Consider the following 57671-nt stretch of genomic DNA (forward strand, 5'->3'; position numbering starts at 1 on the left):
TTCCACCTCGACCAGACCAAGGTGATGGACGGCTCGCTCGTCCGCATCCTCTCCTGGTACGACAACGAGTGGGGCTTCTCCAACCGCATGGCCGACACCGCCGTCGCCATCGGCAAGACCCTCTGAGACGGACGGACCGTCCGAACATCCACCGGCCCCGCCCGTCAAGGCGGGGTCTTTTTTTTCCGGTGGGGGACGTTCGCACGGCTGTATTGCGAAGGCGCGATGGAAGCGCCCCTTTCCCTCCCCGCGACCTTGTGTGTATACGAAGGCAACGCTGGCGAGGAGTTTTCCTTAAGGGCCAAACCCGAAGGAATTTCCCGGCCGGACGATTCTCGGTCACAGACGTCAAGGAGCAGACATGAGCGCGCCGGCATCCTCGCGAACGGGCAGCAATCCCAAGATCCGCCGGCGCCAGACCAAGGTGGTCGCCACTCTCGGCCCCGCTTCCGGCACCATCGAGGTGATCCGCGAGCTGGTCGCGGCCGGCGCCGACGTGTTCCGCCTCAACTTCAGCCACGGCACGCACGAGGAGCACCGCGCCCGCTTCGACATGCTGCGGCAGGTCGAGGACGAGACCGGCCGGCCGATCGCCGTGATGGCCGACCTGCAAGGCCCGAAGCTGCGCATTTCCACCTTTGCCGACGGTCCGATCGACCTCGTCGAGGGGCAAACCTTCCGGCTCGATCTGTCCACCGAGCCCGGCGACACGACGCGCGTCGGCCTGCCGCATCCGGAAATCTTCGCGGCGCTCAAGCCCAATACCGACGTGCTGCTGGACGACGGCCGCGTCCGCCTGCACGTGGAAAGCTGCGCCAGCGACCATGCCGTCACCACGGTGGTCAGCGGCCGCGTGCTGTCCAACCGCAAGGGCGTCAACGTGCCCGACGTGGTGCTGCCGCTGTCCGCCCTGACGCCCAAGGATCGCGCCGACCTCGCCTTCGCCCTCGACCTCGGCGTGGACTGGGTGGCGCTGTCCTTCGTCCAGCGGCCGGAGGATCTCGTGGAGGCGCGCGGCCTGATCGGCGATCGGGCGGCGCTGCTGGCCAAGATCGAGAAACCGCAGGCGATCGACAGCCTGAGCGCCATTATCGACCTCGCCGACGGCGTGATGGTGGCGCGCGGCGATCTCGGCGTCGAGATGCGTCCGGAGGACGTGCCGACGCTGCAGAAGCGCATCGTCCGCGAGGCGCGCCAGGCCGGCAAGCCGGTGATCGTCGCCACCCAGATGCTGGAATCGATGGTCACCAACCCGGCGCCGACCCGCGCCGAGGCCTCCGACGTCGCCACCGCCGTGTTCGACGGCGCCGACGCGGTGATGCTGTCCGCCGAAACGGCAGCCGGCGCCTATCCGGTCGCCGCCGTCGCCATCATGGACAGCATTGCCCAGCGCGTCGAGCATGACCCGCTCTACCGCCAGATCATCGAGGCGCAGCGCCTGCCGTTCGGAGCCGAGACGTCGTCGGACGCCATTACCCACGCCGCCAAGCAGATCGCCGGCGCTCTCAACGCCAAGGCGATCGTCACCTTCACCGCCACCGGCTCGACGACGCTGCGCGTCACCCGCGAGCGGCCGGGCGTGCCGGTGCTCTGCATGACGCCGGACCTCATCAAGACGCGCAAGCTGATGCTCGCCTACGGCGTGCTGGTGATCCCGAGCCCGCCGTTCCGCCGGTTCCAGGACAAGGTGAACAGCGGTGTCGCGCTGGCCCGCGACCTCGGCATTGCCAAGCTCGGCGACACGCTGGTGGTGACCGCCGGCGAAGGCGTGCCGGGTTCGACCAACCTGCTGCGCATCGTCACGGTCGGCGAAGCGGCGTTCTGAACGCGCCCCTTCGTCCTCGCCGGCGCAGCGGCAGACAAGACACATTGCAAGTGGCCACTTTCGCGCGCGGCGGTGCGCGGAAGGCGCCGCCCTTTCCGGCGATCCGTGGGTCGACCGGCCGGCAGGCTTTTGCATGCCGAAAGCTGCGTATTATCTCCTCTTTACATTTGCACGTCAGCCGGTATCGCTGGCGCCGACATAAGTTGAACCGGAGATACTTCAAATGGCGGACACCGCACCCGGACAGGCCAATAGCCTCCTTGGCCTCGACGCCTATGCGCCGGCCGAAATTCAGGACAAGGTCGAAAAGCTCGGCATCAAGAAGGCGCGCATGCCGGCGCTGGCCAGCGGGGCGCTGGCGGTGGTGGCCGGCGGCTCGATCGGCCTCGGCGCGCTGTTCTTCGGTATCGTGCTCGCCGATCCGGCGCTCGGCTTCGCCGCCCAGCGCCTGCTCGGCGGCCTCGTCTTCACCCTTGGCCTGGCGCTGGTGATGATCGGCGGCGCCGAGCTGTTCACCGGCAACTGCCTGATCATCATGGCCTGGGCCAACCGCCAGCTCCGCACCGGCGAAGTGCTGCGCAACTGGACGATCATCTGGCTCGGCAACCTTCTGGGCGCGCTCGGCCTCGTCTTCCTCGTCTACATGGCGCACACGTCGGCGCTCAACAACGACGGCTTCGGCAACGGCCTGATCAAGCTCGCCGCCGGCAAGGTGGCGCCGGATGCCGTGACCATCTTCTTCAAGGGCGTGCTCTGCAACATCCTGGTCTGCCTTGCCGTCTGGCTGAGCTACGCCGGCCGCTCGGTGACCGACAAGCTGTTCGGCATGGTGCTGCCGGTCACCGCCTTCATCGCCGCCGGCTTCGAACACTGCGTCGCCAACATGTTCATCCTGCCCTACGCCTGGATACTGGTTCAGACCGGCCATGTTCCCGAGGGCGTCGACGTGTCGGTGCTGACCCTTGGTGCGATCGTTCACAACATCGTGCCCGCCACGCTCGGCAACATCGTCGGCGGCGCCGGATTCGTCGGCGGCATCTACTGGCTCGTCTACCGCAAGGCGTTGGGCGGTCTGACGCCGCTGCCGGCGGAAGAACCGCGTCGAATGCAGGGCAGACCTTCCCGGAACGGATAACCGTTTGGAATTGTTCGGCCGACCGGCGCTGCATGCAGTGCAACGCAGCTTCGCGGGTCTGCATGGCTCAGGCGAAACACCCGACACGATGGACAGGGGCCCTGGCGGGCCCCTCTCTTTATGGTTGTCGCGGCAAGACCGGCTAACGGGAATAAAGAACGGCGGCGATACTGTTGCGACGCATTCTCAATGCCATAAAATAGGCTGTTTTCATTCATGTTTTTAAAAATCGCACTATTTGGCGATTTTCTAAAAGGTTTCAATTTTCTCTCCGCCTTTTTGGCGAGAGAACACCGAAACGAAGCATGCCCCCTGTTCCACAATCAGGACGGGTATGCGTATTGCAACGGGCTGATGATCGATGGGTGCAAGGCCGGCCGAGAAGCCAGGCAATAGCGCAGGATTACTTACTTAACCTTTGAACTCATATATTACATGAAGGTTGCGAAGCGCTTGCAAATCACTGTGATTTCGCAGGACTACGTAAGTGAATTATGTTATACGTTCTCGGACGCATAACTTTCCGGCCATCGAGCTGGTGACAAAACTGGAGAGAAAGCCATGAATGTCTATGCGCGCGAACCGTTCGATACCGTCGATACGGAGCTCTCCGCCCAGGACCCCTGGCGCGGCTTTCTTCCGGGAAGCTGGACGCGCGAGATCGACGTCCGCAGCTTCATCATCGCCAACGTAACGCCTTACGAGGGCGACGCCGGCTTCCTGGCCGGCATCACGCCCCGCACCGCCGACCTCTGGGAGAAGCTGAAGGTTCAGCTCAAGGCCGAGCGCGACAAGGGCGGCGTGCTGGACGTCGACGTGTCCACCCCCTCCTCCATCACCTCGCACCGGGCCGGCTATATCGCCGAGGACCTCGAGCAGATCGTCGGCCTGCAGACCGACGCGCCGCTGAAGCGCGCCATCATGCCGTTCGGCGGCTACCGCATGGTCAAGAACGGCCTCGAGGCCTACGGCTTCAAGGCCGACACCTCGCTCGACAAGGTGTTCCCCAAGCTGCGCAAGACCCACAACGACGCGGTCTTCGACGTCTACACCCCCGAGATGCTGGCCTGCCGCAAGTCGGGCATCATCACTGGCCTGCCGGACGCCTACGGCCGCGGCCGCATCATCGGCGACTATCGCCGGGTCGCCCTCTACGGCGTCAACCGGCTGATCGAGGACAAGCAGGCCCAGCTCAAGAGCTTCGAGCTGGCGACCATCGACGAGGACATTCTGCGCGCCCGCGAAGAGACCGCCGAGCAGATCAAGGCGCTGAAGGAACTCGTCAAGCTCGGCGAGATCTACGGCTTCGACCTCACCCGCCCGGCCGCCAACGGCCGCGAGGCGGTGCAGTGGACCTATCTGGCCTATCTCGCCGCGGTGAAGGAAGCCAACGGCGCCGCCATGTCGCTCGGCCGCGTCTCCAGCTTCCTCGACATCTTCATCCAGCGCGACATCGCCGAAGGCGAGCTCAGCGAAGCCGAGGCGCAGGAGCTGTTCGACCACTTCGTCATGAAGCTCAGGATCGTCCGCTTCCTGAGGACGCCGGAATACGACCAGCTGTTCTCGGGCGACCCGACCTGGGTGACCGAATCCCTCGGCGGCATGGCCATCGACGGCCGCCCGCTGGTGACCAAGTCGTCGTTCCGCATGCTGAACACGCTGAACACCCTCGGCCCGGCCCCCGAGCCGAACCTCACCGTGCTGTGGTCGGAGCACCTGCCGAAGGGCTTCCGCGACTTCTGCGCCGAGACCTCCATCAGGACCTCGTCGATCCAGTACGAGAACGACGACCTGATGCGGCCCTACTGGGGCGACGACTACGGCATCGCCTGCTGCGTCTCCGCCATGCGCATCGGCAAGCAGATGCAGTTCTTCGGCGCCCGCGCCAACCTCGCCAAGACGCTGCTCTACGCGATCAACGGCGGCCGCGACGAGAAGAGCGGCGCCCAGGTCGGTCCGGCCCTCGCCCCGGTGGTCGGCGATGTCCTCGAGTTCGAGGACGTCAAGGCCAAGCTGCTGCCGATGATGGAGTGGCTCGCCCGGGTCTACGTCAACGCGCTCAACTCCATCCACTACATGCACGACAAGTACATGTACGAGCGGATCGAGATGGCGCTGCACGACCGCGACATCCTCAGGACCATGGCCTGCGGCATCGCCGGCCTGTCGGTCGCCGCCGACAGCCTCAGCGCCATCAAGCACGCCAAGGTGAAGATCATCCGCGACGAGCGGGGCCTTGCCACCGACTTCGAGATCGACGGCGACTATCCGGCCTTCGGCAACAACGACGACCGGGTCGACGAGATCGCCGTCTGGCTGACCGAGACGTTCATGGGCTGCATCCGCAAGCACAAGACCTATCGCAACGCCATGCCGACGCAGTCGATCCTGACCATCACCTCCAACGTCGTCTACGGCAAGAAGACCGGCAACACCCCCGACGGCCGCAAGGCCGGCGTGCCCTTCGCGCCGGGCGCCAACCCGATGCACGGCCGCGACAAGAACGGCGCCGTCGCCTCCATGGCCTCGGTGGCCAAGCTCCCCTACGCCCATGCGCAGGACGGCATCAGCTACACCTTCTCGATCGTGCCGTCGGCTCTCGGCTCGACCGGCGAGGACCGGGTGGACAACCTCGACAGCCTGCTCAGCGGCTACTTCCTACAGGGCGGCCACCACATCAACGTCAACGTGTTCGACCGCGAGACGCTGGTCGACGCCATGGAGCATCCCGAGCTCTATCCGCAGCTGACCATCCGCGTGTCGGGCTACGCGGTGAACTTCATCAAGCTGACGCGCGAGCAGCAGCTCGACGTCATCAGCCGGACCTTCCATGGCGCAGCAAACTAACATCCTCGCCTTCCGGGACGCCCCGCGCGTCCCGGGCTTTCATGCCGACGGCGGGCACCCTGCCCGCCGGCCGGTGGCCCATGGCTTCGTCCACTCGAAGGAAGCCGGCGGCGCGGTCGACGGACCGGGCATCCGCTATGTGCTGTTCGTCTCCGGCTGTCCGCTTCGCTGCCAGTACTGCCACAACCCCGACACCTGGCACATGCGCAAGGGCAAGGAGACCTCGGTACGCGACATAGTGGCCGAGATCGCCAGCTATTCCAACTTTCTGAAGCGCGCCAAGGGCGGCATCACCATCACCGGCGGCGAGCCGCTGACCCAGGTGGAATTCACCGCCGAAATCTTCCACGCCGCCAAGGCGATGGGCCTGCATACGGCGCTCGACACCTCCGGCTACCTCGGCAAGCGCGTCTCCGACGAGATGCTCGAGGACATCGACCTGGTGCTGCTCGACATCAAGGCCTTCACCGAGGAGACCTATCGCGAGGTGACCGGCGTCGAGCTGCAGCCGACGCTCGACTTCGCCAAGCGCCTGTCGGCGCTCGGCAAGAAGATCTGGCTGCGCTACGTGCTGGTGCCCGGCCTCACCGACAAGCTCGACGAGATCGCCGGCCTTGCCGCCTTCGCCGCCAGCCTCGGCGTGGTCGAGCGCGTCGACATCCTGCCGTTCCACAAGCTCGGCGAGTTCAAGTGGAAGGAATGCGGCCGCGAATACAAGCTGGCCGACACCGAGCCGCCGTCGCGTGAACTGGTCGAGCAGGTGCGCACGATCTTCCGGAGCGAGGGGCTCAACGCGCACTGAGGCGATCGGTTTTCAGTCGATCAAGATAGCCCGGCACCGGCGACGGTTCCGGGCTTCTTTTTTACCCCTCTTCCAACTCTCCCCCACAAGGGGGAGCTGGAGAGAGAGATATACGACTGGTCAGCGGGATTTTTCCGGTGCGGTCACCTCGATGGCATGATGGCGGTTCTCATAGGCTTCGATCAGGTCCGAGAGCACGTCGAAGCGATCGGCATCGGCCGTTCCCGGCGCCGGCGGAGTGTCGAAATAGACGCTGACCTCCTTGAGTGCCCAGGCTAGAGCATTTCCGGCGAGAACAGGTTCGCCGGAAATGCTCTATCTCTTTGATTAGGCGCAATTTCGGACGCAAAACCGGTTCCCACTTTTGCTGAAATTGCTCTAGGTCCTCGTCGGTGCGGATGGGGCGAATATTCTCCATCATACGGTCTCCGCGTTTCCCAGATGCCCTCCGACGCTCCGCTTGCCGTCATGCCCTCACGAAGATCGTATGCAACCGGGGGCGCCGAAGCGCCCCCGTTGCCAACCGCCCTCCCTCACGCGGCGAGTTCGGTCTTGCGCTTGTCGACCACCTTCTGCGCCACCGGGCCGGTGATCTCCTGAAGATGGTCGAACGTCGCCTCGAAGGTGCCGACGCCGGCCGTCGCCGACCGCAGCTCGACGATCAGCATGCCCATCTCGGCCTGCGGGAGCAGCGCTTCGGTCACATCCCAGCCCTGCCAGCCGTCGCGGGCATCGAAGCCGAGAAGCTGGCCGCGGCGACCGGTGACGATCTGGTTGATGCGGGCGGTGAACTCGCTCGGCCCGTAGAACTTCACCTTGAGGATCGGCTCCAGCAGCACCGGCGAGCATTGCGGCAGGCCCTCGCGCATGCCGATGCCGGCCGCCGTCTTGAACGCCATGTCGGAGCTGTCGACCGGATGGAACGAGCCGTCCGACAGCGTCACCTTGACGTCGACCAGCGGGAAGCCGAGCGCGCCGCGCTTCAGGCTGTCGACGATGCCCTCCTCGATGGCCGGGAAGAAGTTCTTCGGCACCGCGCCGCCGGTCACCACCTCGGCGAAGGCGAAGCCCTTGCCGCGTTCCTGCGGCTCGATGGTCAGCACGCAATCGCCGAACTGGCCATGGCCGCCCGACTGCTTCTTGTGGCGGCCGCGCACCGTCGTCGACGACTTGATGGTCTCGCGATAGGGAATGACCGGGTCGCGCGTCACCACGGCGACGCCGAACCGGTTCTGCAGGCGTTCGAGCTGCACGCGAAGGTGCATTTCCCCCTGCCCCTCGATGCGCGTTTCGGCCGTGTCGGCATCCTGGACCACCACCAGCGACGGATCTTCCTCGGCGAGGCGGCCGAGCGCGGTCGACAGCTTGACGTCGTCCTTGGCCTCCTTCGACGCCACCACCATCGAGATCACCGGCGGCGGCGGCACGAGCGGCGCCAGCTCCCTGGGCGGCGTCTTGGCGGAGGAAAGCGTCAGGCCGGTCTCGGCGGGATCGACCTTGCCGATGCCGACCACGGCGCCGGACACCGCCTCGGCTATCTTCGACGGCGTTCCCGTTCCCAGCGCATAGAGACCGGATATGCGGCCGGTGGCGCCGTCGGCGGCGGTGAGGGGCAAACCGTCGGTCAACTTGCCCGAGAGCACGCGGACGATGGACAGCTTGCCGGCATGCGAGGTCTGGACGGTCTTGGCCACCTGAACGATAGCGTCGCTGCCGGCGGCAAGGCCCAGGCGGGCGCGCGTTTCCTCGATGCCGGCGCCGTCGTGGCGCAGCGCCTTCAGAAGGCGGGTGATGCCGTTGCCGCGCTCGGCCGAGCCGATGAACACCGGCGTGATCTGGCCGGAGCGCATTTCCTTGCGCAGGTCCTGGAAGATCTGGCTGCGGTCGGGGGCGACGTCGGACAGCAATTCTTCCATCAGGTCGTCATCGTAGTCGGCGAGGCGCTCCAGCATCTCGTAGCGGGCGGCCAGTTCGTCGGCCTGATGATCGGAGGGGATGGGAACTTCCTGGCTTTCGGCATGCTCGCGGTAGACGAGCGCCCGCTCGAGGGCCAGCTCGATGGTGCCGATGGTGATGCCGTCCTTCCAGATCGGGATCTGGCGCAGCACCAGCGGCGTCGTCGACGCCGACTGCATCAGCTTCAGCGTGTCGCGCAGCGTCGCGTCGGCCTTGTCGATCTTGTTGACGAACAGCATGTGCGGAACGCCCGCCGCTTCGAGCTGCCTCAGCACCAGTTGCAACGCCGGGATCTTCTTCTCGTCAGCCTCGCAGACCACGACCGCCACGTCGGCGACGGCGAGCACCGGCTGCATCTCGAAAGCGAACTCGACGAAGCCCGGGCAGTCGAGGAAGGTGTAGCGGTCGCCGAGAAACTCGGCGTCGGCGGCGTTGAGATCGATGCCCATGCCATGGGCACGCGCTTCCTTGGAGCGGTCGCCGACACTGCTGCCCGCCGCCACGTTGCCGGCCTTCGGAATTGCCCCCGTCCGCTCGAGGATCGCCTCGAGAAGCGTCGTCTTGCCGCTGCCGTGAGGCCCCACGATGGCAACGCAACGGGGGCCGGCTGCTCTGCCGTTGGCGGATGTTCCGGTCTGTTCTGACATGGCTGACCTCCACAACTGTTTCTGTTATGTTCTCACCTGTCCAATTCCGCAGCCCCCGATTGCCGGGACCGCGGACCGCATTTCACTCGGATCGGATACCCTTTCCCAGGGGCCGACAAGCCGAGAATGTGCCCGTTTTCAGGGCTTGGCAATACGGGCAAGCGACAGCCGGCTGCGAACCCGACTAAGGGATGAAGGCACGGCCGGGCGAGCCGGACCGTCCCGTCGAAAGCGGCCACGGCGGCGAGAAACGCCGGCGCGGGGCGGCGGCCCACGCTGCCGGCGCCCCGCGCCGCCGGAGCCGGCGCTCGCTTCGGGAGGAAGGAAACGGGCGCCGGAAAGAGCCCTCCAAAGCAGGCACTCGCCCGCTTCGGCCGGCCTGCCGCCTCAGCCGAGACGGGCCCATTTCGGCAGCATGTCGCCATGGGCGCGGCAAAGGTCGTCGACCAGCGACCAGATCTGGTCGAGATCGAGCTCGGCCGCCGTGTGCGGGTCCATCATCGCCGCGTGGTAGAGATGTTCGCGGTTCTCGGTCATCAGCGCCGCCACCGTCAATTCCTGGACGTTGACGTTGGTGCGGATCAGCGCGGTAAGCTGCGGCGGCAGATCGCCGATGTAGGTCGGCTGGACGCCGGAGGCGTCGACCAGGCATGGCACCTCGGCGGCGCAGTCGTCGGGCAGCGAGGTGATGCAGCCGTTGTTGCGGACGTTGCCGTAGATCACCGACGGCTCGCCGGTCCACACCGAGTTGATGATCTCAGAGGCGTACTCGTGACTCTCCTTCACCTCGACGGTGTCGGAAGCCTTCAGGTCCTCAAGATCCTTCTCCCAGCGGGCGATCTGCTCGACGCAGCGCTTGGGATACTCGTCGAGCGGGATGCCGAACTTGTCGATCAGGTCGTCGCGGCCCTCCTTGATGAACCAGGGCGTATATTCGGCGAAATGCTCGGAACTCTCGGTGACGAAATAGCCGAGCCGCGTCAGCATCTCGTAGCGCACCTTGTTGGGGCAGCGCGGATTCCAGCTCGACGGCTTGGGATAGCGGCCCTCGCGGTAGCCGCGAACCAGATCGGGATAGAGGTTGCGGTAGCTGCCGTCGGCCTGCCGGTGCTCGAACTTCAGATAGAAGGCCATATGGTTGATGCCGGCCGCCCGGTAGCGGATTTCCGATACCGGAATCTCGAGGTCGCGGGCCAGCTCCTCGGCGGTATGCTGCACCGAGTGGCAGAGGCCGACCTGCCGTATCTTGGGATATTTGGCCGAGATCGCCCAGGTGTTGATGGCCATCGGGTTGACGTATTGCAGCAGCACGGCGTTCGGACAAACTTCCATCATGTCGGCGCAGATGGCCCAGAGGTGCGGCACGGTGCGGACACCGCGCATGATGCCGCCGACGCCCAGCGTGTCGGCGATGGTCTGGCGCAGGCCGTATTTCTTCGGAATATCGAAGTCGATAACGGTCGAGGGCTTATAGCCACCGATCTGGAAGGCGACGACGACGAAATCGGCCCCCTCGAGCGCCTTGCGGCGGTCGGTGTAGGTCTCGATCTTCGCCGGCGCGTCAAGCAGCTTGAGGAGACGGCCGACGACCATCTCGCTCTCGGCGAGGCGCTTCTCGTTGAGGTCCATCAGGGCGATGGTGGCGCCCTTCAGCGCCGGCCGGTGCAACACGTCGCCGATGATGTTCTTCATGAACACCGTCGAGCCGGCACCGATGAAGGTGATCTTGGGATTGGCCGCCATTTTCGCTCTTCTCCAGGCAAACAGGTTTCCGCTGCGAGCCGGCGCCGCCGGCCCGTCCTCGGACAGCTCTGATGTTTTCTCGCTTCCAGGCACCGGAAGCGGCGTTTTCCCAGCCGCTCCGGGCCTGTTCGGCCTCCGCCGCGCCTCTTCAGAAAAGCGAAGCGGAGCCCGGATTTCCGCCGCCTACGCGGCCACCTCGAAGGCCGCCTTCACCAGCTTTTCGGTGTAGTCGGTCTTCGGCTTGAACAGCACTTCCTCGACCGGGCCTTCCTCGACGATCCGCCCGTGCTGCATGACGATGACGCGGTGGCAGAGCGCCCGGACCACCTTGAGGTCGTGGGAGATGAACAGATAGCTGAGCCCGCGCTCGTCCTGCAGCTTGCGCAACAGGTCGATGATCTGCGCCTGCACCGAGAGGTCGAGCGCCGACGTCGGCTCGTCGAGCAGGATGAACTCCGGTTCGAGCGCGATGGCGCGGGCGATGGCGATGCGCTGGCGCTGGCCGCCGGAGAACTCGTGCGGGAAGCGGGAGAGGATGTTGGTCGGCAGGCCGGCCGCCGTCAGCGCGTCGCGCACCCGGTCGAGCCGTTCGGCGTGGTTGGCGCCGATGCCGTTGACGATCAGCCCTTCCTCGATGATCTGGCAGACCGACATGCGCGGGTTGAGCGAGGAGAACGGGTCCTGGAACACCACCTGCATGCGCGATCGCAGCGGCCTCAATTCCTCGCGGCTCCTGCCGTGGATCGGCTTGCCGTCGAACCAGATCTCGCCGCCGTCGGGATTGGAGAGGCGGATCAGCGCCTGGCCGAAGGTGGTCTTGCCGGAGCCGCTCTCGCCGACGATGCCCAGCGTCTCGTGGCGGCGCAGCGTCAGGCTGAGATTGTCGACGGCGACCAGTTCATGGAACTCGGCGTTGAAGAAGCCGCCCTTCTTCAGCATGAAGGCGACGCGGACGTCCCTGCCCTCGAGGATCACCGGCGATTCCGCCGGCAGCGGGTTGGCGTGGCCGCGCGGCTCCGATCCGAGAAGGTGGCGGGTATAGGGGTGCCGCGGGTTGCCGAACAGCGCCTCGGTGGTGTTGTGCTCCTTCACCTCGCCCTTCTGCATCACGTAGACGTAGTCGGAGAACTTGCGCACCACCGTCAGATCGTGGGTGATCAGGATCACCGCCATGCCGTGGCGCTGCTGCAGGTCGCGGATGAGCTGGAGGATCTGCGCCTGCACCGTCACGTCGAGCGCGGTGGTCGGCTCGTCGGCGATCAGCACGTCGGGATTGTTGGCGAGCGCCATGGCGATCATCACCCGCTGGCGCTGGCCGCCGGAAAGCTGGTGCGGATACTGGTTGATGCGCGCCTCCGGATCGGGAATGCGCACCTCGCGCAACAGGTCGATCGCCTTTTCACGCGCCTTGGCCTTCGTCAGCTTCTGGTGAATGCGGATCGCCTCGACGATCTGCGCGCCGATCGAGTAGACCGGGTTCAGCGAGGACAGCGGCTCCTGGAAGATCATGGAGATGCGGCTGCCGCGCAGCATGCGCCGGCGGTGCGGCGACCACTTCAGCACGTCGTCGCCGTCGAAGCGGATGCTGGCGCCCGGCGCCACGCGGGCGCGCTTCGACAGGAGGCCCATGATGGTGCGCGCGGTCACCGATTTGCCGGAGCCGCTTTCGCCCACCACGGCGATGGTTTCGCCGCGATAGAGCTGCATCGACACGCCGCGCACCGCCTCCACCTCGCCGTCCTCCACCTTGAAGCGGACGGCGACGTCGCGGCAGTCGATGATCGGCTCTCCCGTGCGGCTGCCATGATCGAGCCGGACGTCCGGAGCGAGGTTTTCGTCTCTTTCCATGGGGCGGCTTCCTCAATAGGGATCGATGGCGTCGCGCAGGCCGTCGCCGAGCGCGTTGAAGGCGAAGACGGTCACGAAGACGAAGGCCACGGGCGTCAGGATCCAGGGATAGGAGCCGATGGCCGAGTAGTTGGAGGTGTCCTGCAGCATCAGGCCCCAGGAGATCAGCGGTGGCTTCACCGCGAAGCCGAGGAAGCCGAGGAAGCTTTCGAGCAGCACCACGTTGGGGATAGCCAGCGTCACGGCGACGATGACGTGGCTCATGACGTTGGGGAAGATATGCTGGAAGATGATGCGCCGGTCGCGGGCGCCGATGGCGATCGCCGCCCGCACGTAGTCGATGCGGGCGAGCGCCAGCGTCTTGCCGCGCACTTCGCGGGAAAGTTGCGCCCAGCCGAGCGCCGACATCACGAAGATGACGAAGGCGAGGAACACCGAGGTCGCCGCCGTCACCGGGATCAGTGAGGTGAGCGCGAGATAGAGCGGCAGTTGCGGGAAGGCCAGCACCAGCTCGACGAAGCGCTGCATCCAGACGTCGAAGCGGCCGCCGAAATAGCCGGAGACCATGCCGACCGTGGTGCCGACCACCGTGACGATCGACACCACGGTCAGGGCGATCATCAGCGAGATGCGCGATCCGTAGAGGGCGCGGGACAGCACGTCGCGGCCGAACTTGTCGGTGCCGAGGAAGTGCACCGGCTTGCCGTCGACGGCGCCGAACAGGTGCCGCTCGGCCGGGATCAGCCACAGCAGCCGGTAGGGCGCGCCCTTGACGAACAGGCCGAGCCGGCGGGGATTGTCGTAGTCCGGCCCCATCAGCGGCTGGTAGGTGATCGGGTCGAGCTCGGCGCCCTCGACCATCGGATAGACGCGGGGGGCAAGCGTCCAGCCGCCGTCCTTGTCGGTGAAGGAAATCGTCTCCGGCTGCGAATAGGCGATGTCGGTGAACTTCGGGTCGACCGGCGACAGGAAGTCGGCGAACAGGGCGACGAGGATCAGCAGGACGACCATGACCAGGCCGGCCATGCCGGTCCAGGAGCGCTTGAGGCGCCGCCAGACCAGGGCGATGTAGCTTTCGCTGCCGTGCTTCTCGACGATCTCGCCGGCGCCGTTCAGGGTGGTTTCGCCAGGAACAAGCATCAGTTGGCTCCTCCGCCGAGACGGATGCGGGGGTCGAGAAGGGCAAGCAGGATGTCGGCGATGATGTTGCCGACGATCAGCGTCGCCGACAGCACCAGCATGAAGGTGGCGGTGACGTAGACGTCGCCGACGCTCATCGAGCCGACGATGGCCGGGCCGACGGTCGGCAGGGCGAAGATGATGGCCGTCTCGATCTCGCCGGTCAGCATGTAGGGCAACACCACGCCCTGATACATGACCAGCGGATGCAGCGCATTGGGAACGGCGTGGCGCAGGATCACGGCGCCCTCGGACAGGCCCTTGGCGCGCGCCGTCTCGACATACTGGGCGTTGAGCGTATCGAGCAGGTTGCCGCGCATCACCCGCATGTTGTAGGCGAGGCCGCCGAAGGTGGCGATGGCGACCACCGGCCAGACGTGCTGCACGAGATTGACGAACTTGTCCCACGACCAGGGCGCGCCGCCGTATTTCGGCGAGAAGAAGCTGTTGATCTCGTTGACGTTGAAATGGAACACCAGGATGTAGACGATGACCAGCGCCATCAGGAAGCGCGGCACCGTCATACCCAGGAAGGAGATGAAGGACAGCAGGCTGTCGATCCAGGAATACTGCTTGGTCGCCGCGATGATGCCGAAGGATATGCCGATCAGCGAAGCCAGCAGGTGGCAGGTCAATGCCAGCAGCAGCGTGCGCGGCAGGCGCTCGGCGACCACGTCGGCCACCGGCCGGTTGTAGAAGAAGCTGCGGCCGAAATCGCCCTCGGTGACCATGCCGACGATCCAGTTGACGTATTGCACCGGGATCGGCTTGTCGAGGCCGTGGGCGGCGGCATAGGCCTTGGCCTGGGCGTCGGCTTCCTCGAAGGACGCGCCGCCCTGGTTGATGAGCTGCGAGCGGATGAAGTCGCTGTAGTCGCCCGGCGGCGCCTGGATGATGGCGAAGGTGACGACGCTGAGGATGAAGAGCACCGGGATCGCCGAGGCGATGCGGATAGCCAAGAATCGCAACATCGGTCTGAGACTTCCTGACTCTTTGTCGTGGATTTGAAGGACCCGCCTCTGACGAAACGGGCTGGCTTGGATCGCCGTCATCGACGGCTTTAGATCGTAGGCTCCCTCGGACTCCCGGACAATTCTGCGGAGGTCTCGGAAAGAGGGGTCCCGGCGGCGGGGGGCACCGCCGGGACGCTGCAGCACCCGCCGATCGGGTTGGAATGACCCGATCGGGAAGCGGCTGCTCAGCCAAGGACTCCGGAGCATTCGCTTGCCGGCCAGATGCATCTGGCCGGCGAATGCTCTGGGCCAATCGAGCGGGAAGATTACTCGACGGGACCCTTCTCGCCCGGCTTGCCGGGGAGCGTGTCCTTGGCCAGCTCGTAGTCGCCCTGCTTGTCGGCGGGGACGTAGAGGCGCTCGCGGAGAACCGAGTCTTCAGCCCAGTTGAACATGAAGATCGGGGTTCCCGGAGGCACGTTGGCAAAGCGCTTGTTGATGATCAGAGCACCGGGGTACTCGGTCAGGCCGACGCTGTTGACGTTGGTCGTCGCGATCTTGTTGTACTCCTTCATCAGGCTGGCGCGTTCGGCGACGTCCTGGGTGGCGATGAACTTGTTGATGACGTCGACGAGCTGCTGCTCGAAAGGCATCAGGTCGAGTTCGCCGCTCTCCGGCGCGCGGTGGAACCACGAGGTCTTCGGACCGACGGCGGCCAGTTGCTCGGTGTTCTGCACCACGGCCGTCAGCTCCGGACCATGACGGTTGACCGTCCAGTCGAACTTGCCGCCGTAGTTGGCGTTGTCGCGCTGCTTGCCGTCGAGGGCGTTGAGGATGACGCGCAGGCCGAGCTTCTCCATCTGGCCGATCACGCCCTCGGCGAGGTTCTTGTCGGTGGAGTAGTCGGCGCTGACCAGGAGCGTGATCTCCACGTCCTTGCCCTTCATCGGACCGTCCGTGTAGTTCACCACGCCGTTGCCGTCGGTGTCCTTGAGGCCGGCCGCCTCGAGCTCCTTCTTGGCCCCGTCGAGATCGAACGGATAGTAGAAGGTGCTCTCGCGGTCATAGAAGCTCGAACCGGAGGAGATGCCGCCGGGGTAGATGGCGGTGAACGGTCCCTTCACCAGCGCTTCGCCGAGCTTCTGCCGGTCGAGGCCCATGGTCACCGCCTTGCGGAAGTGCTCGTTGCGATTGAGCTCGCGCACCGCCTGGCCACGGGCATCCGGATCGCCCCAGCCGTTGGCCGAGAAGTTCATGTAGAGGTTATAGCCGATGAGGCGCGGACCGAATTCGAGGCGGGCCGGCGCGGTCGGCTGGGCGGCGCGCTTCAGCGATTCCACGAAGTTCTCGGGCTGCTCCAGGTTGGAGATGTCGCCCGAGCCGGCCACGGCCTGGACATCGCGATCGGCCCAGGTGGACAGCTTGAAGTGGATCTCGTCGAGATACGGCAGCTGGTTGCCCTGTTCGTCGACCTTCCAGTAGTAGGGGTTGCGGCGCATGACGATGATATCGTCCGGGCGATAGAGGACCGGCGACCAGGCGCCCATCACCGGCCAGTTCAGGAAGTCCGGCGGGAAGGCGTTCTTGTACTGCTCGTAGGTGTTCTTGGAATACTTGGGATGCTGCGGCTTCAGCATGTGGGCCGGGCCGGGGCAGAAGGTGCCGTAGGCCATGTTGTAGAGATATTGCTTGGGGAAGGCCTCCTTGAACGTCCACTCGATGGTGTAGTCGTCGATGGCCTTCAGCGTCGTGCCCTCGCCGAAGGTGCCGGGCGAGGCGCCGTTGGTCGGCGAGACGTTCGGATCGAGGATGTTGTCCTCCCAGAAGAACATCACGTCCTCGGAGGTGAAGGGCACGCCGTCCGACCACTTGGCGCCCTCGATGAGGTGCATGGTCAGCTTGTGGCCGTCCTCGGACCACTCCCAGCTCCTGGCGAGGTTCGGCAGCGGCTCCATGTCCTCGGCCTTGATCTGGAACAGCGGCGCGGTGCGCGTCAGGCACTCGTACATGGCGATGTCCGAGCCGCCCCAGCCCTGGATCTGGCCGGCCTGGTAGTTCCAGCCTTCCGGCCGGCCGCCGATGACGTGGCGGAGCACATCGCCGTAGACGCCGATGCCGTCGGGCATGTTGGCGGTCTTGAACACCAGCGGCTCCTTGGGCAGGCGCTCCTGGACCGGCGGCAGTCGACCCTTGTCGACGAAGTTCTTGGTGATGTACTCGGGCTCGTGGTAGGCGGACAGCGCCTTGTATTCGTAGACGTCGCCGCGATCCACGTAGTTGACCTTGCCCTGGCCCTGGAATACCGGGGCTTCCGGCACGACGGTCAGTTCCGACGCCCAGGCGGCGGTCGCAAAGCACGACGCGCCGAGCATCAGAGCCGACGTCAGCTTGATCCGATAAGTCATTCCGTCATGTCCTCCCTCATGAAGCCGATCACCGGCGGTGCGCCGGCGGGCGGCCGGTGCGATGGGCAGCGTCGGAACGCATCTCCCCCCGCGTTCTCTTCCCAAGCCGACCGGCTTCCTCCCGATCGGCTCTCCCCTATTTGCGGCGGACCGTGGAGCCCGCCGCGTCCGGCGCCGAAGATCCGGCGCCGGAAATCTCAGACCTTGGTGCGAGCCTTCTCGGCGCGGATCTCCTCGACGCCGCGCGCCTCGCGACGGGCCGCCCCCTGCCAGTCGCGCGTCTTGACCGTCGATCTGGCCACCCGCTCCCTGGCGCCGTCGATGGCGTGGGCATATTGCGGCAGCCAGCGCGCCTGGGCGACCAGCATTTCGTCCACCATCGCCCACACCTCGTCGGGCGTGCAGATGGCGCCGACCAGCGGATCGTGCAGCACGGCGAGCTTCAACAGGTCGACGTCGCCGGTCACCGCCGCGTGCACCGACATGCGCTGCACGTTGATCGACGACAGGCAGGTGGCGGCGCAGGCCTCGGGCAGCGTGATGTTCGCCGCCATGTTGATGCCGAAGCGATCGACGAAGCCGGGCGATTCGATGATGCAGTCATCCGGCAGGTTGGTGATGACGCCCTTGTTCTTCTGGTTGAAATGGCCGCGATAGACCCGGCCGGTCTCCAGCGCCTCGATGATGTGGCTGGCATGCTCGCTCGACCGCCGCTTGGGATCGATCTTCTCCTCGGCTTCCTTCAGGAACTCCGGGAACTCGGTCTCGAACCAGTTGCGCTGCTCGGTGGTGAAGCGCAGGTAACCGCCGGTCTCGCCATGGATCCAGTCGGACATGTCGATCCAGTTCATGATCTCGCCCGGCCGCTTGCGGTACCAGGGCAGGTATTCCGACAGGTGGCCGTTGCTTTCCGTGGAATAGACGCCGAAGCGCTTCAGCACGTCGATACGCACCTTCTCCTGCTTGGAATAGACCGGGTGCGCCTCGAAGGCGGCGACGATCTCGTCCTTCTCCACCTTGCGGCCGCGGATGCGCACGTCGATGAACCAGGTCTGGTGGTTGATGCCGGAGCAGATGTAGTCGATCTCGTCGTGGCCGACGCCGAAGATGTCGGCGAGCTGCTCGCCGCCGTGCTGCACGCCGTGGCAGAGGCCGATGGCGTCGACCTTGCCGTATTCGATGGCCGCCCAGGTGTTCATGGCCATCGGGTTGGCGTAGTTGAGGAACCTGGCGCCGGGCTCGGCAACCTCGCGGATGTCCTTGCAGAAATCGAGGATCACCGGAATATTGCGCTGGCCGTAGAGGATGCCGCCGGCGCAGATGGTGTCGCCGACGCACTGGTCGACGCCGTATTTGAGGGGAATGCGGATGTCGTCCTGGTAGGCGTCGAGGCCGCCGACGCGGACGCAGGAGATCACGTAGCGCGCGCCCTCGATCGCCTTGCGGCGGTCGGTGGTGGCGGTGACCCTGGCCGGGAGCTTGTTGACTTCGACGATCTTTCTCAGGATCGTCGCGATCATCGTCAGATTGTGCTCCGAGATATCGGTCAGCGCAAACTCGACGTCGGCAAACTCTGGTACACAGAGAATGTCGGTGAAAAGCTTCTTGGTGAAACCGACGCTGCCCGCGCCGACGATCGCAACTTTGAAGGCCGCCATGCTGTCCTCGTTCACTCGCCTAAACCGACCGGATGAAGGATATCTCCAGGCAATACGAAAGTATTACGCAGTCGACACCAAGGCCCTGCGTCCAACATCTTGTCCTGGGGAAGTCCCTGTCTCCGGCCGTTCCGTTCTTCTTGTTGGCTGCATTAAGACGTAATATGGCTGTCAAGGCCAGACGAGGATTGTGCTTCGATGGGTAATTCTGTGCTCGATAAACTCCGGCAAAATGGCCCGGGAATGACAACCATGTCATTGCCCCGTGGGCGAAATCTGCTTCACACGATGCCGACGAGCACCGGCTATGATATTCAAACTTCGAAGGAATATTCCTGGGATGGCCGGAAGCGTGGCCAGACGCCGTTCACGGTTCTCCAGCATACGATTTCCGGGCATGGAAATTTGCGCTACGAGGACAAGCATTATCGTATCGGCGAGGGCGAGGCGATGCTGGTGCTCGTCCCCCACAACCACCGGTATTGGCTCGAAGACGGCGGACGCTGGGAATTCTTCTGGATCTCGATGAACGGCGAGGAGGCCCTCAGGCTGCATCGCTCGGTGATGGCGGTGACCGGGCCGGTGCTCCACCTGAAGCCGCGGACGGTGGAAACGCTGGCCGACTGCTGCCTCAGGATGATGGAAGGCGAAGGCGAAACGCCGGGCGCCGCCTCGGCGCTGGCCTATCGCGCCGCCATGGCTCTCTATGACGACGTGTTCGCCGGCACTTATTCGGACGCGACTCAGGCGAGCCCGATGGCGCCGGTCATCCGGCACATTCTCAACAACCTGCAGAGCGATTTGTCGGTCGACGAGCTGGCCGGCGTCGCCGGCCTCAGCCGCGCCCATTTCAGCCGCGTGTTCACCGCCACCGAGGGGCGGCCGCCGTCGGAATATGTGCTGGCCGAGCGGATGCGCCGCGCCGCCAAGCTGCTCGCCGTCAACACCGAGATATCGGTAAAGGAAGTGGCGACGCTGACCGGCTTCTCCGACCCCAACTATTTCTCGAAGGTGTTCCGCCGCTTCTTCGGCGCCAGCCCCACCGAGTTTCGCACCACCGGCATGTATGCGACCCAGACCATCGGCACGGACGGCTAAACGCCGCCACCGGGGCACGCCGCCTGCGTCTAACCGCCGTTGGCGGCGATCCAGGCGCCCAGCGCATCCCGCTCCTCGCGCGTGATGCCCGTCTCGTTGCCGAGCGGCATGACGTCCGAATCGACCGCCTGCATCTTGATGAGCGGCGCATAGCGGCGGATGTGGTCGATATCGGTGAAGACGAGCCCCTTCGGCGGCTCGCTGAAACCTTCATGGGTCGGTCTGGCGGAGTGGCACATCGCGCAATGGGTCGCGGTGATCCGGAGCACGTCGGCATCGGTGACCGACGCGGCCTCCGCGGTGGCTGCGGCGCGCGGCAGCGGCGCGGTGGCGACGATCGCCAGCAGGAGGGCGACCGCCGCGCCGGGCAGCGCCCACCAGTATTTCCGGAAGGGATCGCCCGCCTCGTGGCGGTTGAGAAAGTGGCGCACCATGCCGCCGACAACTAGGATCAGCGCCACCAGAAGCCAGCCGTGCGGATGGCCGGTGAGCAGCGGATAATGGTTGGACACCATCATCAGCAGCACCGGCAGCGTCAGGTAGTTGTTGTGGATCGACCGCTGCCGCCCCTGCAAACCGAGCGCCGGATCCGGCTTGTCGCCGGCCATCAGCGCGGCGGCGATCTTCTTCTGGTTGGGAATGATCACCCGGAACACGTTGGCGGCCATGATGGTGCCGACCAAGGCGCCGACGTGGATGAGGGCGCCGCGCCCCGAGAAGACGTTGCTGAACAGCGCCGCGAAGCCGACGATCATCAGAAAGACGCAGAACACCACGAGACCGGGATGATCATCGGTGGTGTTCTTCATCAGGCCGTCGTAGGCCAGCCAGCCGACAAAGAGCGACAGCACCGAAATTAAGATCGCCTGCCAGGGCGCGAGGTCGGCGACGGATGGATCGATCAGATAGGCGCGGGCGTTGAAATAATAGACGGTGGTCAGGAGCAGGAAGCCGGAGACGAAGGTGAGGTAGGCTTCCCAGCGGTACCAGACCAGATCCTCCGGCAGCTCCTCGGGCGCCACCGCGTATTTCTCGACATTGTAGAAACCGCCGCCGTGCACCAGCCAGGCGGTGCCGTAGACGCCGGGATTCATCTTCGCCCGCTTGCGGAGGCTGAGGTCGAGGGCGATGAAGAAGAAGCTGGTGCCGATCCAGCCGATGCCGACCACGAGATGGAACCAGCGGGTAAGAATGTGCAGCCACTCGATGGCAAAGCTCAGCATGTAGGGTCAGGCACCTCGTTGCGGACTGCGCCAGCCCAACAACAAGGCATGACGCGTCCATACGCAATTGACCGTAATCTAGCGCTACGAACCCGACCAAGGCAAGTCGGGCCGCCAGGTCAAAATGCCAATATTTCCGGCAGCTTGAAGGGCAGCCCTCAAAAAGCGACAGGGCCGCCCGAAGGCGGCCCCGCGCGAGGCTGAATGCGGCGAAGCGGCCGATGCTTACTGCGGCAGCTTGTCGTCGACGCCCTTGACGTACCAGTTCATGCCCAGGAGGTCTCCGTCCGGCGCGACGACGCCGGCCGCGTAGCGCTCCTTGCCGTCCTGATCGACGATCGGGCCGGTGAAGGGGTTCCAGCCGCCGGCGATCTTGGCCTGCGTCTCCTCGGCGAGCTTCTTGGTCTCGTCGGACATGTTGGCATACTCGGCCATGTGGACGGTGCCGTCCTTGATGCCTTCCCACACGTCGCCGGCCTTCCAGGTGCCGTCGAGGACGGCCTTGACCGACTTGATGTAGTGCGGAGCCCAGTCGTCGACGATGGCGGTCATCTGCGCCTTGGGGGCGAACTTGATCATGTCGGACGACTGGCCGAAGCCCTTGAGGCCGCGCTCCTCGGCGACCTGGATGGCGGCGGTCGAATCGGTGTGCTGGACGATGATGTCGGCGCCCTGGTCGAACAGCGCCTTGGCGGCGTCGGCTTCCTTGCCGGGGTCGAACCAGGAATTCACCCAGACGATCTTGACCTTGAAGTCCGGATTGATCGACTGCGCGCCGAGCATGAAGGCGTTGATGCCCATCACCACTTCCGGGATCGGGAAGGAGACGATGTAGCCGGCGAGCGCCTTCTTGGATTCCTTGGCGGCGATCTGGCCGAGGATGTAGCGGCCCTCGTAGAAGCGGGCGTTGTAGAGGCCCATGTTGGGGGCGCTCTTGTAGCCGGTGGCGTGCTCGAACTTCACGTCGGGGAACTTCTTGGCCACCTTCAGCTCGGCGTCCATGAAGCCGAAGGAGGTGCCGAAGACGATGCCGCAGCCTTCGCGGGCGAAGCGCTCGAACACGCGCTCGGCGTCCGGGCCTTCGGCGACGTTCTCGACATAGGCGGTCTCGACCTTGTCGCCGAGTTCCTTCTCGACGGCGAGGCGGCCCTGGTCGTGCTGGTAGGAATAGCCGAAGTCGCCGATCGGTCCGGTATAGACCCAGCAGGCCTTCAGCTTGTCGGCGGCCGAGGCGCCGGAGGCGGCGCCGATGGCGAACGCCAGGGCCGTACCGGCAAGAAGCGCGAGTTTCTTCATGTTCATTCTCCCCTGGTGTGGGTTTTCCCCACGGTCTGTCACGGTCTTGAATGAGGCGCCGGCCGACCGTACTGCCGGCGCTTGTGGCTTCACGGCCCGCCTCAGCGGTCGGGCACGAAGGACTTGCCCAGGCTGCTGGGCGTATTGAACAGCGTTGCCCGGCGGTTGCCGGAAATGGCGACCAGGACGATCACCGTGGCAAGATACGGCAACATCGCCAGGAACTGCGACGGAAAACCGATGCCGAGCGCCTGGGCGTGGAACTGCAGCACGGTGACCGCGCCGAACAGATAGGCGCCGATCGCCGCCCGCCAGGGCATCCACGAGGCGAACACCACCAGGGCCAGCGCGATCCAGCCGCGGCCGGCCGTCATGTTCTCCACCCAGAGCGGCGTATAGGCGACCGACAGGTAGGCGCCGCCGAGGCCGGCCATGGCGCCGCCGAACATCACCGCGACGTAGCGGACGCCGATCACCGAATAGCCGAGCGCATGCGCCGAGGCGTGATTGTCGCCGACGGCGCGGAGGATCAGGCCGGCGCGCGTCCGGTTGAGGAACCAGGCGACGCCGAACACGGCGGCAAACGACAGGTAGACGAGAATGTCCTGCCCGAACAGGATCTTGCCGACGAAAGGCAGCGTGGTGAGGCCGGGAATGTCGAGGCTCTGGAGCTTGATGCCCGGCTGGCCGACGAAGCTCTCGCCCATCAGGCCGGACAGGCCGAGGCCGAACAGCGTCAGCGCCAGGCCGGACGCCACCTGGTTGGCGACCAGCGTCAGCGTCACGAAGGCGAAGATCAGCGAGGTCAGGACGCCGGCGACGGCGCCGCCGACGATGCCCAGGAGCGGACTGCCGGTGGAAACGGTGACGGCGAAGCCGGCGACGGCGCCCATCACCATCATGCCTTCGACGCCGAGGTTGAGCACGCCCGACTTTTCCACCACCAGCTCGCCGGTGGCGGCCAGCAGCAGCGGCGTCGCCGCGGTGATGACGGTGAGGATGATGGCCTCAAGCACGGGCGCCCTCCCCCTCGCGGCCGGTGACCAGCCGCACCTTGTAGAGGATCAGCGTATCGGCGGCGAGCACGAAGAACAACAGCACGCCCTGGATGACGGTGGCGAGCTTGGAGGACATCTGCAACGAAGTCTGGATGGCTTCGCCGCCGAGATAGGACGAGGCGATGACCAGGCCGGCGATCAGGATGCCGACCGGGTTGAGGCGGCCGAGGAAGGCGACGATGATGGCGGTGAAGCCGTAGCCCGGCGAGATCACCGGCTGCAGCTTGCCGATCTCGCTCATCACCACCATCATGCCGGCGAGCCCGGCCAGCGCGCCCGACAGGGCGAAGGCGAAGGCGGTCATCCGGCGGTTGGAGAAGCCGGCGAAGGAACCGGCGCGCGGGCTCTGGCCGAGCACGCGGATCTCGAAGCCCTTCAGCGTCGAGCGCATCACCACCGCCAGGATGACGACGAGAACGAGCGCGATCGGCGCGGAGAGATTGAGATAGATGCCGCCGACGTCGACGGCGTTCAGCACCGCCCATTCGTGGAAGTCGATGGTGATCGGGAAATTGTAGCCCTGCGGGCTGCGCCAGGGGCCGCGCACCATCCAGTCGAGGAACAGATTGGAGCAGTAGACCAGCATCAGGCTGGTCAGGATCTCGTTGGTGCCGAAGGAGGTCTTGAGCTTGGCCGGGATCAGGGCGAACAGCGCGCCGCCGGCCATCGCCATCAGCAGCATCAGCGGCAGGACCAGCGGGTTGACGAAATCCGGGAACAGGATCGGCGGGATCGAGCCGACGATGGCGCCGATGGTGAGTTGCCCTTCGGCGCCGATGTTCCAGTTGTTGGAGAGGTAGCAGACGGAAAGGCCGAGCGCGATGATGATCAGCGGCGTCGCCTTGGTGATCAGCTGCTCGACGCCCCACAGCGAGGTGACCGGCTCCAGAAAGAAATACCAGATGCCGCTGAGAGGGTTGTGTCCCTGCGCGGCGAAGACGATGCCGGCGAACACCACCGTCAGCGCCACGGCGAACACCGGCGACAGCACGCTCATCAGCCGGCTTTTCTCCGCCCTCTTGACCAGTTCGAGGCGCATCATGCCGCCGCGGCTCCCTTCTTCTCGGCGCCGCCGGCCATCAACAGGCCGACCTTTTCCGGCGTCAGCGTGTCGGCGTCCTCCGCCTTCGACAGGTGGCCGCGCGAGATGACCGCGATGCGGTCGGCGATCTCGAAGATTTCGTCGAGATCCTGCGAGATGACCAGGATGGCGGCGCCCTTGCGCGACAGGTCGATCAGCGACTGGCGGATCACCGCCGCCGCGCCGGCGTCGACGCCCCAGGTGGGCTGGGCGATGATCAGGATTTTCGGCGTGCGCTCGACCTCGCGGCCGACCACGAACTTCTGCAGGTTGCCGCCCGACAGCGACCGCGCCTCGGGATCGAGCACGCCTTTCCTCACGTCGAACAGGCTGGTCACCTTCTCGACGATGCGGCCGGCCTTGCCGAAGCGGGTGAAGCCGCGCCGGGCGATGCCCTCGCCGGTGCCGTGACGGGTGAGCACGACGTTCTCCGACAGCTTCAGCGCCGGCACGGCGCCATGGCCGAGGCGCTCTTCCGGCACGAAGGCGGCGCCGAGCAGGCGGCGCTGGTTGATGTCCATCAGTCCGGCCGCCTCGCCGGCGAAGATCACCATGTCTTCCTTTTCGAGCGGCTCCTCGCCGGACAGCGCGTCGAACAGTTCCTTCTGGCCGTTGCCGGCGATGCCGGCGATGGCGACGATCTCGCCGGAGCGGACGGACAGGTTGACGTCCTGCAGCGAGACGCCGAAGGCCTCCTGGGAGATTTGCGTCAGACCCTTGAGGAGAATGGCTTCCGGCCCGAGCCGGCCCTTGTCGCGGATGACGCGGATAATCTCGTTGCCGACCATCAACTGGGCCAGCGTATTCACCGTCTCCCGGGCCGGATCGGCCTCGGCCACCACCTTGGCGCGGCGCATGATGGTGGCGTGGTGGCAAAGCGCCCTCACCTCCTCCAGCCGGTGCGAGATGTAGAGGATGGCGCAGCCCTCCTCGGCGAGGCGACGCAGCGTCACGAAGAGCTGATCGGCCTCCTGCGGCGTCAGCACCGAGGTCGGCTCGTCCATGATGATCAGTTCGGGGTTCTGCAACAGGCAGCGAACGATCTCGACGCGCTGCCGCTCGCCCACCGACAGGTCGGCGATGTGGGCGTTGGGATCGAGCGGCAGGCCGTAGTTGGCGGAAACGCGGGCGATGGTATCGGCGAGCTCGCGCGTCGCCTTGCAGTTGGGCAGCGCCAGCGCGATGTTCTCGACCACCGTCATCGCCTCGAACAGCGAGAAGTGCTGGAACACCATGCCGACGCCGAGCGCGCGCGCCTCGGCGGGCGAGGCCACCGTCACCGGCTTGCCCTTCCAGAGAATCTCGCCGGCGTTGGGCTGCAGGGAGCCGTAGATGATCTTGACCAGCGTCGACTTGCCGGCGCCGTTCTCGCCGAGCAGCGCGTGAATCTCGCCCGGCATGACCTTCAGGGAAACGTCGTCGTTGGCGGCGAAGCTGCCGAAACGCTTGATGACGTGTCGGACCTCGAGAAGCGGCGTGTCGCCCCCAACCCGGCGGAGGATTTCTCCGGTGTCCCCAGTCCCTTCGCCCATCAGAGCCGTTGTCCCCGTTTCGTCGCGCTTTGTCTATTTTCTGTGCAGCATAGAAGCACGATTTCGCCGACCCGACGCGCCAAAAGATTCAGCCGGAATGTCCGAATAATTGGGCAGCCTGCCTGTTTTGTGAGCTGCCGGCCGATCGTCCGGCGGCGGACTCTCCGACGGGGGTCCTACGAAGTTTCTCGTCCACAATCAACAGCTCCGCCACTATGGAAATGGCGATATGCGCCGGTTCCTTGGAGGTTATCCCCGGCACACCGACGGGGCAGGTGAAAGCCCTGATGCTGGTTTCGGAGTGCCCCAGTTCGGCAAGGCGATGCTCGAAGCGTGCGCGCTTGGTGCGCGAGCCGATCAGGCCGACGTAGGGGAAGCGGCGTTCGCTGAGCGCGGCGTGCAGAATGTCGAGATCGAGGCCGTGATCGTGCGTCATGATCAGCACGAAGGCATCGGAGGGGGCCGCCGCCAATTCCGCCGCCGGCGTGCCGCTGACCACCTGCTCGAGGCGGGCGAGCGGCAGGTCGGGGAAGGCGCTGCGGCGGCCGTCGATCCAGCGGACCTCGAACGGCAGCGGCGCCAGCGCCAGCACCAGGGCCCGGCCGACGTGCCCGGCTCCGAACAGCAAGAGCTCGCGCAACGGCTCGCCGAAGCTTTCGTCGAGCCGGCCGTCCGCGTCCATGGCGGCGGTCGGTCCCAACCGCTCGATGCCGGTGACGCGGCGATCGATCGGCCCGTTGCCGATGCAGATGGCGGAGGTCTGGAAAGGTCCCTTTGCCTCCGCTTCGGCGAGCCGGGCGACGGCGTCGAGCCGGGCGGCCGTGAAGGTCTCGATCATCACGCTGACGGCGCCGCCGCAGCACTGACCGATGGACGGACCCAGCGCCAGGTCGAGGCGCTCGCTGCCGTCGCGGCCCGCGTGCTGGGCGGCGATGGCGCGCTCCATGGCGTCGAGCTCTAGCCTGCCGCCGCCGATCGTGCCGGAAATGGCGCCGTCCACTGACACCACCATGCGGGCGCCGGCCTCGCGCGGCGTCGATCCCTTCGCCCCGACAACCGTCACCAGCGCCGCGACGCCGTCGCGCGCTATCAGACGATGAAGCGGGGCGAAGACTTCCCTCATGCCTCGCTCCGTCGCATGAAGGATACCGCCCGCATGATCGATTCTGGCGTCGCCGGCGCGTCGAGCGGCGGCACCACGCCAGGCTTCAGGCTGGCGACCGCGTCGAAGATCGCCGAGAAGACCGAGCAGGCCAGCATCAGCGGCGGTTCGCCGACCGCCTTCGACGAGTGGATGGTCTCCTCGCGGTTGGCGCCATCCCACAGGCGGGTATTGAAGACGGCCGGCACGTCTGAGGCGGTGGGGATCTTGTAGGTGGACGGCGCGTGCGTGGCGAGCCGGCCCTTGTCGTCCCACACCAGTTCCTCGGTGGTCAGCCAGCCCATGCCCTGGATGAAGGCGCCCTCGACCTGGCCGATATCGATCGCCGGATTGAGGGAGCGGCCGCAATCGTGGAGGATGTCCACCCGGTCGACCTTCATCTCGCCGGTCATGGTGTCGACGGTCACCTCGGCGCAGGCGGCGCCATAGGCGAAATAGAGGAAGGGCCGTCCCTCCGCCTTCTGGCGGTCCCAGTGGATCTTGGGCGTCGCGTAGAAGCCGGCGGCGGAAAGCTGCACGCGGTTCTCGTAGCAGGCCTTGGCGAGGTCGGCGAAGGACATCGAGCCGCCGGCATGGCTCACCCGGCCGTCGGCGAACACGATGCTTTCCGGCGCGGCATTGGTGGTCGAAACGAGATAGGCGACCATCCTCTCCCTGATTTCGTCGCAGGCGGCGAGCGCCGCCATGCCGTTGAGGTCGGAGCCGGACGAGGCGGCGGTGGCCGAGGTATTGGGGACCTTGGAGGTGTTGGTGGCGGTGATGCGCACCCGGTCGAGCGGAATGCCGAAGGCTTCGGCCGCGACCTGCGCCACCTTGGTGTTGAGCCCCTGCCCCATTTCGGTGCCGCCGTGGTTCAGGTGGACCGAACCGTCGGCGTAGACGTGCACCAGCGCGCCGGCCTGGTTGAGATGGGTCAGCGTGAAGGCGATGCCGAACTTGACGGGCGTCAGCGCAATGCCCTTGCGGAGAATGCGGTTCTTCGAATTGAAGGCGCGGCACTCCTGCCGGCGCCTGGCATAATCGCAGGAGCGCTCGAGATCGGCGATCAGTTCCGGCAGGATATTGTCCTCGACCTTCTGGCCGTAGGGCGTCACGTCACGGCCGGGGCCGTAAAAGTTGCGCTTGCGGATCTCCAGGGGATCGATGCCGGTGACGATCGCCAGCGTATCCATGATGCGCTCGGCCGCAAGAATTCCCTGCGGGCCGCCGAAGCCGCGGAAGGCGGTGTTGGTCACCGTGTTGGTCTTGAGGCGCTCCGACTTCAGGGCGACGTTGGGATAGAAATAGGCGTTGTCGGCATGGAACAGCGTGCGGTCGTTGACGCCGCCGGACAGGTCGGCCGAATAGCCGCAGCGGGCCATGAAGTCGATGTCGGCGGCCAGGATCTTGCCCGAGCTGTCGTAGGCCACCGAGAAGGCGGTGGTCATGTCGTGCCGCTTGCCGGTCATCACCATGTCGTCGTCGCGGTCGAGCCGGAGCTTGCACGGCCGGCCGGTGACGCGGGCGCCCAATGCGGCGAGACAGGCCCACTGGCTGGCCTGGCTTTCCTTGCCGCCGAAGCCGCCGCCCATGCGCCGCACTTCCACCGTCACCATGGCGCTCGGCAGCCCGAGCATATGGGCGACGGCGTGCTGCACCTCCGAGGGATGCTGGGTCGACGAATAGACGTGCATGTCGCCCGCCTCGCCGGGGATCGCCAGGGCGATCTGGCCTTCGAGGTAGAAATGCTCCTGGCCGCCGTTGCGGATGATGCCGTCGAACCGGCGCTGGGCGCCGGCGAAGGAGCGGGCGACGTCGCCGCGGCCGTAGCCGTAGTCGTCGAGCACCCGCAGGCCCTTGGCCTTCGCCTCCTCGACGGTCAGCACCGGCGGCTCCGCCTCGCCCTCGAACAGCGCGAACCGCGTCGCCCGGCGGGCGGCGTCGCGCGTTTCCGCCACGACGCAGAACAGCACCTCGCCCCAGAATTCCACCTCGTTGGCGGCGATCACCGGATCGCCGCCGGTCGAGGTCGACCAGTCGTTGCGGCCGGGAATGTCGGCGGCGGTCAGCACGGCGACGACGCCCGGCGCCTGCCGGACGCGCGACAGATCGATATCGCGGATGCGGCCGCGCGCCATGTCCGGGCAGAAGCCGGGCGCAAGATGCAGCGTGCCGGTCGGCTCGACCATGTCGTCGATGTAGACGGCGCGGCCGGTGACATGCAGCACCGCGCTGTCGTGCGGCGTCGAGCGGTGGACGGCCCGTTCGGCCGCCGTCTCGGCCATGTCGGCTTCGGGCGCGTTCATCAGGCCACCTCCGCTTCCGGCGCCTCGCGGCGGCCGATGATGCGGGTGCGGCTCGTCGGCGCGCCGGCGCATTCGACCAGCGCCTTGGCGAGCAGCGCCTTGGCGGTCTCCATGCGGTAGGCCGCCGAGGCGCGCATGTCGGAGATCGGCGCGTAGTCCTCGCCGAGCGCCTCGATGGCCGCCCCCCAGCTCGCCGCCTTTGCCGGCTGGGCGCCGGCAAGGCGCGCCTCGGCGTGAAGCGCCCGCTTGGGCGTCGCCGCCATGCCGCCGTAGGCGATGCGCGCCTCGCTGATGACGCCATCCTCGATGGTGAAGCGGAAGGCGCCCATCACCGCCGAGATATCCTCGTCGAAGCGCTTGGAGATCTTGTAGGCGCGGAACACCTGGTTCGGCGCAAGCTTCGGCACCAGGAGACCGGCGACGAACTCGCCCGGCTGCCGGTCCTGCTTGCCATAGGCGATGAAATAATCCTCGAGCGGCAGCGCCCGGCCCTCCTCGCCGTGGGCGAGTTCCAGCGTGGCGCCGAGCGCGATCAGCGCCGGCGGCATGTCGCCGATCGGCGAGCCGTTGGCGATGTTGCCGCCGACGGTACCGACGGCGCGCACCTGCCGCGAGCCGAGGCGGCGGACGAGCTCGCCGAGGTCGGGATCGAGGTCGGCGAAGGCGGCGGCGGCGTCCTCATAGGTGACGCCGGCGCCGAGGATCAGCGCGTCGCCGACATCCTCGATCTGCCTGAGCGCGGCGACGCGTCCGACGTAGATCACCTGCGAGATCGGCCGCATGCCCTTGGTGACCTTGAGGCCGACGTCGGTGCCGCCGGCGAGCAGCGTCGCCTCCGGATACTTGACGGCCAGTTGCGCCAGCGCCGAAAGGCTGGCCGGCGCCGCGAAGAAAGAGCTGTTCGAGCCGATGAACACGTCCTGCCCATCGGCCAGGAACTGCAGCAGGCCGGCGGTCTGGCTCATCGCCTCGACGAAGCGGTCGGCCGGCGGCCCGGCCATGGCGGCGAGCGCCGCATCGACGATCGGCCGATAACCGGTGCAGCGACAGAGGTTGCCGGCGAGCGCCGTGACGATCTCGTCGCGCGGCGGCGGACCGTCGCGGCCCTCGCGGTGGTAGAGCGCGAACAGGCTCATGACGATGCCCGGCGTACAGAAGCCGCATTGCGCCCCATGGGCGTCGACGATCGCCTGCTGCACGGGATGCAGCCGGCCGTCCGGCCAGGCGATGTCCTCGACGGAGACGATCTCCTTGCCGTCCATGGCGCCGAGGAACTGGATGCAGGAATTGACCGGCCGATAGACCACCCGGCCGTCGCGCCATTCGCCGATGACCACGGTGCAGGCGCCGCAGTCGCCCTCGTTGCAGCCTTCCTTGGTGCCGGTGGCGCGCTCCCTGAGGCGCAGGTAGTCGAGCAGCGTCTCGGTCGGCTGGACCTCGTCGATCTCGACGATCCGCCCACGGCGGACGATGCGGATGGAGTCGCGCATGGGTCAGCTCCCGCGATAGGTTGAGTATCCGTAAGGCGAGATCAGCAGCGGCACATGATAGTGGGCCGAGGCGTCGGCGATGCCGAAACGGATGGGAACGATGTCGAGAAAGGCGGGCTCGGCGAGAGCATGGCCGGCGGCGCGCAGATAGTCGCCGGCGTGGAACAGCAATTCGTAGGTGCCGGCGGACAAGCCGGCGCCGGAGAGCAGCGCGCCGTCGATGCGCCCGTCCCGATTGGTGGTCGCCTCGCGCAGGAGATCGCGGCCGCCGTCGGCGCGAACCGCCCAGAGTTCGATCCTGAGATCGGCAGCCGGCCGGCCCGTCGCCGTGTCGAGCACATGGGTCGTCAGACGCCCCTCAGCCAACGCTCAACCCTTCCCTTGTTGGTGCCGGCGGAAAGCCGGCTTCTGTCGCAGACGTTTTGTCTGGCACGACTTGCCGCCTTTAGGAAGGCCCATTTCCGGAAACGGGCCGGGCGATCGGCAATTTTCCAGTCGCAAATCGCGGGAACGCGGCGAGGAAATAGTATGGAAAGACAAACTGTTCGAACGATTTTCGAAAGTGGGGAATCAGGATATGGCACGGGCGCCGTGGCGGAAAGGCCGCCGGCGCCCGCCGAGAAATCAGTGGAGGATCTGGCCGAGGAACAGCTTGGTGCGCTCGTGCTTGGGATTGGAGAAGAACTCCTCCGGCTCGTTCTGCTCGACGATCTGGCCCTGGTCCATGAAGATGACGCGATTGGCCACCTGGCGGGCGAAGCCCATCTCGTGCGTCACGCAGATCATGGTCATGCCTTCCTCGGCGAGGCCGACCATGGTGTCGAGCACTTCCTTGACCATCTCGGGGTCGAGGGCGGAGGTCGGCTCGTCGAACAGCATGATCTTCGGCCGCATGCACAGCGAGCGGGCGATGGCGACGCGCTGCTGCTGGCCGCCGGAGAGCTGGCCGGGATACTTGTTGGCCTGCTCGGGAATCTTGACGCGGGTGAGGAAGTGCATCGCCACCTCCTCGGCCTCCTTCTTGGGCATCTTGCGCACCCAGATCGGCGCCAGCGTGCAGTTCTCCAGGATGGTCAGGTGCGGGAACAGGTTGAAGTGCTGGAACACCATGCCGACCTCGCGCCGCACCTCGTCGATCCGCTTGAGGTCGTTGGTGAGCTCGATGCCGTCGACGATGATCTTGCCCTTCTGGTGCTCCTCGAGGCGGTTGATGCAGCGGATGGTCGTCGACTTGCCGGAGCCGGACGGCCCGCAGATGACGATGCGCTCGCCGCGCTTGACGGAGAGATTGACGTCGCGCAGCACGTGGAATTCGCCGAACCACTTGTTGACGCCGATCATCTCGACGGCGGTTTCGGAAGCGGGCGTGGCGGCTAAGGCGATATCGGCCATGAACAGGGTCCCTTTGGCGGCAGGCGGGGGCAACGGCAATGACGGCCGGCTATCGCTTGCGTCCGGTGTTGAGCTTTCTCTCCATGTACATGGAATAGCGTGACATGGAGAAACAGAAAACCCAGAAAACGGCAGCGGCGAAGATCAGGCCTGTCGGCGCGATCGACGGCGTCGACCAGTTGGCGTCGGAGAAGTTGCGCTGGATCGATCCCAGGAGATCGTAGAGGCCGATGATCATCACCAGCGAGGTGTCCTTGAACAGCGAGATGAAGCTGTTGACGATGCCGGGGATGACGATCTTCAGCGCCTGCGGCAGGATGATCAGCCGCATCGAATGCCAGTAGCTGAGCCCCAGCGAGGCGGCGCCCTCGTACTGGCCTTTCGGGATGGCCTGCAGGCCGCCGCGGATGGTCTCGGCCATATAGGCGCCGGTGAACAGGGCGACGCCGATCAGGGCGCGCAGCAGCTTGTCGAAGTTGACGCCGTTGGGCAGGAACAGCGGCAACATCACCGAAGCCATGAACAGCACGGTGATCAGCGGCACGCCGCGCCAGACCTCGATGAACACCACCGACACGATCTTGATGAACGGCAGCTTCGATCGCCGGCCAAGCGCCAGGAGAATGCCGAGCGGCAGCGACGCGACGATGCCGGTGACGGCGACGACCAGGGTGACCAAGAGGCCGCCCCAGTTGGACGTCTCGACGATCGGCAGGCCGAGGCCGCCGTAAAGCAGCCAGAAGGTCAGCACCGGGAAGGCGGTCAGCATCAGCCAGACGCCTTCGCGCCGCCGCGGCATCTTGGGGATCGCCACCCAGGCGAGGCCGAGGAAGAAGACGATCATCGCCAGCGAAGGCCGCCAGCGCTGGTCGGCCGGGTAGGAGCCGAAGGTGAACTGCGCCAGTTTGGCGTTGACGAAGGCCCAGCAGGCGCCCACCGTTTCGCCGTTCTTCGGCAGGCAGGCCTCGCGGTTGGTTCCCGTCCAGACGGCGTCGACGAACAGCCAGCGGAACAGCGGCGGCAGCGCCCAGGCCAGCAGGAGCAGCATCGCCAGGCTGACGGCGATATTGAAGGGCGACGAGAACAGGTTCTTGCGCACCCAGCCCGGGACGCCGCCGAGCGACGGCGGCGGCGCCTCCGGTTCCAGGAAGTCGCGGCGGACGAAGACGGTGTCGGTTTCGATGCGGCTCATGACCGTCCCCCTCAGCGTTCGACCAGCGCCACGCGGGCGTTGAACCAGTTCATCAGCGCGGCGGTGATGAGGCTCAGCGCGAGATAGACCGCCATGGTGATGGCGATGACCTCGATGGCGTGACCGGTGATGTTGAGCGTGGAGCCGGCGAACACCGCCACCAGATCCGGGTAGCCGATGGCCAGCGCCAGCGACGAGTTCTTGGTGAGGTTGAGATACTGGCTGGTGAGCGGCGGGATGATGACGCGCATGGCCTGCGGCACCACGATGAGGCGCATGGTCTGGCCCGGCCGGAGGCCGAGCGAGAAGGCGGCTTCGCTCTGCCCGGTGGAAACGGCGAGGATGCCGGCGCGCACCGTCTCGGCGATGAAGGTCGCCGTATAGAGCGAGATGCCGAGCAGCATGGCGATCAACTCGGGATGCACGACCATGCCGCCGACGAAGTTGAAGCCCTTGAGCTCGGGAATCTCGAAGGAAAGCGGCGCGCCGAGCGCCAGGAAGACGATGAGCGGCAATCCGACGACGATGCCGAGCGAGGCCCGGAAAACCGGAAAGGACTGGCCGGTGGCAACCTGCCGGCGCCTGGCCCACCGCGCCAGAGCCCAGGCCAGGACGACGGCGACCGGCACCACCCACAGCACGATCTCGAACCCTTCGCCGACGATCGGGCGCGGCATGGTCAGGCCGCGATTGGAGAGGTTGGTCGACAAGGGCAGCATGTAGCCCTGGCGCGGCCCCGGCAGCACCGACAGCACCGCCTTGTACCAGAACAAGAGTTGCAGCAGCAGCGGGATGTTGCGCAGCGTCTCGACGTAGACCGTCGCGGCCCGGGCCAGCAGCCAGTTGCTCGACAGGCGCGAGATGCCGACGACGAAGCCGATGATCGTCGCCAAGACGATGCCGAGCACCGACACGATGATCGTATTGAGGAGGCCAACCTTGAAGGCCTGGGCGTGCGAGGAATCCAGCGTGTAGTAGATAGGCTTCTGCGAGATGTCGAAGCCGGCCCGCATGTTGAGGAAGTCGAAGCCGAAGGGGATATTGGCGGCGCGCAGGTTGGCGGCCGTGTTGTGCATCACCCAAACGGCGAACAGGATCAGGAAGACCAGCACCAGTCCCTGGAACACCCAGCCGCGGATCGTCGCATCATAGAGGACGGCGCGAACGAGGGATCGAGGCGAATCGTCTGCCGTCTTGTCTCGGAGCGTCATGTCAGGCCTCGAGAGAGGCGCCAAGCCGGCGCCAAAAGCACGTTTTGTCATGAAAAGGAGGCGCTACCGGCGCAACACGCCACGCCCGCCGGGCAACGGGTTCGCCCACGCGCGTGATGCCGGCCGGAAACAACCGTTGCCGACTGCCGGCATCGGCTGGCGCATCCCAAGGTCCGAAGGATCGGGAAGCGCCCGTTCGGGGCGCCTCCCCTCGCCTGTCCGATCAGCGGATCGGCGGCGCGTATTGCAGGCCGCCCTTCGACCACAGGGCATTGAGGCCACGGGCGATCTTGAGCGGCGAGCCCTCGCCGACATTGCGCTCGAAGGATTCGCCGTAGTTGCCGACGCCCTTGATGATGTTGTAGGCCCAGTCCTTGGTGAGGCCGATTGGCGTGCCGAAGTCGACGCCCTCGCCGATGCCGAGCAGGCGCTGCACTTCGGGGTTTTCCGAGGTCTTCATCTCGTCGACGTTGGCCTGCGTCACGCCGAACTCCTCGGCGATCAGCATGGCGTAGTGGCTCCAGCGGACGATGGATTCCCACTGATCGTCGCCCTGGCGAACGGCCGGCCCGAGCGGCTCCTTCGAGATGATCTCGGGCAGCACGATGCTGTCGTCCGGATTGGTCATCTTCAGGCGGATCGAATAAAGGCCCGAAGCGTCGGTGGTGTAGGCGTCGCAGCGGCCGGCGTCGTAGGCGGCGTCCGCCTCTTCCTGCTTCTCGAACACCACGGCGTTGAAGGTCAGGCCGTTGGACTTGAAGTAGTCGGCAAGATTCAGCTCGGTGGTGGTGCCGGACTGCACGCAGACCGAAGCGCCGTTGAGGTCCTTGGCCGAGGAGACGCCGAGCGACTTCTTCACCATGAAGCCCTGGCCGTCGTAGTAGTTGACGCCGGTGAAGGTGATGCCGAGCTGCGTGTCGCGGCTCATCGTATTGGTCGAGTTGCGGGCCAGCATGTCGATTTCCTTCGACTGCAGGGCCGTGAAGCGCTCCTTGGCCGACAGGCCGGTGAATTTCACCTTGGCCGGGTCGCCGAAGACGGCGGCGGCGACGGCGCGGCAGGCATCGACGTCGAGACCCTTCCAGTTGCCGGCGTCGTCCGGCGCGCCAAAACCGGCGAGGCCGGTGCCGTTGACGCCGCACTGCACGAAGCCCTTGGCCTTGACGTCGTCGAGCGTGCCGGCCGAAGCGGCAAGGGCGCCGGCCCCCATGAAAGCGACGCCGAGCAGCAGAATTTTGAACGTGTTGGAACGCATGAATGTCTCCCCTGATGACCAACAAGGCCCGGCGCGTGGGTAGTTTTGTTGTTTTGGATACCCACCCTGACCGTCGGAACGCCAAAGCGCAGGCAATCCGCCGAGCCCGATTTCGAAGCAACCGCCAAAGGCTAACCCGCAGCAAACAAGGCCGAGGATAGAAACCCGCCGGCAGTCGCCCCACACCTGCCGAACCGACAGGCTTCTCAATTACTAGATTACAAATTATGCCGATGGTCAATCGCAAAGCGCCTTAAATTGACCACAAACTACACATGCGCAAATGATAATCGAAACATCGCCTACGAAATAAGCAAACAGGTTATTTTTTATCCAGTCGACAGGTTACTTAAGAAAAGCTGCAGCGCGCATACATGCCAGCCGGAAAACAGCCCGAAGGAATTCATGAAAATCGCGCCGGAGCCGTCACGTGTTTTCACGTAAACGATGGTGAACTTGACCGGGCACGAATTCATACGCGCCGCGCGCCACAAAGGCGCGACGATGATCAGCGGCGGCGCGCCTCGGTCCGGCGGCCGAAGCCCGCATCCCCCACTCATCACTTGGTCCAATCGGACCTCAGACCTTCGGCTGGAAAGTGTGCTCGAGACCGGGGAAGCGGCGCGCCTTGACTTCCTCGGCATAGGCGGCGGCGGCCTTCGACACCTCGGCGCCCAGATCGGCGAACCGCTTGACGTGGCGCGGGATGAACTCGTTGTAGAGGCCGAGCATATCCTCGCTGACCAGAATCTGGCCGTCGCATTGCGGCGAGGCGCCGATGCCGATCACCGGAATCGGCGCTTCGGCGGTGATGTCCCGGGCGAGCGGCTCCATGGTGCCTTCGAGCACGAAACCGAAGGCGCCGGCCTCGGCGACGGCGCGAGCGTCGGCCTTGATCTTGGCGGCCTGGAACTGGTTGCGGCCTTGCGTCTTGTAGCCGCCATAGACGTTGACCATCTGCGGCGTCAGGCCGATATGGCCGAGCACCGGCACGCCGCGCTCGGTGAGGAAGCGGATGGTCTCGCCCATCTCCTCGCCGCCTTCGAGCTTCACCGCCTGGGCGCCGGTCTCGGCGAGGACGCGCGACGCCGAGCGGAAAGCCTGCTCGCGCCCTTCCTGGTAGGAACCGAACGGCATGTCGACCACCACCAGCGACGTCGTCGAACCGCGCACGACGGCGGCGCCGTGGGCGATCATCAGATCGAGCGTCACCGGCAGCGTCGTCTCGAAGCCGTAGACCACCATGCCGAGCGAATCGCCGATCAGCAGGAAGTCGACGTGCGGATCGAGCAGCGCCGCCATCGGCGCCGTGTAGGCCGTCAGGCTGACGATCGGGCGCACGCCTTTCAGCGCCTTGATGTCGGCGACCGAGGTGCGGCGGGAGCGGACGGGAGCACTCATGTCAAACCTCCGGGACGATCGTCCGGGCTGTGTCTGTTCAGGGAACGGCGACGACGCGCTGGTCGATGAGGCGGGTATGACCGATGCGAACGGCGATCATCAGCGCGATGGCCGGCGGCGGCGCCTTGGGATCGACCGGCTCCAGCGTATCGGCCGCGGCAACGGCGACGAGGTCCGGTTCGGCGAGCGGCTCGGCGGCGAGGACGCCGCGGATGGCCGCCTCGATGTCGCGGGGATCGACGGCTCCGGCGGCGATGGCGTCGGCGGCCGCCGCCAGCGAGCGGCCGAGCACCGGCGCGGCGGCCCGCTCGGCCGGCGACAGGTAGACGTTGCGCGACGACAAGGCGACGCCGTCGACGTCGCGCACCGTCGGCACGCCGACGATCTCCAGCGGAAAGGACAGATCGGCGACCATGCGGCGGATCACCTGAAGCTGCTGGTAGTCCTTTTCGCCGAAATAGGCCCGGTCCGGCTGGGCGATGTTGAAGAGCTTGCCGACCACCGTCGCGACGCCGCGGAAATGGCCCGGCCGCCGCTCGCCCTCCATGCGCCCCGAAAGGCTCTCCACCTCGACGTGGGTGACGATCGGCCGGGGATACATCTCCTCGACCGACGGCGCGAAGACGATGTCGGCGCCGTGGGCGGCAAGCAGCCGGCGGTCGGCGTCGAGGTCGCGCGGATAGCGGGCGAAATCCTCGTTGGGGCCGAACTGCAGCGGGTTGACGAACACCGAGGTCACGACGACGTCGTTGTCGGCCCGCGCCCGGTCGACGAGGGCGGCATGGCCGCGGTGAAGATAGCCCATGGTCGGCACCAGACCGACGCTCTTTCCCGCCCGCCGCGCCGGCAGCAGCCGCTCACGGAGTTCGGGAATCGTGGTCAAGGTTTCGAGCGGCACTCTTTCCTCCAGCGGCGTCTTCGTCCGGAGCGCCCTTTTACTGCCGCGAAAAACGCTTTGTCACCCAAGAATTGGGCAGACTGCGAAAAAGCCGGTCAACAGGCCCCTGGCGTCGCGACGCGCCGCCCAGGCAATCGGCGGTGACTCCGCAGTGACGCAAAAAGCCCGGGACCTGCGAACTGGCCCCGGGCTTCGTTCGCCGGAGAGGCGATGCTTCAGGTGATGACGTCCGGCGCCTGCCGGCCGGTGCGCGCCGTGATCTCGGCCAGCGTGTCGGCCGCCTCGATCACCTTGGCCAGCGCCGCCTGCGCATCCTGGCCGTGTTTGGCCGCATCGGGCTCGAAGCTCTCGAGATAGACGCGCAGCGTCGCCCCTTCGGTGCCGGTGCCCGACAGGCGGAACACGACGCGCTCGCCGCCCTTGAACAGGATGCGGATGCCCTGCTTCCGGGTCACCGAGCCATCGACCGGATCGTTGTAGGCGAAGTCGTCGGCGCTCGCCACCTCGAGGCCGGCCACCTTGGTGCCGGGCAGCGTCGGCAGCATGTCGCGCAGCCGGTTCACCAGCCCCTCGGCGGCGGCCGTCTCGACCGCCTCGTAGTCGTGGCGGGTGTAGAAGGTGCGGCCGTATTCGGCCCAATGCTTCTCCTGGATGTCCTTCAGGCTCTCGCCGCGCACGGCGAGGATGTTGAGCCACAGGAGCACCGCCCAGAGGCCGTCCTTCTCGCGCACGTGGTCGGAGCCGGTGCCGGCGCTTTCCTCGCCGCACAGCGTCACCTTGCCGGCGTCGAGCAGGTTGCCGAAGAACTTCCAGCCGGTCGGCGTCTCGTAGCAATCGAGGCCCTTCTTGGCGGCCACGCGGTCGACGGCGCCGGAGGTCGGCATCGAGCGGGCGACGCCGGCCAGGCCCTTGGCGTAGCCCTTGGCGAGATGGGCGTTGGCGGCGAGCAGCGCCAGGCTGTCCGACGGCGTCACCACGGCGCCGCGGCCGATGACGATGTTGCGGTCGCCGTCGCCGTCCGAGGCGGCGGCGAAATCGGTCGCCGCGGGCGACGCCATGAAGTCGTAGAGGTCCTTGGCGTAGATCGGATTGGGGTCGGGGTGGCCGCCGCCGAAATCGGGCAGCGGCACGGCGTTGACGACGCTGCCGGGCGCGGCGCCGAGCTTGCCCTCGAGGATCGCCTTGGCGTAGGGGCCGGTGGCGGCGTGCATGGCGTCGAAGCGCAGCGTGAAGCCCGACTTGATCAGCGCGGCGATCTTGTCGAAGTCGAACAGCTTCTCCATCAGCTCGACGTAGTCGGCGACCGGATCGACCACTTCGATCTCGGTATCGCCGACCTTGGAGGCGCCGAGACGATCGAGATCGATCTCGGCGATGTCGGCGATGCGATATTCGGTGACGGTCCTGGTCGCCGCGAAGATGGCGTCGGTGACATTCTCCGGCGCCGGCCCGCCGTTCGAGCCGTTGAACTTGATGCCGAAGTCGCCGTCCTCGCCGCCGGGATTGTGGCTGGCCGACAGCACGATGCCGCCGAAGGCGCCGAGCTTGCGGATGACGTTGGAGGCGGCCGGCGTCGAGAACAGCCCGCCCCTGCCGATCACCAGCTTCCTGGCGCCGTGGGCGACCGCCATCCTGATGATGGTCTGGATGGCCTTGTCGTTGAAGAACCGGCCGTCGCCGCCGATGACCAGCACCTTGCCGGCGACGCCGCCGACGCCGGCGAAGATCGCCTCGACGTAGTTCTCGAGATAGCCCGGCTGCATGAAGACGCGGGTCTTCTTGCGGAGACCGGAGGTGCCCGGCTTCTGGCCGTCGATCGGCTTGGTGGCAACGGTGTTGATCTGCATTCGCTAACACTCCCCGAGAGGCAACGGTATCTTACTCAAGCTCTTACCTCGACGAAAGCGAGGAAGGTGCGGCCCGGCACCTCGACCGCCTGCCAGGCGCGGCGCGGCGTGGCGGCGGCGGGACGGCCGGTCGGCATATCGGAACTCAGGATCGGCTTCCAACTATGCCCGTCGCGTGTCGGCGGCAAGTGGAAGCGGCGATTGGCGCGGTGGGCGTTCAGCATCAGATAGACGGCGTCGCCGTCCGCCTCGGCATGCGGCAGCGCCGAATCGCGCAGAATCACCCCGAAGGCCTTGCACTCGCGACTGTTCCAGTCGCCGGCCGTCATCGGCCGGCCGGACACGGCGATCCACTCGACGTCGACCAGCCCGTCGTCGGGCCGCGCCGTCCCGTGCAAAAAGCGTGTCTGGCGGAATACCGGATGGGATTGCCGCAGCCGGACGACGTGGGCGACGAAGTCGGCGAGCTCGGCGTCGTCGGCCCGGTTCCACGTCACCCAGCCGACCGGATTGTCCTGGCAGTAGGCATTGTTGTTGCCGAGCTGGCTGTTGGCGAGCTCGTCGCCGGCGAGCAGCATCGGCGTTCCCTGCGACAGGAGCAGCGTCGCCAGCATGTTGCGCATCTGCCGCCTGCGCGTGGCGACGACGGCCGGATCGGTCGACGGTCCCTCGATGCCGTAGTTGGCCGAATGGTTGTCGGAGTGGCCGTCGCGGTTGTCTTCGAGATTGGCCTCGTTGTGCTTGGCCGCGTAGGAAACCACGTCCTTCAGCGTGAAGCCGTCGTGGGCGGTGACGAAGTTGACCGATGCCGAGGGCCGGCGGTTGGAACGGTCGAACCGGTCGGGCGAGCCGAGCAGGCGGGCCGCCAGCTCCGGCGCCACCAGTTCGTCGCCGCGCCAGAAGGCGCGCACCGTGTCGCGGAAGCGGTCGTTCCACTCGGAGAAACCGGGCGGAAAGTTGCCGAGCTGGTAGCCGCCGGGGCCGATGTCCCACGGCTCGGCGATCAGCTTCACCGTGGAGAGCAGCGGGTCCTGCCTCAGCGCGGTGAGGAAGCGGCCCTCGGGGTCGAAGCCGTGCGGCTCGCGGCCCACCGAGGTGGCGAGGTCGAAGCGGAAGCCGTCGACGCCGATCGCCTCCACCCAGTAGCGCAGCGAATCGAGGATCAACTGCGTCACGCGTGGATGGCCGGCGTTGAGCGTATTGCCGGTGCCGGTGTCGTTGATGTACCAGCGCGGACGGCCGGGGTTGAGCCGGTAATAGCTGGCGTTGTCGATGCCGCGGAAGCTGAGGGTCGGCCCGAACTGGTCGACCTCGCCGGTGTGGTTGTAGACGACGTCGAGCAGCACCTCGATGCCCGCCTCGTGCAGCGCCCGCACCATGTCGCGCACCCGTTCGATCACCGAGACGTCGCGCGCACCGTGGTCGTAGCGCGGCTCCGGCGCGAAATAGCAGAGCGGCGAATAGCCCCAATAGTTGACCAGCCCCTTGCGGGTGAGGAAGCCGTCGTCCATGAACGCCTGGATGGGCAAAAGCTCGATCGCCGTGATGCCGAGCTTGACCAGATGCTCGATGGTCTCCGGCGCGCCCAGCCCCTCGTAGGTGCCGGCCTTGGCGCGCGGCAGCCGCGGCATCTGCATGGTCAGCCCCCGCACGTGGGCCTCGTAGATGACGGTGTCCCGCCACGGGCGCGCCGGCCGGAAGCTGACGCAGGGAGGAACCTTGGAATCGGTCACCAGCGCCTTCGGGACGACGCGGGCGCTGTCACGGGTATCGAAGCTGGCGTCGTCGAGCGTCACCGGCTGATAGCCGGCCATCAGGTCGCTGGCCCGCAGGCGTCCGGTCAGCACCTTGGCATAGGGGTCGATGACCAGCTTGTGCGGGTTGAACCGGTGTCCGTGCTCCGGATCGTAGGGACCGTGGACGCGGAAGCCGTAGGCGGTGCCGATACCGATGCCCGAGACGTAGCCGTGGAATACCTCGTCGGTGCATTCGGGCAGCGTCAGGCGCGCCTGCTCGAAGCCGGTGAGCGGCTCGAACAGGCAGACGTCGACGCGCGTCGCATTGGCCGAGAAGATGGCGAAATTGACGCCCTCCCCGTCGAATTGCGCACCCAGGGGATACGGCCGGCCGGACCGGATCGACACCGTCATCGGACTTCAGACGCCCTCGGCCGTCAGGTCGCGGTAGAGCGCCACATAGTCGGGCGCCGAATCCTCCCATCCCACCGGATGGGCCATCGCCCGCGCCTGCAACGCCCGCCAGACCTTCTTGTTGTGGAAGAGATCGAACAGACGCTCGATAGCAAAACCGAGGCCACCGGCGGAAACCGGCGCAAACTGCACGCCGGTCGCCGTCCCCGCGCGCACCGAAGCGTCGTTGGCGTCGATCACCGTGTCGGCGAGGCCGCCGGTACGGGCCACCACCGGAATGGTGCCGTAGCGCAGGCCGTAGAGCTGCGTCAGCCCGCAGGGCTCGAAGCGCGAGGGAATGAGGATGGCGTCGGCGCCGGCCTGCATGGCGTGGCTGAGCGGCTCGCTGTAGCCGATATGGACGGCGACGGCGCCCGGGTTGGCGGCGGCGGCGTCGACGAAGGCGCGCTCCATGCCGTGCTCGCCGGCGCCGAGAATGGCCAGTTGCCCGCCCCGCTCCAGGATGCCGTCGAGATTGGGCAGCAGCATGTCGAGGCCCTTCTGGCCGGTGAGGCGGCTCACCACGATCATCAGCGGCGCGTCGGGATCGATCCTGAGGCCCATGCGCTTCTGCAGCTCGGTCTTGCAGGCCGCCTTGCCGGCCATCTTGCGCTGACTGTAGTTGGCGGCGATCAGCGGATCGGTCGCCGGATCCCAGATCTTGGTGTCGATGCCGTTGACGATGCCGCTCAACACGCTGGCGCGCTCGTTGAGCACGCCCTCCATACCGAAGCCGAATTCTGCGGTGCGCAATTCGCGCGCGTAGGTGGGGCTGACCGTCGTCAGCCGGTCGGAGAACACCAGCCCGCCCTTCAGGAAGGAACAGTAGCCGTAATATTCGAGGCCCGCCGGCGTGTAGAAGCTCGACGGCAGGCCGAAGGTGTCGAAGTCGGCGCGGCCGCAGATGCCCTGGAAGGCGACGTTGTGGATGGTGAAGACCGTCTTCGGCCGCCCCTCCGCCGGGCCGGCCAGCAGGTAGGGCGCGACGAGGCCGGCCTGCCAGTCGTGGCAGTGGACGACGTCCGGCTTCCATTCGCCGACGCCGAAGCGGCCGACGGCGGCGCCAATCGCCGACAGGGCCGCGAAACGGCGGATGTTGTCCCACCAGTCGTTGCCGTCCGGCCCGAGATAGGGGTTGCCGGGCCGTTCGTAGAGATGGCTGGCCTCGAGCGCCAGCACCTTGAGGCCGTCGGCCGTCTCGCCGGACAACAGGCGCCCCGGTCCGCCGAACACGTCCGGATAGGCGGCCACCTCCCGGATGCCCTGGAGAGGACCGAACACGCCGGGATAGGCCGGCATCAGCACCCGGACGTCGCAGTCGAGGCTGGCGAGCGCCAACGGCAGGGCGCCCGCGACGTCGGCGAGGCCGCCCGTCTTGATCAGCGGGTAGCATTCGGAGGCAACGAATAGGACGCGCACTTGATCACTCCGACTGGTTATACCAACTCGCGAGGATGCTGACGCATCCGCTCGTTGAAGTCATCACGAATTTCTCATCCGCGTCAAAGGCATGAGAAATTCATGAACGGAATACCGGGTCTTTCGACGATGCCCGGCAGTGTCCGCGCGGCGGCGGAGCGGCTTGCGGCCCGATCCTTCACATGCAGGCGCCGCCTTCGGCGGCCTGCCGGCAGCGGCGCATGTCGACGAACCGGATCGGGGCGCGGGTTTTGCCACGCCCCGGCGCTTTTTTCAACGCCGCGGTCAGAGCTGCAGCCGATCGATCATGTCCTGGGTGATCAGGCAGATGCCGCCCTCGCTGCGGCGGAAACGGCTGGCATCCAGCTCGGGATCCTCCCCCACCACCAGCTCCGGCGGGATGATCACCCCCTTGTCGATGACGCATTTCGTGAGGCGGGCGCCCCGGTTGACCGTCACGTAGGGCAGCACCACGCAGTGCTCGACGTCCGAATAGGAATGGGCGTGCACGCCGGTGAACAGCAGCGACTTGTCGACGCGGGCGCCGGAAATGATGCAACCGCCGGAAACCAGCGAGCTGGTGGCGGCGCCGCGCCGGCCGTCCTCGTCGTGGATGAACTTGGCCGGCGGCGTCAGCTCGGTGTAGGTCCAGATCGGCCACTTGTGGTCGTAAATGTCCAGGGCCGGAATGAAATCGGTCAGGTCGATATTGGCTTCCCAGAAGGCGTCGATGGTGCCGACGTCGCGCCAGTAGGGCTCGGCCTCGGACGACGAGCGCACGCAGCTGTCGGAGAATTTGTGAGCGATCGCCTTGCCGCCCTTGACGATGGCCGGAATGATGTCCTTGCCGAAATCGTGGCTGGAGTTCGGATCGTCCTGATCCTGGCGCAGGAGATCGATCAGGAAGCTGGTCTTGAAGACATAGATGCCCATCGAGGCCAGCGCCAGGTCGGGGTGGCCGGGCATGGCCGGCGGGTCGGCCGGCTTCTCGATGAAGTCGATGATGCGGGAGTTCTCGTCGACCGCCATGACGCCGAAGCCGGTCGCCTGCATGCGCGGCACCTCGATGCAACCAACGGTCACGTCGGCGCCGGACGAGACATGCTGGTCGAGCATGATCTCGTAGTCCTGCTTGTAGATGTGATCGCCGGCCAGGATGATGATGTATTCGATGTTGTGCGCTTCGATGATGTCGATGTTCTGGGTCACCGCGTCGGCGGTGCCGACGTACCACTTGTCCTCGGCGACGCGCTGCGAGGCGGGAAGGATGTCGAAACTCTCGTTGCGTTCCTGGCGGAAGAAGTTCCAGCCGTATTGCAGGTGGCGGATCAGGCTGTGCGCCTTGTACTGGGTGGCCACGGAGATGCGGCGAATGCCCGAATTGAGCGCATTGGAAAGGGCGAAATCGATGATGCGGCTCTTGCCGCCGAAGTAAACCGCCGGCTTGGCCCGGCGATCGGTAAGCTCCTTGAGGCGGCTGCCGCGCCCCCCGGCCAGCACGAACGCCATCGCTTCGCGCGCCAACCGCCGATTATTGTAGGAATTGTCAATCATGCTGTCCTCCCGACTTCTCCCGCCGTCGGCCCGGTTCCGTCGATGGGGCAGCCGGCGATGCCGGCCCGGAACGGAACCAGAGGCGAACCCGGCCGGCGGCGCTTCTTTCCCGCCCGCCGTCTCGCCATGATGGCTCGACGTGAGGGCACTATGGCGCGGCAGGGTTAATTTGTCTTCCCCCTATTTCGGCTGCGAAGGAATTCAAACTCTTGACGAAAACCGCGTCGGGAGATGGAGGCGGGGCAGCGGCCGCCCCGCGCGTGGCGGGACGGCGCCGACCTCAAACGGCGGGCGGCGGCGTGGGGCCTATCACCTTGACGAGGGTGCCGACCGGCACCCGCTCGAACAGGTCGATGACGTCCTGATTGATCAGGCGGATGCAGCCGGAGGAGACATTGCTGCCGATCGTCCAGGGCTCGACCGTGCCGTGAATGCGGTAGAGGGTGTCGACGTTGCCCTGGTAGAGATAATGCGCCCGGGCGCCGAGCGGATTGTCCGGACCGCCGGGCATGCCGCCGGCCCACTTGCGGGCCTTCGGATCGCGCGCCTGCATTTCCACCGGCGGATGCCAGGACGGCCACTTCGCCTTGCGGCGGATAATGGCGGTGCCGGCCCAGGCAAAGCCCTCGCGGCCGACGCCGATGCCGTAGCGCATGGCACGGCCATCCTCCAGCACCAGGTAAAGGTAGCGGGCCGGCGTGTCGATGACGATGGTGCCCGGCGGCTCCTCGGTGGGATAATCGACTTCCCGCCGCAGGAAGGCCGGATTGACCAGCGTCAGGTCGACGGCCGGAACCGTGAACCCGCCGTCCCTCATCTCGCTGTACATCGCCACATACTCGGCGGAAGGCCGGGGGTAACGCCTCGGCCTGGTCGGGTCGATGAGCGGCGGCATCACCGGCGCAACGGGAATGGAAACGCAGGCAGCCAGGGCAAGAGGCAGCGCGGCGAGAACGGCTCGCCTGGACGGTAGGTTCATAGGCTCCACTTTCTGCTGATTCGACGGTGGCACTTCGGTCAACCCGATGAAAGCACAATACTCCGGTCAGGTTGCTAAACTTGTCTGATGAAGATCAGTTTTCCGCGAGCGGAGACTGGATGCGTTCGCCATAACGCTGGTGAAAGGCCGTCATCGACTTGTCGGCGACCCGCACCGTGAGGTGCATCGTGCCGTCCTCGCCTTCATGACGCTCCAGCACCTCGCCGTGGTCGTAAAGCCAGGCGAGTCCGGCGCCGTCGGAGGGATCGAGGGTCAGCTCGTGGACCGGCCGGCTGCCGAGAAGCCGCGCCTCGATGGCCGCCAGGAGCTCGGGCAGCCCCTCGCCGGTGACGGCGGAGACGACGCGCCTTTCCTGGCCACCGGGCGATTCGGTCGCCGCCTGGGCGAGAAGGACGTCGCGCCTCGCTTCGTCGACGAGGTCGATCTTGTTCCACACCTCGATGATGCGGTCGCGATCCTCGGGATCGAGGCCGAGCTGCTTCAGCACCTCGGCGACGTCGCTCGCCTGGGCTTCGGTATCCTTGTGCGAGATGTCGCGCACGTGCAGGATGATCGACGCCTCGATCACCTCCTCCAGCGTCGCCCGGAAGGCGGCCACCAGGTGGGTCGGCAGGTTGGAGATGAAGCCCACGGTGTCCGACAGGATGGCATCGGTGCCGTGCGGCAGCTTGATGCGGCGCAGCGTCGGATCGAGCGTGGCGAACAGCAGATCCTTGGCGAACACCTCCGCCTCGGTCAGCCGGTTGAACAGCGTCGACTTGCCGGCGTTGGTATAGCCGACCAGCGCCACCACCGGGTGCGGCACCTTGCGCCGCTGCCGCCGGTGCAGGTCGCGCGTGCGCTTGACCTGCTCGAGATCGGCCTCGATGCGGGTGATCTTCTCCTGGAGTTGCCGGCGGTCGGCCTCGATCTGGGTTTCGCCGGGGCCGCCGAGAAAGCCGAAGCCGCCGCGCTGCCGCTCAAGGTGGGTCCATGACCGGACGAGGCGCGATTTCTGGTACTTGAGGTGGGCGAGTTCCACCTGCAGCCGGCCTTCGCGCGTGCGGGCGCGCTCGCCGAAGATTTCGAGAATGAGGCCGGTGCGGTCGATGACCTTGGTTTTCCAGGCCTTTTCCAGGTTGCGCTGCTGAATGGGCGTCAGCGCGTGATCGACGATGACGAGGTCGATCTCCTCGGCCTCCACGGTCTCGCCGATTTCCTCCACCTTGCCGGCGCCGAACAGCGTCGCCGGCTTGGGCTGGCTGACCGGCACCGGGAGGGTGGCGCGCACGTCGAGGTCGATGGCCTGGGCCAAGCCGAAGGCTTCCTCGAGACGCGCCTCGAGATCGCGCTGGGTGGCCGCGGCGGCTTCGTCTCTGCCGGCCCGCTGGCGCAGATCCGGCACCAGGACCAACGCCCTTGCCGGCGCTTCGATGCGGTCGACACCCTTCTTGCGAGGGCGGCCGCCCTCTTCAAGATCCTGCTCTTCGCTCACCTGGCCTCCCGAAAACCACGCCGCGCGCGGCCAAAATACGATTTCCGCCGATGCCCGCCCATGGACCCGGCCGCGGACGGACATCAACGGAACAAATCGAACTCAGTTCGGTTCCTCGCTGCCTTCGAAAAGGGCCAACGGCTGGGCCGGCATGATGGTGGAAATGGCGTGCTTGTAGACGAGCTGGGAATGCCCGTCGCGCCGCAGGAGGACGCAGAAATTGTCAAACCAGGTGACCACGCCCTGCAGCTTGACGCCGTTGATCAGGAAAATCGTCAGCGAAATCTTGTTCTTACGGACGTGATTGAGGAAAGTGTCCTGAAGATTCTGGGCTTTGTCCGCCATTTTATTCGGCCTTTTCGACTTCGTTTTTTTGTGAGGGGCAAACGCCACACCGACGCTACGCGTCGCCCGGACTTATGGTTACGCCGGGCGCGTCGGAAATTTCCAGTCCATTTCGAATACGTGTCACGCTCGGCGGGCTCGTGCTATCCGTGTTTCGGCAAGCATGTGACAATTTTGCCCAGCATGACCCTAGAGCGTTTCCTCGTTTCATGGAAACCACCGTACACGACTCTTCATATTTTGGGTCTGGCTTGAGGTTGATTTGGCGCGTTGTGTAACCAAGCGTCAGCGGCGTTTTCCGGAGCGTTGCTGATCCAATTTCTGAGAGCGTCGAGACCGATGCGGAACCAGGATTTTTCCCGTCGGCCATGTGTCTTTCGCCTGATTGCCTTCCTGCCCATGGTTTTTGTTGCGCAGCGATAGGCCCAGACCATGGCCAGCGTGACGACGACCAGCAGACACGAGAGCTTGTCATGAGAGCGGATGCGGGTGTCTTCGAGCAGGCATTCGATGGCCCATCTTTTGCGGTAGTCGTTGAGGGCCTGCCTGGGGTCGTCGCGATTGGTGACGACGATCAGCCATTCATTGTCCTTCAGCCGTTTGGCCGCGAAGTTCACGGGATGGCGTGCCGGGGCGAAGGTTCCACTGAGATGCCCCCAGCCGATCGCTGGATTGCGTCTGCCGCGCTTTCTGCGCAGCAGCGATTGAAAGGACCACGCCCGTCCGTCCTCCAGGGTCATGGTCATGTCGATCTTGGCCCGAATGACGAATTTGATGTTGTTTTCAGAGAGAAAGTCCATCCACTCCGCACCGATGAACTCGCGGTCGGCCACAAGCATGCTGATCGAGGAGGCGTCGAACAAGGCCAGATAGCGACGCATCAGGGCGATGCGCTGGCCGATGTCGGAACAACCTTGATGCGGCAGCAGTGTCCACAGAAGCGGCACGCGGAAGCGGCGCGTCACAATCGCCAGCATCAGGATGTTGACGTCGGTGGAGCCTATCTTCCAGTTGGTCCGGTCGAGAGCCAGACATTTAGGGCGCTGCAGGTTGAGCATCTGCACCACCAGAACAGCCAGGCGATCGCCGTCCAGCCGGACGAACTGGAAGAAGCGTTGAAGGCGACGATAGTGCGAGGCGGGCAGCGCTCGGCCGGGCAGATGGCTGGCAAGATGCGACAGGTTCACCGTGCGCGATTGCGCGAGGCCGGTGATCAAAGCGACAAGGCTCGAAAGCCGGCTCTTGCTCAGCGCAAAATGCGTCGATAGCGTCAGCATGAGGGCGGTTTGAACGGCGGTCATCTCTGAAGATCCTTTTGGCGAAGAATCTTCAATCTTACCCCTTCATCCCGCTCTCACTTAAACTGTCGTGTACGGTGCATGGAAACGCGAAAACACTCTATCTTTTTGAATTGACGCATTTTCTTCACGCGAACCGGTGTCCACTTCGCTCGAAAATGCTCTAGCCGTCAAATCGGCATCCGTAGCCAAGCCATCAAATCGGCGTGCGTTCGGCGATGTCGTGGAAACGCCGCCTCAGGCGGGCGGCGACACTGCCGGGGGCGCCGTTGGCCACCGTCTCGCCGTCGACGCTCACCACCGGGCAGAGGGTGGCGCCGGCCGAAGTCAGGAACACCTCGCGCGCCGCCTTCATCTCGGCCACGGTGAAACGCCGCTCCACCACCGGCACGCCCTCGGCGGCGGCCACTTCCATCAGCACCGAACGGGTGATGCCGCGGAGAATGCCGCGATCGGCCGGACGGGTGACGATCCTGCCCTCCCCGTCGACCAGCCAGACGTTGGCGGACGAGCCTTCGGTGACGAATCCCCCGGCGTCGACGAACACAGCCTCGAAGGCGCCGGCCTCGCGCGCCGCCTGCTTGGCGAGCGCGTTGGGCAGCAGGCCGACCGTCTTGATATCCACCCGCTCCCAGCGGTTGTCGGGCAGAGTGATGACGGGCACGCCCTTCTCGTAGCGCAGCGCGGCGGCGGCGATATCCTGCGACTTGGCCGTTGCCGTAAACGTCGGATCGACGCCGGCGGGAAAGGCGTGGTCGCGCGGCGCGGCGCCGCGTGAAATCTGCCAGTAGACATAGCCGTTCTCGACGCGATTGCGGCGGGCGACCTCGCGCAGCACGTGGGTCATCGCCGCCCGGCTCATCGGCGCGGCGATCCTGAGCTCGGCCAGCGACCGGTCGAGCCGGTCGAGATGGCGGCGGAGATCGATGATGGCGCCGTCCTTGATCTGGCAGGCCTCGTAGACCGCGTCGGCGAACTGGTTGCCGCGATCCTCGACGCTGACGACGGCCTCCCGCGACGGGACATAGCGTCCGTTGACGTAGGTGATGCGGGATGTCATGGCCGGCTGCTCCGGGACGGATTCAAAGTGTCATTCGAGCTCGACGATCCGCCCCTCGTCGAGGGTGATGCGCCGGTCCATGCGTTCGGCCAGCGCCATGTTGTGCGTGGCGATGATGGCGGCGAGACCGGTGGCCCTGACCAGCGCGGCCAGCGCGTCGAATACATAATGGGACGTCTTCGGGTCGAGGTTGCCGGTCGGCTCGTCGGCGAGCAGCACTTTCGGCGCATTGGCAACGGCGCGGGCGATGGCGACGCGCTGCCGCTCGCCGCCCGACAGTTGCGAGGGCAGATGCGATCCCCGCTTTTCGAGCCGCATGTAGGCGAGAAGGTCCTTGCCGCGCTTGGCGGCCTCCTGCTTGTCGAGGCCGGCGATCATCTGCGGGATCATCAGGTTCTCGAGCGCGGTGAATTCCGGCAGCAGATGATGGAACTGGTAGACGAAGCCGATCTCGGTGCGGCGGAGACGCGTGCGGATGGCGTCGTCGAGCTTGCCGCAGGCCTTGCCGCCGATGACGACGTCGCCGGCGTCGGGCTTTTCCAGAAGGCCGGTTATGTGCAGCAGCGTCGATTTGCCGGCGCCGGAGGGCGCGACCAGCGCCGTCAGTTCGCCGGAGAACAGGTTGAAGTCGCAGCCGCGCAGGATCGGCAGCGTGCCGGTGCCCTCGCTATAGGACTTTTCGATGCCGACCAGCTTCAGGACCGGGTCCTCGACGCCGGTGATGAGGGTTTCCATGGCCGGCATCACTCGTACCTCAACGCGTCGACGGGATCGAGACGGGCCGCCTTCCAGGCGGGATAGATGGTGGCGGCGAACGACAGCACCAGCGCCATGATCAGCACGCTCACCGTTTCATGCATCTGCATGTCGGCGGGCAACTGGCTGAGATAGTAGAGCTCCGGCGAGAACAGTTCGGTCGAGGTCAGCCAGGACACGAACTGCCGGATTTTCTCGACGTTGAGGCAGACGACGAGGCCGAGCCCGAAGCCGGCGACCGTGCCGGCGACGCCGATCGCCGAGCCGGTGATCAGGAAGATGCGCAGGATGGCGCCGCGGCTCGCCCCCATCGTCCTGAGGATGGCGATGTCGTGGCTCTTGTCCTTGACCAGCATGGTCATGCCGGAGACGATGTTGAGCGCCGCCACCAGCACGATCAGCGTCAGGATCATGAACATGACGTTGCGCTCGACTTCCAGCGCCGAGAAGAAGGTGACGTTGCGCTGCCGCCAGTCGGTGATCAGCACCGGCCGGCCGGCGTCGACGGTCAACTTTTCCTTGATCGTGCCGATGTTGTCGGGATTGTCGACGAAGACATCGATGGCGGTGACCTTGTCCTCCATCATGAAATATTTCTGCGCTTCGGCGATCGGCATGAACACGAAGGTGCCGTCGTATTCGCTCATGCCGATCTTGAAGATGGCGGCGACCGGATAGGCCTTGACGCGCGGCGTCGTGCCGAGGGCCGTCACGTTGCCCTTGGGGCTGACCAGCGTGATCTTGTCGCCGACCGTGACGCCGAGGCTTTCGGCGAGCCGCTGGCCGATGGCGACGCCGATGCCGTCGTCGAACTGGTCGAACGAGCCGACCTGCACGGTGTTGTAGACCAGCGGCAGCTTCTGGAGGTCGGCGCTGCGCACGCCGCGCACCAGCACGCCAAAGGCGCCGGAGGGACCGGAGGCCAGCACCTGCCCCTCGACGAAAGGCATGGCGATCCTGACGCCTTCGACGCCGGCCAAGCGATCTGCAACCGAGGCGTAATCGGTGAGCGGGCTGTCGATCGGCTGGACCACGGCGTGACCGTTGATGCCGAGGATCTTGTCCATCAGCTGGCCGCGGAAGCCGTTCATCACCGCCATGACGATGATCAGCGTGGCGACGCCCAGCATGATGCCGACGAAGGAAAAGCCGGCGATCACCGAGATGAAGGCTTCCTTGCGACGGGACCTCAGATAGCGGCCGGCCAGTTTCCACTCGAAGGGGGCGAAGGGACGCCCCGCTTTCGCCTCGCTCATCCAAAGACCTCCCAGCGTCGGCCAAACACAGACATGCCGCGCCACAGCCGCGAAAGCCGATGGCCGACTCGCGGGCGCCACCGGGCGGCGACGCGTGAGACTAGCAAATTCCGTCCGCCGGCAAGCTGCTGTTTCCGCGTTTTCCAGACGGAATCGGGCAGCCGCGGGGAGCGGCGCAGTGCCGCCCCTCTTCGGCGACAATCAGGCCTTTTCTGTGACGCGGGCGATGGCCGATTCCAGCGACACCAGCTCCTTCTCGCCGGTGGCGCGACGCTTCAGCTCGATCACGCCGTCGGCGAGCCCCTTCGGGCCGACGATGATTTGCCAGGGCAGACCGATCAGATCCATCGAGGCGAACTTGGCGCCCGGGCGGGCAGCGGTGTCGTCGTAGAGCGGATCCTTGCCGGCGGCAGCGAGCTTGGCATAGGCGTCTTCGCAGGCGGCGCTGACGGCCGCGTCGTCGGACCGCAGGCTGACGATGCCGGCGCCGAACGGCGTGACGCTGTCCGGCCAGATGATGCCGGCGTCGTCGTGGCTCGCCTCGATGATGGCGCCGATGAGACGCGACACGCCGATGCCGTAGGAGCCCATGATCACCGGCTGCTCGCTGCCGTCGGGCATGGCCACCTTGGCGCCCATCGGCTCGGAATACTTGGTGCCGAAGGAGAAGATGTGGCCGACCTCGATGCCACGCGCCGATACGCGCCGCTCCTCGGGCAGTTCGGAGAAGGCCGCCTCGTCGTGCATCTCGTCGGTGGCGGCGTAGCGGCTGGTGAACATGTCGACGATCGGCGCGAGATCGCCGTCGAAGTCGACGTCCTCGCCGGGCACCGGCAGGTCCAGGAGATCCTTGTCGCAGAATACGGCGCTTTCGCCGGTCGAGGCGAGGATGATGAACTCATGGCTGAGCTTGCCGCCGATCGGCCCGGTGTCGGCCCGCATCGGGATGGCGGTGAGGCCGAGCCGCTTGTAGGTCCTGAGATAGGCGACGAACATCTTGTGATAGGCGCGCAGGGCGCCGGCCTGATCGACGTCGAAGGAATAGGCGTCCTTCATCAGGAACTCGCGGCCGCGCATCACGCCGAAGCGCGGCCGCACCTCGTCGCGGAACTTCCACTGAATATTGTAGAGATTGAGCGGCAGGTCGCGGTAGGAGCGGACGTAGGCGCGGAAGATGTCGGTGACGACTTCCTCGGCGGTCGGGCCGTAGAGCATCTCGCGCTCGTGGCGGTCGACGATGCGCAGCATCTCCTTGCCATAGGCATCGTAGCGGCCGCTTTCGCGCCAGAGGTCGGCCGGCTGGATGGACGGCATCAGGATCTCGACGGCGCCGGAGCGGTCCTGCTCCTCGCGGACGATCGCCTCGATCTTCTTCAGCACCTTGAGGCCGAGCGGCAGCCAGGAATAGATGCCGGCGTTCTGCTGGCGCATCATGCCGGCGCGCAGCATCAGGCGATGCGAGACGATTTCCGCCTCCTTGGGCGCCTCTTTGAGAATAGGCAGGAAATACCGGCTGAGACGCATGGAATCCTCGTGCGCGTTGGGATGAGCGCGCTACACAAAGCGCATCGACCTTGAAAAAACAAGATCGATCGGTCACCGACCGTCCGAAAGCAACGCCATGTCCGGCGAATGGCTATGACTTTAGTCTATGGGGCAAACCACGGATGCTGCGTCAATCCGGAACCCCTCCAGACGCCTTCGGCAACCCATTGATATAGTGATATTTCTCGATTCAGATCGTAAGGACTCCGAACGAACGGGCCCATGCTGAACAAGCATGCAGCCTATGCACAAATGGATGACAAACCAAAAATCGCAGTGTATGGTACCCGCCATAAATAAGGACGGCACGGCCAAAAGACGAAATGCTTCAGTAAATGAAGCCGTCAAAATAGGCAAAAATAGAATGCCTTCCAGTTATCGCGGTCTGAGTCTTGGGAGGGAAAACCATATAGGCGCGGAAAACGCTGCCGCCAGCGGATGGATTGGGAGGTCTTTCTATCTGTAGGCTTTATGGGCTGACACGCGGAACTAAAAGGCAGGGCTTCGGCCCTGCTTTTTTATTTGCCGCCAACAAAGCGATCGCCTTTATTATCCGCTCTTTTCGACCGCGATTATAAAAACACCGTTCAACAAACGGAACCTATCGTTCATCCGCAGAACCCCTTATCCTGCCCGGGAGCAGGAAAGGAAAGGTCATGAGTATTCCCGGCAAGGGCAGCAACGACCGCATCGAGGAGATCGTTCTTCCGAACGTTCGCGATCTCGGCGGCTTCAAGGTGCGCCGCGCGCTGCCGTCGGCTCAGCGCCGCATGGTCGGGCCGTTCATCTTCTTCGACCAGATGGGACCGGTGATGTTCGGCGCCGGCGAGGCGGAGGACGTGCGGCCGCACCCGCATATCGGCCTGTCGACGCTCACCTACCTGTTCGACGGCGAAATGATCCATCGCGACAGCGCCGGCCACAAGGAAACGATCCGGGCCGGCGAGGTCAACTGGATGACCGCCGGCAACGGCATCGTTCATTCCGAGCGCTTCCCCGCCGCGGTCCATACGGCCGGCGGCAACCTGTTCGGCACCCAGATCTGGGTGGCGCTGCCCAAGGCGAGCGAGGAAATCGCCCCGCTTTTCAGCCATCACGACAAGGCCATCCTGCCGACGCTCTCCGATGCCGGCGTCAGGATGACGCTGGTGGCCGGTGACGGCTTCGGCGTCCGCTCACCGGTGCCGGTCTATTCCGACCTCATGTATGCCGACGTTCACCTCGAGACCGGCGCGCGCTTCAAGGTGCCGCCCGACCATATCGAACGCGCCGCCTACGTCATCAGCGGCAGCATCGGCATCGAGGGACAGGATGGCGTCTTTCCGCCGAGCCAGCTCGTCATCTTCCGGCCGGGCGCCGAGGTGATCCTGACGACGGCGGAGCCGACGCGCCTGGTGCTGATCGGCGGCGAGCCATTCCCCGAGAAGCGGCACATCTACTGGAACTTCGTCTCGTCCTCCCGCGAGCGCATCGAGGCGGCCAAGGCCGACTGGCGCGCCCGCCGCTTTCCGGAAATCGTCGGCGAGACGGAATTCATCCCGCTGCCGCCCGACCCGCCGGGATTGCGGATGAAGGAGTAGGACGATCACCTTTAAAGAACGAAGCACCGACTTGAGCGAGATGCCTGCGATCATCCTTTCCTGTCACCGGCTGCCGGCTCGGAAAGCCAGGGTATATAGTGACGGGAACATGGAGGATTGGTTGTGGTCATCTACACCCGCCACGCCCTCGAGGTGATGACCGAACGCGAAATATCGCCCGACTGGGTCGAACGGACGCTTGCGGCCCCGGAAGCCGACGAGCCGGATCAAGCCGATCCGGGGCTACGGCGTGCTTTCCGCTCGATACCCGAACGTGACGGCCGGATCCTTCGCGTGGTATATTCCTCTCAGACGGAAGAAATTCGCATCATCACCGCCTTCTTCGACCGAGGCCGACGCCGATGAAAACGCAATATGACCAGGATGCAGATGCGCTCTACGTCCGTTTTGCCGAGGGCAAAGTAATCGAGTCCGAGGAAGTGGCGCCCGGCGTGGTGATCGACTTCGACGGCGAGGGCAAGATCATCGCCTTCGAGCTCCTGTCCGCCTCCAAGCAGCTTGCGGCCGGTGCGATTCCATCGATCGCCGCCGAGTGATCGCCTTATAATTCCCCAAAATGGAAAGGGCGGCGCCAGCGGCACCGCCCTTTCCATATTTCCGATCCGAAAGCCGGATCAGCGCTTCGAGAACTGGAAGCTGCGGCGAGCCTTGCGCTTGCCGTACTTCTTGCGCTCGACGACGCGGCTGTCGCGGGTCAGGAAGCCGAGCTTCTTGAGCACGCCGCGCAGGCCCGGCTCGTAGTAGGTGAGCGCCTTGGAGATGCCGTGGCGCAGCGCACCGGCCTGGCCGGACAGACCGCCGCCGGCAACGGTGGCGATGATGTCGAACTGGCCGTCGCGGGCGGCGGCGTAGATCGGCTGCTGGACGATCATCTGGAGCACCGGACGACCGAAGTAGACGTTGAACTCCTTGTCGTTCACGACGATCTTGCCGGACCCCGGCTTGACCCAGACGCGAGCGATGGCGTTCTTGCGCTTGCCGGTGGCATAGGCGCGGCCGAACTTGTCGAGCTTCTGGACGTGCACCGGGGCCTCGGCCACCGGAGCGACGTCGGCAGCGCCGAGTTCAGCGAGGGAGGAGAGCTCAGCCATGGATCAAGGCCTCGTGTTCATCTTGTTCATCGACTTGACGTCGAGGACTTCCGGCTGCTGGGCGGCATGGGGATGCTCGGCACCGGCGTAGACGCGGAGGTTGGAAAGCTGGCGACGGCCGAGCGGACCCTCGGGGATCATGCGCTCGACGGCCTTCTCGAGCACGCGCTCGGGGAAGCGGCCTTCGAGGATCTGGCGCGCCTTGCGCTCCTTGATGCCGCCGATATAGCCGGTGTGCCAGTAGTAGGTCTTGTCGGTGTACTTGCGGCCGGTCAGCACCACCTTGCCCGCGTTGATGACGATGACGTTGTCGCCGTCATCCATGTGCGGGGTGTAGGTGGCCTTGTGCTTGCCGCGGAGGCGCATCGCGATCACAGTCGCGAGGCGGCCGACCACGAGGCCTTCGGCGTCGATCAAGACCCACTTCTTCTCGATGTCCGCCGGCTTCGCCGTATAGGTCGTCATGGGCGTTACCGTCTTCCGGTTGGGCCGCCCGGAAAGGCGGCCGGTTCGTCTCATCTTCCGCGCCGTTGCCGATGCGAAAGGGCGGCTCCCGTTGCCGGGCGCCGCCGTCGCGCCTTCCAATATGGAAATGCCGCCCGTTTGTCAAGCAGAACGAGCGGCATCCTATCCTTACAAATCAATGGATTAACTCATACGGTAT

45 protein-coding genes and 1 pseudogene are annotated in these 57671 nt (G+C 65.7%); 9 read left to right on the forward strand and 37 right to left on the reverse strand.

Translation table 11 applies throughout. The features are described from left to right. The 5 genes and pseudogenes from CJ014_RS11190 to pflA all read left to right on the forward strand — a co-directional run. Positions 1 to 126 (forward strand): annotated as a pseudogene (locus CJ014_RS11190) (glyceraldehyde-3-phosphate dehydrogenase); the annotation flags it as partial. 235 nt (positions 127 to 361) lie between these two features. Next, positions 362 to 1825 carry a pyruvate kinase gene (pyk, locus tag CJ014_RS11195; protein ID WP_100080574.1) on the forward strand — a complete coding sequence of 488 codons (1464 nt, stop codon included), beginning with the start codon at positions 362 to 364 and terminating at the stop codon, positions 1823 to 1825. 223 nt (positions 1826 to 2048) lie between these two features. Further along, on the forward strand, positions 2049 to 2960 hold the full coding sequence (locus CJ014_RS11200; protein ID WP_100080575.1) for a formate/nitrite transporter family protein: 912 nt from the start codon (positions 2049 to 2051) through the stop codon (positions 2958 to 2960). 561 nt (positions 2961 to 3521) lie between these two features. Then, positions 3522 to 5807: a formate C-acetyltransferase gene (gene pflB / locus CJ014_RS11205; RefSeq protein WP_100080576.1), complete on the forward strand. Its 2286-nt coding sequence runs from the start codon at positions 3522 to 3524 to the stop codon at positions 5805 to 5807. Continuing rightward, positions 5791 to 6609, forward strand: a complete 819-nt coding sequence (gene pflA, locus CJ014_RS11210) for a pyruvate formate-lyase-activating protein (RefSeq protein ID WP_100080577.1) — start codon at positions 5791 to 5793, stop codon at positions 6607 to 6609. The genes pflB and pflA overlap by 17 nt, the downstream gene beginning before the upstream one ends. A 533-nt stretch (positions 6610 to 7142) precedes the next feature. Here pflA and CJ014_RS11220 read toward each other — a convergent pair. The 7 genes from CJ014_RS11220 to melA (CJ014_RS11250) all read right to left on the reverse strand — a co-directional run bounded on the left by CJ014_RS11220 (position 7143) and on the right by melA (CJ014_RS11250) (position 18998). After that, a complete protein-coding gene (locus CJ014_RS11220; RefSeq protein WP_100080578.1) occupies positions 7143 to 9212 on the reverse strand; it encodes an elongation factor G in 2070 nt (689 codons plus the stop codon). A 387-nt stretch (positions 9213 to 9599) separates the two neighbouring features. Next, positions 9600 to 10955 carry an alpha-glucosidase/alpha-galactosidase gene (melA, locus tag CJ014_RS11225; protein WP_100080579.1) on the reverse strand — a complete coding sequence of 452 codons (1356 nt, stop codon included), beginning with the start codon at positions 10953 to 10955 and terminating at the stop codon, positions 9600 to 9602. 183 nt (positions 10956 to 11138) lie between these two features. Continuing rightward, positions 11139 to 12803, reverse strand: a complete 1665-nt coding sequence (locus tag CJ014_RS11230; RefSeq protein WP_100080580.1) for an ABC transporter ATP-binding protein — start codon at positions 12801 to 12803, stop codon at positions 11139 to 11141. Between the two features lie 12 nt (positions 12804 to 12815). Further along, positions 12816 to 13943, reverse strand: a complete 1128-nt coding sequence (locus tag CJ014_RS11235) for an ABC transporter permease (protein ID WP_100080581.1) — start codon at positions 13941 to 13943, stop codon at positions 12816 to 12818. Next, complete coding sequence (locus CJ014_RS11240; RefSeq protein ID WP_100080582.1) at positions 13943 to 14953, reverse strand: ABC transporter permease; 1011 nt, start codon at positions 14951 to 14953, stop codon at positions 13943 to 13945. The genes CJ014_RS11235 and CJ014_RS11240 overlap by 1 nt, the downstream gene beginning before the upstream one ends. A gap of 308 nt (positions 14954 to 15261) precedes the next feature. Further along, positions 15262 to 17340 (reverse strand): ABC transporter substrate-binding protein, encoded by a 2079-nt coding sequence (locus tag CJ014_RS11245; protein WP_100080583.1) that lies wholly within the window; start codon positions 17338 to 17340, stop codon positions 15262 to 15264. A gap of 197 nt (positions 17341 to 17537) precedes the next feature. Next, positions 17538 to 18998, reverse strand: coding sequence for an alpha-glucosidase/alpha-galactosidase (melA, locus tag CJ014_RS11250; protein ID WP_100080742.1), 1461 nt, complete (start codon positions 18996 to 18998; stop codon positions 17538 to 17540). A gap of 198 nt (positions 18999 to 19196) precedes the next feature. Here melA (CJ014_RS11250) and CJ014_RS11255 point away from each other — a divergent pair, with 198 nt between their 5' ends. Further along, positions 19197 to 20096 (forward strand): AraC family transcriptional regulator, encoded by a 900-nt coding sequence (locus CJ014_RS11255; protein WP_100080584.1) that lies wholly within the window; start codon positions 19197 to 19199, stop codon positions 20094 to 20096. A gap of 29 nt (positions 20097 to 20125) precedes the next feature. Here the strand turns inward: CJ014_RS11255 and CJ014_RS11260 are convergent, their stop codons facing one another. From CJ014_RS11260 to proS, 28 genes are all read right to left on the reverse strand, one after another. Continuing rightward, positions 20126 to 21319 (reverse strand): urate hydroxylase PuuD, encoded by a 1194-nt coding sequence (locus CJ014_RS11260; protein ID WP_100080585.1) that lies wholly within the window; start codon positions 21317 to 21319, stop codon positions 20126 to 20128. A 225-nt stretch (positions 21320 to 21544) separates the two neighbouring features. Continuing rightward, on the reverse strand, positions 21545 to 22615 hold the full coding sequence (locus tag CJ014_RS11265; protein WP_100080743.1) for a BMP family ABC transporter substrate-binding protein: 1071 nt from the start codon (positions 22613 to 22615) through the stop codon (positions 21545 to 21547). Positions 22616 to 22716: 101 nt separating this feature from the next. Beyond that, complete coding sequence (locus CJ014_RS11270) at positions 22717 to 23631, reverse strand: ABC transporter permease (protein ID WP_100080586.1); 915 nt, start codon at positions 23629 to 23631, stop codon at positions 22717 to 22719. Then, positions 23624 to 24712, reverse strand: coding sequence for an ABC transporter permease (locus CJ014_RS11275; protein WP_100080744.1), 1089 nt, complete (start codon positions 24710 to 24712; stop codon positions 23624 to 23626). Before CJ014_RS11275 ends, CJ014_RS11270 begins: the two co-directional genes overlap by 8 nt. Next, a complete protein-coding gene (locus tag CJ014_RS11280; protein ID WP_100080587.1) occupies positions 24712 to 26286 on the reverse strand; it encodes an ABC transporter ATP-binding protein in 1575 nt (524 codons plus the stop codon). The genes CJ014_RS11275 and CJ014_RS11280 overlap by 1 nt, the downstream gene beginning before the upstream one ends. A gap of 88 nt (positions 26287 to 26374) precedes the next feature. After that, positions 26375 to 27409: a xanthine dehydrogenase accessory protein XdhC gene (gene xdhC, locus CJ014_RS11285; RefSeq protein ID WP_100080588.1), complete on the reverse strand. Its 1035-nt coding sequence runs from the start codon at positions 27407 to 27409 to the stop codon at positions 26375 to 26377. Beyond that, a complete protein-coding gene (gene xdhB, locus CJ014_RS11290; RefSeq protein ID WP_100080745.1) occupies positions 27406 to 29733 on the reverse strand; it encodes a xanthine dehydrogenase molybdopterin binding subunit in 2328 nt (775 codons plus the stop codon). The genes xdhC and xdhB overlap by 4 nt, the downstream gene beginning before the upstream one ends. Further along, positions 29733 to 31223, reverse strand: coding sequence for a xanthine dehydrogenase small subunit (xdhA, locus tag CJ014_RS11295; protein ID WP_100080589.1), 1491 nt, complete (start codon positions 31221 to 31223; stop codon positions 29733 to 29735). The genes xdhB and xdhA overlap by 1 nt, the downstream gene beginning before the upstream one ends. 3 nt (positions 31224 to 31226) lie before the next feature. Then, positions 31227 to 31589, reverse strand: a complete 363-nt coding sequence (uraH, locus tag CJ014_RS11300) for a hydroxyisourate hydrolase (RefSeq protein ID WP_100080590.1) — start codon at positions 31587 to 31589, stop codon at positions 31227 to 31229. Between the two features lie 258 nt (positions 31590 to 31847). After that, complete coding sequence (locus CJ014_RS11305; RefSeq protein ID WP_100080591.1) at positions 31848 to 32615, reverse strand: amino acid ABC transporter ATP-binding protein; 768 nt, start codon at positions 32613 to 32615, stop codon at positions 31848 to 31850. A gap of 49 nt (positions 32616 to 32664) precedes the next feature. After that, positions 32665 to 33807, reverse strand: coding sequence for an amino acid ABC transporter permease (locus CJ014_RS11310; RefSeq protein WP_100080592.1), 1143 nt, complete (start codon positions 33805 to 33807; stop codon positions 32665 to 32667). A gap of 11 nt (positions 33808 to 33818) precedes the next feature. Further along, a complete protein-coding gene (locus CJ014_RS11315; protein WP_100080593.1) occupies positions 33819 to 35018 on the reverse strand; it encodes an amino acid ABC transporter permease in 1200 nt (399 codons plus the stop codon). Between the two features lie 223 nt (positions 35019 to 35241). Then, positions 35242 to 36273, reverse strand: coding sequence for an amino acid ABC transporter substrate-binding protein (locus CJ014_RS11320; protein WP_100080594.1), 1032 nt, complete (start codon positions 36271 to 36273; stop codon positions 35242 to 35244). 329 nt (positions 36274 to 36602) lie between these two features. Beyond that, positions 36603 to 36845 carry a hypothetical protein gene (locus CJ014_RS27550; protein WP_133121842.1) on the reverse strand — a complete coding sequence of 81 codons (243 nt, stop codon included), beginning with the start codon at positions 36843 to 36845 and terminating at the stop codon, positions 36603 to 36605. 7 nt (positions 36846 to 36852) lie between these two features. Next, complete coding sequence (gene panB, locus CJ014_RS11325; RefSeq protein ID WP_100080595.1) at positions 36853 to 37674, reverse strand: 3-methyl-2-oxobutanoate hydroxymethyltransferase; 822 nt, start codon at positions 37672 to 37674, stop codon at positions 36853 to 36855. 37 nt (positions 37675 to 37711) lie between these two features. After that, positions 37712 to 38572, reverse strand: a complete 861-nt coding sequence (gene panC / locus CJ014_RS11330) for a pantoate--beta-alanine ligase (protein ID WP_100080596.1) — start codon at positions 38570 to 38572, stop codon at positions 37712 to 37714. A gap of 215 nt (positions 38573 to 38787) precedes the next feature. Further along, on the reverse strand, positions 38788 to 40419 hold the full coding sequence (locus CJ014_RS11335; protein ID WP_100080597.1) for an alpha-D-glucose phosphate-specific phosphoglucomutase: 1632 nt from the start codon (positions 40417 to 40419) through the stop codon (positions 38788 to 38790). Positions 40420 to 40454: 35 nt separating this feature from the next. Beyond that, complete coding sequence (gene glgX, locus CJ014_RS11340) at positions 40455 to 42569, reverse strand: glycogen debranching protein GlgX (protein ID WP_100080598.1); 2115 nt, start codon at positions 42567 to 42569, stop codon at positions 40455 to 40457. 6 nt (positions 42570 to 42575) lie between these two features. Next, complete coding sequence (glgA, locus tag CJ014_RS11345; protein WP_100080599.1) at positions 42576 to 44027, reverse strand: glycogen synthase GlgA; 1452 nt, start codon at positions 44025 to 44027, stop codon at positions 42576 to 42578. Positions 44028 to 44312: 285 nt separating this feature from the next. After that, positions 44313 to 45581, reverse strand: coding sequence for a glucose-1-phosphate adenylyltransferase (glgC, locus tag CJ014_RS11350; RefSeq protein ID WP_100080600.1), 1269 nt, complete (start codon positions 45579 to 45581; stop codon positions 44313 to 44315). 280 nt (positions 45582 to 45861) lie between these two features. Further along, complete coding sequence (locus CJ014_RS11355; RefSeq protein ID WP_100080601.1) at positions 45862 to 46560, reverse strand: L,D-transpeptidase; 699 nt, start codon at positions 46558 to 46560, stop codon at positions 45862 to 45864. 94 nt (positions 46561 to 46654) lie between these two features. Further along, positions 46655 to 48055 carry a GTPase HflX gene (hflX, locus tag CJ014_RS11360; protein WP_425351909.1) on the reverse strand — a complete coding sequence of 467 codons (1401 nt, stop codon included), beginning with the start codon at positions 48053 to 48055 and terminating at the stop codon, positions 46655 to 46657. Between the two features lie 102 nt (positions 48056 to 48157). After that, complete coding sequence (hfq, locus tag CJ014_RS11365; protein ID WP_026791804.1) at positions 48158 to 48400, reverse strand: RNA chaperone Hfq; 243 nt, start codon at positions 48398 to 48400, stop codon at positions 48158 to 48160. 233 nt (positions 48401 to 48633) lie between these two features. Beyond that, on the reverse strand, positions 48634 to 49701 hold the full coding sequence (locus CJ014_RS11370) for an IS4 family transposase (protein ID WP_100080603.1): 1068 nt from the start codon (positions 49699 to 49701) through the stop codon (positions 48634 to 48636). A 193-nt stretch (positions 49702 to 49894) separates the two neighbouring features. Continuing rightward, positions 49895 to 50758: a D-amino-acid transaminase gene (locus tag CJ014_RS11375; protein ID WP_100080604.1), complete on the reverse strand. Its 864-nt coding sequence runs from the start codon at positions 50756 to 50758 to the stop codon at positions 49895 to 49897. A 30-nt stretch (positions 50759 to 50788) separates the two neighbouring features. Then, positions 50789 to 51493, reverse strand: a complete 705-nt coding sequence (locus CJ014_RS11380; RefSeq protein WP_245427271.1) for an ABC transporter ATP-binding protein — start codon at positions 51491 to 51493, stop codon at positions 50789 to 50791. An 8-nt stretch (positions 51494 to 51501) separates the two neighbouring features. Beyond that, positions 51502 to 52770 carry a lipoprotein-releasing ABC transporter permease subunit gene (locus tag CJ014_RS11385; protein WP_100080606.1) on the reverse strand — a complete coding sequence of 423 codons (1269 nt, stop codon included), beginning with the start codon at positions 52768 to 52770 and terminating at the stop codon, positions 51502 to 51504. Between the two features lie 201 nt (positions 52771 to 52971). After that, a complete protein-coding gene (gene proS, locus CJ014_RS11390) occupies positions 52972 to 54294 on the reverse strand; it encodes a proline--tRNA ligase (RefSeq protein ID WP_100080607.1) in 1323 nt (440 codons plus the stop codon). A gap of 677 nt (positions 54295 to 54971) precedes the next feature. Here proS and CJ014_RS11395 point away from each other — a divergent pair. From CJ014_RS11395 to CJ014_RS11405, 3 genes are all read left to right on the forward strand, one after another. Continuing rightward, entirely contained in the window at positions 54972 to 55895 is a 924-nt protein-coding gene (locus tag CJ014_RS11395) for a pirin family protein (RefSeq protein WP_100080608.1), read from the forward strand. Between the two features lie 123 nt (positions 55896 to 56018). Continuing rightward, complete coding sequence (locus CJ014_RS11400; protein ID WP_245427273.1) at positions 56019 to 56261, forward strand: DUF4258 domain-containing protein; 243 nt, start codon at positions 56019 to 56021, stop codon at positions 56259 to 56261. Beyond that, the gene (locus CJ014_RS11405) at positions 56258 to 56452 is read left to right on the forward strand and encodes a DUF2283 domain-containing protein (protein WP_100080609.1); all 195 of its coding nucleotides are present in this window, start codon (positions 56258 to 56260) and stop codon (positions 56450 to 56452) included. The genes CJ014_RS11400 and CJ014_RS11405 overlap by 4 nt, the downstream gene beginning before the upstream one ends. Positions 56453 to 56530: 78 nt before the next feature. On the opposite strand, the gene rpsI is transcribed toward CJ014_RS11405, so the two are convergent. Continuing rightward, the gene (gene rpsI / locus CJ014_RS11410; protein WP_100080610.1) at positions 56531 to 57007 is read right to left on the reverse strand and encodes a 30S ribosomal protein S9; all 477 of its coding nucleotides are present in this window, start codon (positions 57005 to 57007) and stop codon (positions 56531 to 56533) included. A gap of 3 nt (positions 57008 to 57010) precedes the next feature. Further along, positions 57011 to 57472, reverse strand: a complete 462-nt coding sequence (gene rplM / locus CJ014_RS11415) for a 50S ribosomal protein L13 (RefSeq protein WP_100080611.1) — start codon at positions 57470 to 57472, stop codon at positions 57011 to 57013. Positions 57473 to 57671 lie beyond the last annotated feature (199 nt).

Origin of the sequence: Pleomorphomonas carboxyditropha (assembly GCF_002770725.1) — a bacterium.
Lineage (GTDB): Bacteria > Pseudomonadota > Alphaproteobacteria > Rhizobiales > Pleomorphomonadaceae > Pleomorphomonas > Pleomorphomonas carboxyditropha.

Coding starts and splice junctions, on each gene's coding strand:
- pyk (WP_100080574.1), top strand. CDS start 362: ATGAGCGCGCCGGCATCCTCGCGAACGGGCAGCAATCCCAAGATCCGC.
- CJ014_RS11200 (WP_100080575.1), top strand. CDS start 2,049: ATGGCGGACACCGCACCCGGACAGGCCAATAGCCTCCTTGGCCTCGAC.
- pflB (WP_100080576.1), top strand. CDS start 3,522: ATGAATGTCTATGCGCGCGAACCGTTCGATACCGTCGATACGGAGCTC.
- pflA (WP_100080577.1), top strand. CDS start 5,791: ATGGCGCAGCAAACTAACATCCTCGCCTTCCGGGACGCCCCGCGCGTC.
- CJ014_RS11220 (WP_100080578.1), bottom strand. CDS start 9,212: ATGTCAGAACAGACCGGAACATCCGCCAACGGCAGAGCAGCCGGCCCC.
- melA (WP_100080579.1), bottom strand. CDS start 10,955: ATGGCGGCCAATCCCAAGATCACCTTCATCGGTGCCGGCTCGACGGTG.
- CJ014_RS11230 (WP_100080580.1), bottom strand. CDS start 12,803: ATGGAAAGAGACGAAAACCTCGCTCCGGACGTCCGGCTCGATCATGGC.
- CJ014_RS11235 (WP_100080581.1), bottom strand. CDS start 13,943: ATGCTTGTTCCTGGCGAAACCACCCTGAACGGCGCCGGCGAGATCGTC.
- CJ014_RS11240 (WP_100080582.1), bottom strand. CDS start 14,953: ATGTTGCGATTCTTGGCTATCCGCATCGCCTCGGCGATCCCGGTGCTC.
- CJ014_RS11245 (WP_100080583.1), bottom strand. CDS start 17,340: ATGACTTATCGGATCAAGCTGACGTCGGCTCTGATGCTCGGCGCGTCG.
- melA (WP_100080742.1), bottom strand. CDS start 18,998: ATGGCGGCCTTCAAAGTTGCGATCGTCGGCGCGGGCAGCGTCGGTTTC.
- CJ014_RS11255 (WP_100080584.1), top strand. CDS start 19,197: ATGGGTAATTCTGTGCTCGATAAACTCCGGCAAAATGGCCCGGGAATG.
- CJ014_RS11260 (WP_100080585.1), bottom strand. CDS start 21,319: ATGCTGAGCTTTGCCATCGAGTGGCTGCACATTCTTACCCGCTGGTTC.
- CJ014_RS11265 (WP_100080743.1), bottom strand. CDS start 22,615: ATGAAGAAACTCGCGCTTCTTGCCGGTACGGCCCTGGCGTTCGCCATC.
- CJ014_RS11275 (WP_100080744.1), bottom strand. CDS start 24,712: ATGCGCCTCGAACTGGTCAAGAGGGCGGAGAAAAGCCGGCTGATGAGC.
- CJ014_RS11280 (WP_100080587.1), bottom strand. CDS start 26,286: ATGGGCGAAGGGACTGGGGACACCGGAGAAATCCTCCGCCGGGTTGGG.
- xdhC (WP_100080588.1), bottom strand. CDS start 27,409: ATGAGGGAAGTCTTCGCCCCGCTTCATCGTCTGATAGCGCGCGACGGC.
- xdhB (WP_100080745.1), bottom strand. CDS start 29,733: ATGAACGCGCCCGAAGCCGACATGGCCGAGACGGCGGCCGAACGGGCC.
- xdhA (WP_100080589.1), bottom strand. CDS start 31,223: ATGCGCGACTCCATCCGCATCGTCCGCCGTGGGCGGATCGTCGAGATC.
- CJ014_RS11305 (WP_100080591.1), bottom strand. CDS start 32,615: ATGGCCGATATCGCCTTAGCCGCCACGCCCGCTTCCGAAACCGCCGTC.
- CJ014_RS11310 (WP_100080592.1), bottom strand. CDS start 33,807: ATGAGCCGCATCGAAACCGACACCGTCTTCGTCCGCCGCGACTTCCTG.
- CJ014_RS11315 (WP_100080593.1), bottom strand. CDS start 35,018: ATGACGCTCCGAGACAAGACGGCAGACGATTCGCCTCGATCCCTCGTT.
- CJ014_RS11320 (WP_100080594.1), bottom strand. CDS start 36,273: ATGCGTTCCAACACGTTCAAAATTCTGCTGCTCGGCGTCGCTTTCATG.
- panB (WP_100080595.1), bottom strand. CDS start 37,674: ATGAGTGCTCCCGTCCGCTCCCGCCGCACCTCGGTCGCCGACATCAAG.
- CJ014_RS11335 (WP_100080597.1), bottom strand. CDS start 40,419: ATGCAGATCAACACCGTTGCCACCAAGCCGATCGACGGCCAGAAGCCG.
- glgX (WP_100080598.1), bottom strand. CDS start 42,569: ATGACGGTGTCGATCCGGTCCGGCCGGCCGTATCCCCTGGGTGCGCAA.
- glgC (WP_100080600.1), bottom strand. CDS start 45,581: ATGATTGACAATTCCTACAATAATCGGCGGTTGGCGCGCGAAGCGATG.
- CJ014_RS11355 (WP_100080601.1), bottom strand. CDS start 46,560: ATGAACCTACCGTCCAGGCGAGCCGTTCTCGCCGCGCTGCCTCTTGCC.
- hfq (WP_026791804.1), bottom strand. CDS start 48,400: ATGGCGGACAAAGCCCAGAATCTTCAGGACACTTTCCTCAATCACGTC.
- CJ014_RS11370 (WP_100080603.1), bottom strand. CDS start 49,701: ATGACCGCCGTTCAAACCGCCCTCATGCTGACGCTATCGACGCATTTT.
- CJ014_RS11375 (WP_100080604.1), bottom strand. CDS start 50,758: ATGACATCCCGCATCACCTACGTCAACGGACGCTATGTCCCGTCGCGG.
- CJ014_RS11380 (WP_245427271.1), bottom strand. CDS start 51,493: ATGGAAACCCTCATCACCGGCGTCGAGGACCCGGTCCTGAAGCTGGTC.
- CJ014_RS11385 (WP_100080606.1), bottom strand. CDS start 52,770: ATGAGCGAGGCGAAAGCGGGGCGTCCCTTCGCCCCCTTCGAGTGGAAA.
- proS (WP_100080607.1), bottom strand. CDS start 54,294: ATGCGTCTCAGCCGGTATTTCCTGCCTATTCTCAAAGAGGCGCCCAAG.
- CJ014_RS11395 (WP_100080608.1), top strand. CDS start 54,972: ATGAGTATTCCCGGCAAGGGCAGCAACGACCGCATCGAGGAGATCGTT.
- CJ014_RS11405 (WP_100080609.1), top strand. CDS start 56,258: ATGAAAACGCAATATGACCAGGATGCAGATGCGCTCTACGTCCGTTTT.
- rpsI (WP_100080610.1), bottom strand. CDS start 57,007: ATGGCTGAGCTCTCCTCCCTCGCTGAACTCGGCGCTGCCGACGTCGCT.
- rplM (WP_100080611.1), bottom strand. CDS start 57,472: ATGACGACCTATACGGCGAAGCCGGCGGACATCGAGAAGAAGTGGGTC.